Consider the following 46,972-nt stretch of genomic DNA (forward strand, 5'->3'; position numbering starts at 1 on the left):
GGGTGGGGCTGGTGGGGTGGTCGCTCCTCTGCGGTGAGCTGGGTTGACGGTTTACCTCCGATGTTTGGGGAGGTGAAATTTCGGGCGTGTGAACGTAGTCGTCGGATCGGTTAAATCGCTTCACAGGCAGCCATGGCCTCCTCAAGGTGAAGTCGGAATCCCGTCATGGCGTCTTTCGAGGTCACGGATCGGATGTATCCAGGCTCGCACCCTTGACATGCTCCACCTGGCCGCACCAGCATCGGGAGGAAGACATCCGATGTATAGATGAAGGATGCGGTGTGAAGCTGCTGCGAGTAGGACCTGTCGGTCAGGAGCGGCCGGTGGTGTTGGATGCCGCCGGTAACCTGCGCGACATCGGAGAGCCCGAGATCGATGGGGCTTTCCTCGCTTCCGGGGGAGTGGCGCGCGTCCGCGACGCGCTGGAGCGCGGTGATCTGCCCGTCGTCGACGGCGAAGGGCTGCGGATCGGGGCCCCGATCGCGCGTCCGGGGAAGATCGTTTGCATCGGGCTCAACTACAGCGACCACGCCGCCGAGTCCGGTGCGGACGTGCCGGCCGAGCCGGTCGTGTTCATGAAGGCCGCCAACACCATGGTCGGTCCGTACGACGAGGTGCTCGTCCCGAAGGGCAGCGTGAAGACCGACTGGGAGGTGGAGCTGGCCATCGTCATCGGTCAGGAGGCTCGCTACCTGGCCGGCCGGGAGGAGGCGCTGGCGGTGATCGCCGGATACGCGATCTCCAATGACGTCTCCGAGCGGGAGTTCCAGCTCGAACGCGGCGGGCAGTGGGACAAGGGCAAGTCCTGCGAGACGTTCAATCCGCTCGGCCCCTGGCTGGTGACGGCGGACGAGGTGGGCGACCCGCAGAGCCTGCCGCTGCGCCTCTGGGTGAACGGCGAGCTGCGCCAGGACGGCGATACCAAGAACATGATCTTCGACGTGGCCGAGATCGTGCGGTATCTGAGCCAGTTCATGGTGCTGGAGCCCGGTGACGTGATCAACACTGGTACGCCCGCAGGGGTCGCCATGGGCATGCCCGGGCAGCCGTACCTGCGTGGGGGAGACGTGGTGGAGCTGGAGATCGAGGGGCTGGGCCGGCAGCGCCAGACGGTGGGGCAGGCATGACGGCAGTCCCAGATGGTCAGGCGGGGACAGCGGCCGTCCCAGACTCCGAGGCGGCCGTGACGGCGGTCTCGGACGGTGGGGCGGGTGTGCCGGCGGCGCTGACGTACCGGATCGTGGGGTTGGAGACGCATGACGTGCGGTTCCCGACCTCGCGGGAGCTCGACGGCTCCGATGCGATGAATCCCGATCCCGACTACTCCGCCGCCTACGTCGTGCTCAGGACGGACGACGGGTTCGAGGGGCACGGGTTCGCGTTCACGATCGGGCGTGGCAACGACATCCAGACCACGGCCATCAGCGCGCTGGAGCCGTACGTGCTCGGCAAGGACGTCGAGGACCTCGGCGCCCTGTACAAGGACATGGTCAACGACTCGCAGCTGCGGTGGCTGGGGCCGGAGAAGGGCGTCATGCACATGGCGATCTCCGCCGTGGTCAACGCCCTGTGGGACCTCAAGGCCAAGCGGGCGGGCAAGCCGTTGTGGCGGTTGCTGTCCGAGATGTCCCCCGAGGAGATCGTCGGCCTCATCGACTTCCGCTACCTCAGCGACGCGCTGACGCCGGAGCAGGCTCTTCAGATCCTGAAGAACGCCGAGCAAGGGAAGGAGGAGCGGATCGAGCGGCTGATCGAGAGCGGCTACCCCGCCTACACCACCTCCCCGGGATGGCTCGGCTACGACGACGAGAAGCTGCGGCGGCTCTGCAAGGAGGCGCTCGACCAGGGGTTCGGCCAGATCAAGCTCAAGGTCGGCGCCGACCTGGAGGACGACAGGCGCCGCTTCAGGGTGGCCCGCGAGGTGTGCGGGCCCGACTACCCGATCGCGATCGACGCCAACCAGCGCTGGGACGTCGGCTCGGCCATCGAGTGGATCAACGCGCTGCGCGAGTTCAGGCCGCACTGGGTGGAGGAGCCGACCAGCCCCGACGACGTGCTCGGCCACGCCGCCATCGCCAGGGGCATCGACCCCGTCCCGGTGGCCACCGGTGAGCACGTACAGAACCGCATCGTGTTCAAGCAGCTCCTGCAGGCCGAGGCGATCTCCTACCTGCAGATCGACTCGGCTCGCGTCGGCGGGGTCAACGAGAACCTCGCGATCTTGCTGCTCGCGGCCAAGTTCGGCGTCCCGGTGTGCCCCCACGCGGGTGGCGTCGGGCTGTGCGAGCTGGTGCAGCACCTGTCGATGTTCGATTACGTGGCGGTCACGGGCTCCATGGAGAACCGCGTGATCGAGTACGTCGACCACCTCCACGAGCACTTCGTGGACCCGGTCGTCATCACGAACGGCCGCTACGCCGCCCCGTCCGCGCCGGGCTTCAGCGCGGAGATGCATGCAGAGTCGATCGCCGCCCATACGTTCCCCGGCGGCGAGGTCTGGAGGGACGCGTGAGCCTCAAAGCGATCGTGACCGGAGGCGGGGCCGGCATCGGCCTGGCCACGGCCACCCTGCTCGCCGAACGCGGCATGAAGGTCGCCTGTCTCGACCTCAACCCGCCCGGCGAGCCGTTCATCGGGATCAAGGCGGACGTCACCGACGACGCCGGCGTGCGCGCGGCGGTCGCCGAGGCCGCCGAACGCCTGGGCGGCATCGACGTGCTCGTCAACAACGCCGGCATCGGAGCACAGGGCACCATCGAGGACAACCCGGACAGCGAGTGGCACAAGGTGTTCGACGTCAACGTGCTCGGCATGGTCCGGGTCGCGCGGGCTGCGCTGCCGTACCTCAGGAGGTCCGAGCACGCCTCGATCGTCAACACCTGCTCGATCGCGGCCACCGCCGGGCTGCCGCAGCGGGCGCTCTACAGCGCGACCAAGGGCGCGGTGCTGTCGCTGACGCTCGCCATGGCCGCGGACCACATTCGCGAGGGGATCCGGGTCAACTGCGTCAACCCGGGCACCGCCGACACCCCGTGGGTCGGCCGGCTGCTCGACTCGGCCCCGGACCCCGAGGCGGAGCGAGCGGCGCTCAACGCCAGGCAGCCGATGGGCCGCCTGGTCAGCGCGGAGGAGGTCGCCGCGGCGATCGCCTATCTCGCCGGCCCCGAGGCCGGCGCGACCACCGGGACCGCGCTCGCGGTCGACGGCGGTATGCAGGGGCTTCGGCTCCGCCCATCCAACTAAGGCCCATCCAACTAAGGCCCGTACGAGGGCACCCCGCACGGACAACGGACCGTACGAAGGCACCAAGCACTGACCAAGGCCTGCACGAAGGCACTAAGGAAGGTACCCCCCAATGAAGCTCGGACCGGCGGTCGCGGTCGCGGCCCTGTTGGCGGTCGTGACCGCGTGTGGCTCAGGCACCACGGCGGAAGGAGGAGGCGGCGGCGGGAAGGTCGGCATCGACCATCCCCGCGCCGACTCCGACTTCTGGAACTCCTACATCAAGTACGTTCCGCAGATGGCCGGCGAGCTCAAGGTGGACCTCATGCCCGCCACGAACTCGCAGAACGACGTGGCCAAGCTGGTCAACAACGTGCAGGCGCTGATCGGCCAGGGCGCCAAGGTGATCGTCATGGCCCCGCAGGACACCGGCGCCGTCGCCAACACCCTGCAGCAGCTCGAGAACAAGAAGATCCCCGTCGTGACCGTCGACACCCGCCCCGACAAGGGCAAGGTCTACATGGTCGTACGCGCCGACAACCGGGCGTACGGGACCAAGGCCTGCGAGTTCCTCGGCGAGAAGCTCGGCGGCAAGGGCAAGGTCGTCCAGCTCCAGGGCGCGCTCAGCTCGATCAACGGCCGCGACCGGTCCGAGGCGTTCTCGGAGTGCATGAAGACGAAGTTCCCCGGGATCACCGTGTTCAGCGAGCCGACGGAGTGGGAGGGCAGCAAGGCCGCGTCCATGCTGCAGACCCGCCTGGAGCAGAACCCGGACATCAAGGGGATCTACATGCACGCGGGCGGCGTCCACCTGGCGCCGACGCTGCAGGTGCTCAAGCAGAAGGGCCTGCTCGTCCCGCCCACCGACGCCAAGCACGTCTTCGTGATCTCCAACGACGGGATCCCGCAGGAGTTCGAGGCGATCCGCAAGGGCGACATCGACGCCACGGTGTCCCAGCCGGCCGACCTCTATGCCAAGTACGCGCTCTTCTACGCCAAGGCGGCGGCGGACGGCAAGACGTTCAAGCCGGGGCCGACGGACCACGACAGCACGATCATCCAGCTCCCCAACGGCCTGGAGGACCAGCTCCCCGCGCCGCTGGTGACGAAGGACAATGTGGACGACAAGAGCCTCTGGGGTAACCAGGTCAAGTGATGAAAAATCACGTTGAAGCCCGAAATGTCGTAAAGCGCTTCGGCCCGACCACCGCCCTCAACGGCGCGAAGATCGAGATCGTCGAGGGCGAGACCCACGCGCTCGTCGGCAGGAACGGTGCCGGGAAGTCCACCCTGGTGTCGATCCTCACCGGGCTCCAGCGGCCCGACGAGGGCGAGGTGCTGTTCTCGGGAGAGGCGGCGCCCGCCCTCGCCGACCGCGACGCCTGGCGGCAGCGCGTCGCCTGCGTCTACCAGAAGTCCACGATCATCCCGGCGCTGACGGTCGCGGAGAACCTCTTCCTCAACCGCCAGTCCGCCGCGGGCAGCATGATCAACTGGCGCGGGCTGCGGGCCAGGGCACGCGAGCTGCTGAACACGTACGAGGTGGACGTCGACGCGCAGGCCCTCGCCGGGGATCTGAGCGTCGAGCAGCGCCAGCTCGTGGAGATCGCCCGCGCGCTGTCCTTCGGGGCCAGGTTCATCATCCTCGACGAGCCCACCGCCAGGCTCGACGGGCCGGCCATCGAGCGGCTGTTCGCCCGCATGCGCTCGCTGCGCGAGCAGGGCGTCACCATGATGTACATCTCCCACCACCTCGACGAGGTCTACGAGATCTGCCAGAGCGTGACGGTCTTCCGTGACGCCCGGCACATCGTCACGCGGCCGGTCGCCGACCTCCCGCACGACGAGCTGGTCGCCGCCATGACGGGAGAGGCCACCGAGGCGTACGAGTTCCGCGCCCGCACGCCCGCCGAGACGGTGGTGCTGACCGGCGAGGGCCTCTCGCTGAGCGGCCGGTACCACGACGTGGACCTCTCGGTGCGCTCCGGCGAGGTCGTCGGCCTGGCCGGATCCGCGAGCAGCGGCAAGGTCGGCCTGGCCGAGACCCTGGTCGGGCTGCGCAGGGCCGACTCGGGCACGGTCACGGTCAACGGCACCCGCGTACGCCCCGGCGACGTGCCCTCGGCCATGAAGGCGGGCCTCGGGTTCGTGCCCGAAGACCGCCACCACGAGGGGTTCGCGCCGCTGCTGTCCGTGGGGGAGAACTCCACGTTCCCCATCGCTCGCAAGCTGGGCCGGTACGGGGTGGTGTCGCCGGTCAGGCGGCGCGCCAAGGCCGTACAGATGATCAAAGATCTGGACATCAAGACGGAAGGACCTGATCAGCCCGTCGGCGACCTGTCCGGGGGGAACGCGCAGAAGGTGGTCTTCGCGCGGGCGCTCGTGGACGACCCGACGGTGCTGGTGGTGATCAACCCGACCGCAGGCGTCGACGTCAAGGCCAAGCAGGCCCTGCTCGGCGCCGTCGAGGACGCGGTCGAGCGGGGAGCGGGGGCCGTGGTGGTCTCCGACGAGCTGGACGATCTGCGCATCTGCGACAGGGTGCTGGTGATGTTCCACGGCAGGGTCGTGAAGGACGTGCCGCGTGGGTGGACCGACCACGAGCTCGTGGCCGTGATGGAAGGCATAGAAGATTGACCACTTTGACTGCGCCGGCCCCCCGGGTGCGGCTGGCCAGGTTCCGTGACCTGACGCTGGTGCCGGTGATCCTGCTCCTGCTCGTCGTGGGCGCGTTCCTGGATCCGACCTTCCTGACGGCCGGCAACCTGACGAACGTGCTCCAGCAGCAGGCGGCGATCTCGCTCCTCGTGCTGGCGGAGGCGATGATCCTGATCGCCGGCAAGTTCGACCTCTCGCTGGAGTCGACCGTGGGCACGGCCCCGGCCATCGCGGTGATGCTGGTCATCCCGGTCTCGGCGGGCGGGTTCGGGATCGAGCTGCCGGGCCTGCTGGTGATCCCGTTCGCGCTGCTGATCGGCGCGGCCATCGGGGCGTTCAACGGCTTCCTGATCATCCGGTTCCAGCTGTCGGCGTTCATCGTCACGCTGGCCATGCTGATCATCGTGCACGGCTTCCTGCAAGGCCCGACCGAGGGCAAGACGCTGTTCCAGCTCCCCGACTCGATCCTCTACCTGGGCAGCGCCATGTGGCTCGGCCTGCCCGCGGCCATCTGGATCGCCGGCGTGCTGTTCGCCGCGGGCATCTTCGGGCTCGGCTATCTCCGGCTCGGCCGCTCGCTCTACGCGATCGGCGGCAACACCGACGCCGCCCGCGCCGCGGGCATCCGGGTGGATCGGGTCCTGTACGGCGTGTTCATCCTCGGCGGAACGCTGGCCGCGCTGGCCGGCATCCTGGAGACCGGCCGCCTCGGCGCGATCGGCAACAACCAGGGCGTCGGGTGGATCTTCATGGTGTTCGCCGCGGCCGTCATCGGCGGCGTGAGCATGGACGGCGGCAAGGGCACGATCCTCGGCGCGCTGACCGGCGTGCTGGTGATCGGCCTGGTCCAGAACATCCTGACGCTCATCGGCGTCTCCGGCTTCTGGCAGCCGGTGATCTACGGGGCCATCATCCTGATCGCGCTGATGATCAGCCGGATCGCGGGCGGAAAGGCACAAGATTGATGGAAGGCGATGGGGCGCTGCCGCGCCACGGCTTCGGCGGCGCGCCGCTCGGGAACCTCTTCGAGCCGGTCTCGGACGAACAGGCCCTGGCCACGGTGGAGGCCGCGTGGCAGAGCGGGGTGCGCCTGTACGACACCGCACCCCACTACGGGCTCGGCCTCTCGGAGCGGCGGCTCGGCGCGGCGCTGGCCGGCCGCTCGGGTTACATCCTGTCCACGAAGGTCGGCCGCCTGCTGGTGCCCGCGCCGTCCCAGGGCCGGCGCGACGACCAGGGCTTCGACGTGTCCGCCGACCTCGTCCGAAAGTGGGACTTCACCGGTGACGGCGTGCGCAGGTCGCTGGAGGAGTCCCTGGCCAGGCTCGCGCTGCCCGCCATCGACATCGCCCTCATCCACGACCCCGACGACCACGTGGACCAGGCCATCGCCCAGGCGTATCCGGCGCTGGCCGAGCTGCGGGCCGAGGGCGTGGTCAAGGCGATCGGCGTGGGGATGAACCAGTGGCAGGCGCCGCTGCGTTTCGTCCAGGAGACCGGCATCGACGTCGTCATGCTCGCGGGCCGCTACACCCTGCTCGACCAGTCGGGACTGCCCCTGCTGGAGGCGTGCGCGGAGCGCGGGGTCAGGGTGCTGGCGGCGGGCGTCTTCAACAGCGGCCTCCTCGCCACCCACGAGCCCTCGGGCACGTACGACTACCAGCCGGCCCCTACCCCGCTGGTGGAGAAGGCCAGGAGGATCGCCAGGACGTGCGAGCGCCACGGCGTCACGCTGCCCCAGGCGGCCATGGCCTTCCCCCTGCGCCACCCGGCGGTCGCCACGATCGTCCTGGGCGCCCGCGCGCCGCAGGAGGTCACCGCGAACGCCGCCCTCTGGTCGTCCCCGGTCCCGGACGCGCTGTGGGCGGAGCTGGCGGAGGAGGGGCTGCTGCCGGAGACGAGGTAGCGGGTGTGCTTGGGTGGCCATCGTGAGGACGATGGACACGAAGCCAGGTGGCGCGAGCGGGATGACCCTGGGCATCCTGGCGATCATCTGGTTCTTCGGGGTTCCGCTGTGCCTCTGGCAGTCGCTGGTCGCCGGTCTCGGGTCTCCTGCGGGCAACCGTGCGGAGATGGACGCCTGGGTGACCGCGGCCGCGGTGATCTTCACGGTCGTGCCGATCCTCGCTGCCGGCATCTGCGCCTTCACCGGCAGGGTCGTACGCGCCTGGATCTTCGGCCTGGTCGCGACGGTGTGCGTCGGCCTCGTCCTGGCCGGCCTGTACCGGGCTGAGCGCCAGGCCGAGTCGCGCCGTCCGCCGCCGCCGCTGCCCTCGGGCTACTGCGCCGAGTTCAGCGGGGGAGACAGCGACTGCCCCGGCGGGTGACGGCCCCGCCCGCAGCGCCTGGCCGCTTTGAGCGTGCGAAACGCCACTCGGGTGCTTCCTCTGGCCGGAGATGTCGATCAGAATGGCACATTTGATGGCCCCTCTCACTCCTGCGGACCCGCGGCGTTTAGGTCGTTACTGGCTGGCCGGTCGGCTGGGCGCGGGTGGCCAGGGGGTCGTCTACGACGCCTACGGCGAGGCGGGCGAGCGGGTCGCGGTCAAGGTGCCCAGGTTCGACGGCGCCGAGTCGCGGGCCCGGCTGGCCAAGGAGGTGGCGGCGGCCCGGCGGGTGGCCTCGTTCTGCACCGCCAGGGTGATCGAGGCGCAGGTCGAGACGGCGCCGCAGTACATCGTCAGCGAGTTCGTGCCGGGGCCGAGCCTGCGGCAGGTGGTGGCGGAGTCGGGGCCGTACGAGCAGGACGCGCTGCGCCGGCTGGCGATCGGGGTGGCGACCGCGCTGACGGCCATCCACCAGGCCGGAATCGTGCATCGCGATCTGAAGCCGGACAACATCATCATGGGGCCGGACGGGCCGCGGGTGATCGATTTCGGGGTGGCCCGTGAGGTGGGGCCGACGACGAGCGGGCCGCTGGTGGGCACGCCCGGGTACATGCCGCCCGAGGTGTTCGAGGGACGGGGCGCCGGCGCGGCGGCCGATCTGTGGGCGTGGGCGATGGTGGTGCTGTTCGCGGCCCGGGGCGCCGACGTGATCGAGGCGGGCGAGCCGGCCGCGGTGATAGCGCGGGTGCTGGACTTCACGCCGCAGGTGGGCGGGCTGGCTGAGCCGCTGGCGGGGCTGGTGGCCGCGGCGCTGGCCCGTGACCCGGCGAACCGGCCGTCCGCCGCCGAGGTGCTGTGGCGGCTGCTCGGCGGCGAGGGCGCGGCGCCGCCCGGCGGCGAGCGCGCGGATCTGCTGGTACGCGGCGGCACGCAGGCGGGCGCGCTGGCGGGCCGCCCCCAGCCTGACCTGGGGACGGTGGCCGAGGAGCTGTACGGGGAGCTGAGCGAGGCCGAGCGGGCGAGCGTGCCCGAGGTGTTCCTGCGGATGATCGACGGCGAGGACCTGCGGCCGGTGGGCCTGGAGGAGCTGCCGGACACCCCGGCGGCGGACGCGATGCTCACCGTGTTCGGCGGCGCGGGCCTGATCACCCGGACCGATGCCGGCTACGAGCTGGCCGCCCCGGGCCTGCTGCACGCCTGGCCCCGGTTGCGGGAGTGGGTGGCGAGCAACCGGGACGGGCTGCCCGTCCACCGGCGGCTGGCCGACGCGGCCGTGCTGTGGGAGGAGCACGGGAGGAAGCCGGCCGACCTGATGCACGGCTCGGCGCTGGACCGGACCCTGCAGTGGGCGGCCACCGCCCGGAAGGACCTCACGCTGGGGCGGCGCGAACGCGCGTTCCTCGACGCGGCGGCCGGCCAGTCCCGTACCAGGGCGCGGAGACGCCGCCTGGTCGCGGCGGCTCTCGCCGTGCTGCTCGTGGCCGCGCTCGGCGGGCTCGGCACCGCGGAGTACCTGCGCAGGGAGTCGAACCGGCAGCGCGACGACGCGCTGGCGCGCTCGCTCGCGCTGCGCGCCGCGGACCTGCGGCAGAGCGATCCCCAGGTCGCGAAGCTGCTGAGCGTGGCCGGCTGGCGGCTGAGCCCGGGGCTGCCCGAGACAAGGGGCGCGCTCTACGACTCGCTCTCGCAGGCCACGACCTCCGTCTTCAGCGACCCCGGCTACACGGCCGACACCGTGCAGACGCTCAGCGGGGACGGGCGCATCCTGGTGTCCGTGGGCGGCGGGACGGCGAGGATCTGGGACGTTCCCGGCCGCCGGCGGATCGGCACGGTGTCCGGGGTGGGCGAGGACGTCCACGACGTCGCGCTCGCCCCCGACGGGCACACCCTGGCCCTCCTGGACGTGGAAGGGGTACGGCTGTGGGACACGCGCACCGGCCGGCCGCTCGGCGAGCGCATCCCGCGCCCGACCGAGGAGCGGACCGACCGCGGCGTGCTGAGCTTCGACAGCTCCGGGCACTACCTGGCCATCCCCGACGCGAAGACCGTCCTGCCCGGCTGGTGGGACGTCGCCACGCGCAAGCAGCTCACCGCGCCCTCGGGCGCCGCAGTCAACGCGATCAGCCGGGACGGCCGCTACGGCTTCGTCGTGAAGGGGGCGGGCGCGGAGCTGTGGGATCTGCGCAGCGGCAGGAAGACCCCCCTCCCGCCGATCGAGCAGGACAAGGGCGCCGTCAGCGCGGCCGCTTTCAGCGACGACGGCAGGATGCTGGTGACCACCGAGATCCTGACCTCGGCCGCGCAGAGCAGGCTGCGGGTGTTCGAGCTGCCGGCCGGCGACGAGGTGATGGGCCAGGACGGCGACGTGGGCACGGAGGCGGGCTTCGCCTTCGGCGACCGGTTCATCGCGGACTGGGGCGGGCAGGACGCGCTGAGGTTACGGCTGCGCTCCGGCTTCGAGGCGGTGTACGAGCGGGCTCTGCCCGCCTCCGTCGAGCGGCTTCGCTTCGACCTCGACGGCCGGGCCGTCCGCTACCTCACCGAGCACGGCGCGGTCCTCACCGAGGACGTCTCGACGGTGTTCGACCCGTCGATGAACGGCGCGCAGATCGGGGACGTCTGGCTGGACCCTTCCGCGCGGGTGCTGGCCGCGATCTGGGACTACCGGATACACGTCAGGGACGCGGTGACGGGCCGCCCGCTGATGGCACCGATCGAGAGACCGGACGGCATGGCGACGGCAGCCTTCAGCGCCGACGGCCGGCGGCTGGCCCTGGCCGCGGGCAGCACGGTCCGCATCGTGGACGTGGCCGGACGCCGGGTGTCGGCCCGGCTCGAGCTGACCGGCGAGCCCGGGCAGAGCCCGCAGGCGGTGGCGTTCAGCCCCGACGGGCGCACGCTGGCCGTCTCGCGTGAAGGACGGCCCGGCCACGTCGAGCTGTGGGACCTGGCGAGCGGCTCCCGGCGGGCCGTGACCGGGGCCGGCGCGACCGACCTGGCCTTCCGTGCCGATGGACGGCTGCTGGCGGCCGGGGGCCCGCTCCAGCTCATCGATCCGGCGAAGGGCGCAGTCCGCCCTCTCGCGCCGGGGGCCGGGCAGCTCGACGGTGCTTTCGCCTTCAGCCCGGACGGCCGCCGGGTGGCCTTCGCCGGGCCTGACCGGCTCACCTTGTGGGACGGTGACGTCAGGACCCGGATCGCCGAGTTCTCCCTGTCGGCGGGCAGCGAGGTCACCATGCTGGCCTGGTCGCCTGACGGGCGCACGATCGCGACGTACGAGCAGGGCGCGCGCGTGCGGCTCTGGGACGTGCGGAGCCGGCAACCGCTGGGCGTCGTCTTCGACGGCAAGCAGGCGCTGGACGGCGGCGGCAACGGGTGGGTGGCGTTCTCGGCGGACGGCACCGAGCTCCACACCGTCACCCCCGACGGCACGGTGCGCGTGCACGACGTGGCCGAGCCGGCCGTGGCCGCGGCGTTGTGCGCACGCGCCGGCCGTGCGCTCACCGCCGGCGAATGGGCCCGCCACCTGCCCGGCGTGCAGCCGTTCGCGGTCTGCCCCTAGGTTCGCGGCGGCTCAGGACGGGATGAACAGCCACGACTTCGACCGCCCGCCCTCGTAGACCGAGTCCAGCCGCTTGGCGACCACTCCGGGCAGCCCCTGATCGCGCGCCGCGCGCCGCACCGCGTCCGCCTCCCCTGGCCACGAGGGCGCGGTCTGCCAGTGGCCGCCGTCCAGACCGAGCGCCTCCAGCGCGGCCCTCCGGACGCTGTAGGGCTCGCCGGTCAGCGCATGGCCGTCGTCGTACAGCAGGTCGTAGAAGACGAGGATCTCCGCGCCGCCGAGCGTGACCAGCTCCCCGTCCAGCATCGCCGTGCGGCTGCCGAAGGACTCCGCCAGCTCCCGCAGCCACGGGTGCTCGCGGGCGGCGCTCGTGCGGCCCCCCTCGACGGGCACCAGGAGGCGCCGCCCGCCCCACGCGAACTCGAAGGCGTAGGCCGAGGCGTCGCGCGGCGGCTTCGCGCGTTCCGCCGGGAGCATGGGGTCGAGCGGCGGGAACGGGTCGCGGGCCGGGGCGTCCATGCGGTGGATCATCCAGTTCTTGCCCCGGGTCTGGAACAGCACGAACCGGCCGGAGGCCCGCCTGCCGCGCAGGACGAACTTGACCTCGCGATCGGACCATTTCTCCGTCTCGTACGTGCCGGTGTCCCAGACGGTCATGCTGCCTCCGCCGTACTCGCCCTGGGGGATCTCGCCGTGGAAGGTGAGGTACTCCATCGGATGGTCCTCGGTGTGCACGGCGAGGTGGTTGGTGCCGGGGTCGGCGGGCAGGCCCTTGGGGACGGCCCAGGACACCAGGACGCCGTCGCGCTCCAGCCGCAGGTCCCAGTGCAGCGACCGCGCGTGGTGCTCCTGGATGACGAACGCGTTGCCGTCGGAGGAAGGGGGAGGGGAGCCGGGGACGGGCTCAGGGGTACGTTGTGCGTCGCGCTTGCTCCGGTATCGCGCCAGTTTGTCGGACACGACATCGGTTCTACCCAGCGTTCGGTCAAGACTGCGGCGAGTGGCGGAGGTCCTGGGTCCCGATGACCTTCAGCAGCCGCAGCGCCTCGTACGACGGGGAGCCGGGCGCGGCGGTGTAGAGCACCACGGTCTGGTCGCCCTCGGGCACGTGCAGCGTCTCGCAGTCGAGCTCCAGCCATCCCACGGACGGGTGCTTGAGCCGCTTGCGCGCCGACCTCCGCACGGTCACGTCGTGCCCGGCCCACAGCTCGGCGAACTCCGCGCTGGCGGCCAGCAGCCGCTCGACCAGCCGGCGGATGCCCGGGTCGTCCGGGTAGCGGGCCGAGGCGGCCCGCAGGTCGGCCACCGACTCCCTGGCGAAGCTCCACGAGCCCTCGGGGTCGTGGCGGTCCTTGGCCGCCGGGTCGGTGAAGAAGCGCCAGATGAAGTTGCGCTCGTCCGGCGGCAGCGCGGAGAAGTCCGTGAGCAGCGCCGCCGCCAGCGGGTTCCAGGCCAGGACGTCGTACTTGGCGTCCACCACGAAGGCGGGCGTGTCGTCGAGCCGGTCGAGCAGGTGCAGCACCCCGGCGCGCACGTCCTGCGGCGGGCCGGGCGGTGGGCCGGGCGGCTCGCCGGTCAGGTAGTGCAGGTGGGACCGCTCGTCGTCCGACAGCTGCAGCGCCCTGGCGATCGCGCTTAGCACCTGCCGCGACGGCCGCGGCCCCCTGGCCTGCTCCAGGCGGGCGTAGTAGTCGACGGACATGCCGGCCAGCCGGGCGACCTCCTCGCGCCGCAGCCCGGGGGTGCGGCGGCGCTTGCCGCTCTCCAGGCCCACGTCGGCGGGCCGGACCAGCTCGCGGCGGCTGCGCAGGAACCCCGCGAGCTCCACCCTGTTGACCCTGTCCATCTCTCCAGCATGCCTGGCCCCACGCGGCGTAACCAGGGACTGCCGGTCCGAGGCTCGGCGGGTCTCTCCCGCCGCCGGCCGGCCCGGCGGAGGCTGAGGGCATGACAGAACAGCAGATCGTGCTCGTCACCGGTGCCAACAAGGGCATCGGGTACGCCACCGCCCGCGTGCTCGGCCAGGCGGGAAATGTCGTCTTCATCGGGGCCCGCGACGCCGAACGCGGCGCGAAGGCCGCCGCGGCGCTGGCGGCGGAGGGGCTGGACGCCCGCTTCGTCCACCTGGACGTCACCGACCTCGCCACCGTACGGGCCGCCGCCGCCCGCATCGACCAGGAGTGCGGCCGGTTGGACGTCCTCGTCAACAACGCCGCGATCACCCGCGACTGGCAGCGCAAGCCGAGCGAGCTGCCCGTCGAGGACCTGCGCGCGGTCTACGAGACGAACGTGCTCGGCGTCGTCGCCGTGACCAACGCCATGCTGCCGCTGCTGCGCAGATCCGCCGCGGGCCGCATCGCGAACGTGTCGAGCGGCCTGGGCACGGTCGGCTTCCTCACGGAACCGGACCCCGACCTGCTCCCCTACGTGACGCTGCTCGGCTACAACTCCTCCAAGGCCGCGCTGAACGCCGTGACCCTCATGTACGCGACCGAGCTGCGCGACACCTCGATCAAGGTGAACGCGGTGTCACCCGGATTCTGCGCCACCGACCTCAACGGCCACCGCGGGGTGCTGAGCGCCGACGAGGGCGGCGCGCACGTCGCCCGCCTGGCCACCGTGCCGGACGACGGCCCGAGCGGTGTCTTCCTCAGCGAGCTGGGCGGCGTCCATCCCTGGTGAGGCCGGTCAGTCCAGCTCCAGTGCCGTGCGCAGCCACGACTCCACGCCCGCCACGTGCACGGTCGCCCAGGACCGAGCCACGTCGGCCTGGCGGGCGGCGATGGCCTCGTAGATCGCGGTGTGCTGCTCCCGCGTCTTCTCCATCGCGCCCTCCTGCGTGAGCCCCCGCCAGATCCTGGCCCGGGTGGTCGGGCCGGAGAGGCTCTCGATGAACGAGCACAGCACGCTGTTGCCCGACCCCTGCGCGATCCGCTGGTGGAACTTCAGGTCGTTGGCCACCAGCTCCTCGACCGTGGGGCGGTCGGGCAGCGACTCCAGGATCACCCGCAGCTCCTCGATGTCGGCCTCGCTCATCAGCTCGGTCGCCAGCGCGGTGGCCGCGGGCTCCAGGATGCGCCGGACCTCGAAGAACTGGATGACCGTGTCGTCGCGGTGCAGGTCGAGCACGAACGACATGGTGTCGAGCAGCAGGCGCGGCTCAAGGCTGGTGACGTACGTGCCGTCGCCCTGCCGCACGTCCAGGACGTTGATCAGGGACAGCGCGCGCACGGCTTCGCGCAGCGAATTGCGTGACAGGCCGAGCCGCTCGGCGAGGTCGGCCTCCTTCGGCAGCCGGTCTCCGGGAGCCAGCTCGCCGGAGACGATCATCTGCTTGATCTTGTCGATGGCCGCGTCGGTGACCGCCACGCTTCTCTCCCTAGACATCGGATGTCTAGGAGTCTAGGGCCTGAAAGCGAACCGGATCGACACCGGAGACGCGCCGAACCTGGCCCCGGGCCTCCAGGGCGCGCAGGTGAGCCGCGGCCTCCCCGGCGGCCATGCCTTTCAGCATGGGCGCCAGATCGTCCCATGGCCTGTTCCACGTCATCATCGCGGCGACCTCCCAGATGGTCAGCGGTTCCGGCCGCTGGGCCAGGAGTGCGCGCAGCCGGTCGAGTTTCTCCTCGTGATGGTGGCGGATCTCGGCGGCGCGTGCGGCCACATCGGGAAATATCCATTCGTGCGCCGGCAGCGCCTCGATGGCGTCGAGCTCCAGCGGCACGAGCTCGCCGACCCGGTCCAGGGACTCCATGAAGTCGCCCAGCGGGTCTATGTCGTCCCGGTCGTAGGGATAGATGCCGATGTGCGGGGTGATGTCGGGCAGGACGTGGTCGCCGGTGAACAGCCGGTCGGCGTCCTCCAGGTGCAGGCAGATGTGCCCGGGGGTGTGGCCAGGGGTGTGCACGGCCCGGAGTTTGCGCCCCTGCAGGTCCACCAGGTCGCCGTCGCGCAGCTCGCGGTCCGGTGCCGCGGGCGGCGTGGGGCGGGTGCCCATGACGTCCCGGACCTCGGAGGGGTCGGCGCCCGCCCGCCTGAGCATGTCGGACTGGAAACCGTCCTGCTCACTGGCGGCGTACTCGATCATGAGCCTGACCAGCGCCGCGTCGCTCTCGTGCATGGCGATCCAGGCGCCGGAGGCGTCCCTGACCTGGCCGGCCAGCCCGGCGTGGTCGGGGTGGAAATGGGTGACCACCACCCCGGCCACCTCGCTCACGTCGAGCCCGAGCGACGCGAGCCCGCCGCTGAGCGCCTCCCAGGCGTCCGGATGGTTCCACCCGGCGTCGACCAGCACGGGTCCCCTCGGCGACTCGACGGCGTAGACGAGCGTGTAGCCGAGCGGGTTGCCGGGAATCGGCACCGGCACGCTCCACACCCCGCCGCCGAGGTCCTGCGGACGTTGCTCCGCGTACGGCCTGCGCCTGGTCTTCTTCTTCATACGCCCCCCGATCGAGTACCTGCGGCGCGCGTCCGAGCGCCGCGTGTATGAGTGCCGTGCGTGCCCGCCGGATACGTGGTCAACCGATCCGCTCGATGATCGTCGCGGTGGCCAGCGCCCCGCCCGCGCACATCGTGATCAGCGCGGTGGCCGAGTCGGAGCGTTCGAGCTCGTGCAGCGCCGTGGTGAGCAGCCGCGCGCCGGTCGCGCCCACCGGATGCCCGAGCGCGATCGCGCCGCCGTTGACGTTGACGCGGTCGAAGTCCGGCGCGTGCACGCTCGCCCACGACAGGACGACGGACGCGAACGCCTCGTTCACCTCGAACAGGTCGAGGTCGCCGATCGTCATGCCGGCCGCCGCCAGCACCTTGGCGGTGGCGTCCACCGGCCCGTCCAGGTGGTAGTACGGCTCCGCTCCGACCAGGGCCTGCGCCAGGATCCGCGCCCTGGGCCGCAGCCCGTGCCGCCGCGCCGCCTGCTCGCTCATCACCAGCACGGCCGCGGCGCCGTCGGAGATCTGGGAGGAGGTGCCGGCCGTGTGCAGGGCGCCGTCCATCACCGGCCGGAGCCCGGCCAGCCCTTCCACGGTCGTCTCGCGTAATCCCTGGTCCTTGCGGACGTCGCCGACCGGTAGGACCTCCCGCTCGAATCGCCCGTCGGCCCACGCCTTGGCCGCCAGCCGCTGCGAGCGCGCCCCGAACCAGTCGAGCCGCTCGCGCGTCAGCCCGCGCCGCCGCGCGATCCGCTCCGCGGCGGTGAACTGGTCGGGCAGGTCGATGCTCCAGTCGTCCGGTTTGGCCGTCGCGGGCAGCACGTTGCTGCCCAGCGGCGCCCGGCTCATCACCTCGACGCCGCACCCGACGCCCACCTCGATCACGCCCGCGCTGATCATCGCCGCGGCCAGGTGCACCGCCTGCTGCGACGACCCGCACTGCGCGTCCACGGTGGTGACGCCGGTCTGGTACGGCAGCCCGGCGTACAGCCACGAGTGGCGCCCGACGTGCCCGCCCTGCTCGCCCGCCTGGGTCACGCAGCCGGCGAACACCTGCTCGACGAGCGCCGGGTCGATCCCCGACCGCTGGACGAGCCCGTTGAGCGCGCCGGCCAGAACCTGTTGCGGTTTGAGCCCGGACAGCCAGCCGGCCCGCTTGCCGATGGGGGTGCGAACGGCCTCGACGATCACAGGTGTGCCCACAGTCGCCTCCAGAATGATGCTCTGGCGTGACTGTAACGCGTTCTACTTTGGCGCGGAAGCCTCGCTCTCCAAAGTCACGGGCAGCTCGAAGGTCTCGAACAGCCGCTCCTCGAAGAACATGCCGACGTGGCTGATGCGCTCGCCGGAGAACGTCAGCACCATGATGGCGAACTGGTGGTAGACGCCGTCCTCGCGGAAATAGACCGCGAAGGCCGGCTGCCCGTTGGCCGCGATCGGGAAGAGCTTGAGGTCGCCGGCCCGCTCGGCCGGGCACTGCACCCTGGTGAGCTCCGCGATCGTCTCCGGCCCTTGGTACCAGCCCACGAACGGCGGCATCTCCCAGACCGCGTCCTTGGTGAACAGGTCGACCAGGCTGTCGACGTCATAGTTCTCGAACGCCGCGACATAGCGGTCGAGCAGGGCCCGCTGATCCTGCGTCAGCGGCTCCACCGGGTCGTCCAGGCTCGGCGCCACCTCGCCGAGCTGGGCCCGGGCCCGCTGCAGGATGCTGTTGACGGCCGCGGTGGAGGTGCCGACCGCCTCCGCCACCTCGGCGGCCTTCCACCGCAGCACGTCGCGCAGGATCAGGACCGCCCGCTGCCTGGGCGGCAGGTGCTGCAGCGCGGCGATGAGCGCGAGCCTGATGCTCTCGCGCGCGGTCACGATGGCGGCGGGGTCGCCGCCCGCGCCCGCCAGCGCGTCGGGCACCGGCTCCAGCCACGTCATCTCGGTGTCCTGCACCAGGGGCGCGCTCGCCTCGGTGCTCGGGGCGCCCAGCCCGGTCGGGAGCGGGCGCCTGGTGCGGCTGTCGAGCGCGGTCAGGCAGGCGGTGGTCGCGATGCGATAGAGCCACGTCCGCAGCGAGGAGCGCCCCTCGAAGCCGTCGTAGGCCCGCCACGCGCGCAGGTAGGTCTCCTGCACGAGGTCCTCGGCGTCGTGCACCGACCCCATCATGCGGTAGCAGTGCGCCAGCAGCTCGCGCCGCATCGGATCAGCCAGCCGGAGGAAGTCCTCGTTCGTCGGCTTGTCGGTCATACCCCCTGTATAGATGCCGCCACCGACAAACCGATGAGTTTTCCGCCCTTCGCCGGTCGATACACGTGACCGGTTACCGAACGAAGGGGACTGACGATGAGCTCCGACCGCTCCCGCTGGGTGGCGCTGGCCGTGCTGTGCACGGGAACGTTGATGATCGTCCTTGACGTCACCGTGGTGAACGTGGCGCTGCCCGCCATCCAGAACGACCTGGGCTTCACCCAGTCGGGCCTGGCCTGGGTGGTGAACGCCTACCTGATCGCGTTCGGGGGCCTGCTGCTCCTGGCGGGGCGGATGGGCGACCTCCTTTCGCGCAGAGGCGTCTTCCTGGCCGGATTAGGGGTGTTCGTGGTGGCGTCGCTGGCGTGCGGGCTCGCGGGCAGCCAGGAGGTGCTGATCGCCGCCCGGTTCGTCCAGGGGGTCGGCGGCGCGATGACCTCGGCCGTCGTGCTCGGGATGATCGTCACCATGTTCCCCGGGCCGCGCGAGCGGGCCAGGGCCATCGGCGTCTACAGCTTCGTCGCCTCGGCCGGCGGGTCCATCGGGCTGCTGGCCGGCGGCGTGCTGACCCAGGGGCTCAACTGGCACTGGATCTTCTTCATCAACCTGCCCATCGGGCTGGCCACCGTGGTCGCGGCGGTCCGGCTGCTGCCCAGGGAGCGCAGCGCCGGGATCGGCCGGGGCGTGGACGCGCTGGGGGCCGTGCTGATCACGGCCGCGCTGATGCTGGGCGTCTACACGATCGTCAAGCCCGCCGCCGAGCTGGGCTGGGGGGCCGGGCAGACGCTCGGGTTCGGCGGGGTCTCGCTGGCGCTGCTCGTGCTGTTCCTGATCCGCGAGGCCACGGCCCGCAACCCGCTCGTCCCGCTGCGGATCTTCCGCTCGTCCGATGTCTCCGGCGCGAACCTGATCCAGGCGCTGACCGTGGCCGGCATGTTCGGGATGTTCTTCCTGGGGGTGCTGTATCTCCAGCGGGTGCTCGGATATGACTCGCTCGGGACTGGGCTGGCGTTCCTGCCGGTGACGATCGTGATGGGGACGCTGTCGCTGCGTTACTCCGAGCGGCTGGTCACCCGGTTCGGCGCGCGGAGCACGCTGCTGGCCGGGCTGGTGCTGATCGGCGCCGGGCTGGCCCTGTTCGCCAGGGTGCCCGTGGACGGGACCTACCTCGTGGACGTCATGCCCGCGACGCTGCTGCTGGCGGTCGGCTCGGGCGGCTCGTTCCCGGCGCTGGCCACGCTGGCGATGTCCGGCGCGACGGCGGACGACGCCGGGCTGGCCTCCGGGCTGTTCAACACGACCGCCCAGGTGGGGGCGGCGCTGGGGCTGGCCGTCCTGGCCACGCTGTCGGCCACCAGGACCGAGCAGCTCGCGGGCGGCGGGCCGGCCGACGCGGCGGCGCTGACCGGGGGATACCGGCTCGCGTTCCTGATCGGGGCCGCTCTCGTGGCCGTGTCCTTCGCCGTCGCGCTGAGCGTGCTCAAGCGGGGGCGGACGGAGCCGGAGGAGAGCCGGGGGACGGTCCGCGACGAGCTGCCGGTCCACGCGGGCCTCTGAGCCGGCCCGCTGCCCGCCGTGCGCGGTCGTACTCGTACCGGTGACGCGGTGGAAGCGTGGATGTGGAGGAAGCGGTGGAGCGGCGGTCAGATGTCGGTGAGGAGCCGGGCGGAGGCGGTCTCGATGCGGCGCTGGATCTGGTCGTAGGTGCGGCGGCCGCGCAGCATCTCCAGCAGCTCCTGCACCCACACGCTGGCCAGCGACCCCGCCAGGTCGAGCTGCTCCTCGCTGGCCTGCTCCAGCGTCAGGCCGTCGGCCGAGACGCGCAGCAGCAGCCCCGTCATGCGGTCGCCGAACGGCGTCTGCACCTCGGCCATGATCAGCGACCGGATGAGGGCGTCGGCCAGCTCCGGCTCGCGCATCAGCCCCCGGGTCGCGCGCATCAGCACGTCCACCGCGCGGCTCGACGGCGTCGAGGCGCCGGGCGGCCGGCGCTCGATGCTGCTTTCGAGCAGGTCGATCTCCTCGCCGACCACCGCCACGACCAGGTCCATCTTGGAGGGGAAGTAGCGGTAGAGGGTGCCGAGCGCCACACCCGCGCGCTCGGCCACCGTGCGCATCTGCATGGCCTCCACGCCTCCGCGTGAGGCCAGCGCGGCGGCGGCCTGGACGATGCGCTTGCGGCGCTGGTGCTGGCTGCGCGTACGGACGCTGTGCCCGCCCGGCGGCGTGGCATGGGTCTCCATGGTCCCCTCGGTGTCGCTGGAGGGCGCGGCGAATGTCGCGTGCGAGGTACGCATAAGAACACGTTATCTGATTTCTCGATAACGCGGCTTGTTACTCGTGAGTCACAAACAAGCCGTATAGGCCCATGTCTGTGGCGTTACACGCTTATGTCGTGACTTATCGGCATCGATGGCCTCTGGACAGATATTAGAATCTGTTCTAGTTTGCGATTCGGCTTACCTAGCGCTTGCTGGAGGAGCGATGATCGCGGACACGCTCGCGTCCCTGCTTCTCGCACGGGCCGAGGACGATCGACCTGGGCTGATGTTCGAGGACGCGGTGTGGTCGTGGCGTGCCCACGTCGCCGCCTGCCGGGCCGCGGGGGAGTGGCTGTCGGGGCGCGGCACGGGGCTGCACGTCGGAGTGCTCAGCGAGAACGTCCCGGGCCTGGTCTTCCTCGTGGGCGGCGCGGCGCTGAGCGGCCACGTGATCGTCGCGCTGAACCCGACGCGCCCGGTCGACGAGCTGGTCCGCGACGCCCGCGCCACCGACGTGGACCTCCTGCTGGCGGACGCCCCCTACGCCGGCGTCGCCCGCCCGGTGGCCGAGGCGCTGGGCATCCCCGCCCACGACCTGGAGTCGCTCGGCCTGGAGCCGCCGGGCCCGGGGGGTCCAGGGCCGGAGGCGCCCGGCCCGGCGGGGGCGGCGCCCGATCCCGGTGCGCTGGTGATGCTGATCTTCACCTCCGGCACCTCGGGCCGCCCCCGCGCCGTGCGGATCACGCAGCGGAAGATCGCCGTGCCGGGGACCAGCCTGGCGGCCCTGCTCACGCCCGGCGACGTCGTCTACTGCTCGATGCCCCTCTTCCACTCCGGCGCCCTGATGGCCGCCTACGCCCCGGCGGTGGCGTCGGGGGCGGCGCTGGTGCTGCGACGCCGGTTCTCGGCCTCGGGGCTGCTGCCCGACCTCAGGCGATACGGCTGTACGTATCTGCACTACGTGGGCAAGGCGCTCTCGTACGTCCTGGCCACCCCCGAACAACCCGACGACGCCCGCAACCCGCTCAAGATCGCCTTCGGCAACGAGGGCAGCGCGGTGGCGACCAGGAGGTTCGGCGAGCGGTTCGGCTGCCATGTGATCGACGCCTTCGGGTCCACGGAGACCGCCGTCTCGCTGACCCCCGACCCGTCGGGCCCGCCGGGCTGCCTCGGCCGGCTGCCCGAGGGCGTGCGGATCCTCAACCCCTTCACCGGCCAAGCGTGCCCGCCCGGCCGCGTCGAGGATGGCCGGCTGCTCAACCCGGACGAGGCCGTCGGCGAGCTGGTCAACACGGCCGGGCTCGGGCTGTTCGAGGGCTACTACAACGACCCGGGGGCGGACGCCGAGCGGATCAGGAACGGCGCGTTCTGGTCGGGCGACCTCGCCTACGCCGACGCGGACGGCTACGTGTTCTTCGCCGGCCGGGGCACCGAGCGCCTGCGCGTGGACGGCGAGAACCTGGCGGTCGCGCCCATCGAGGCCGCGCTGCGGGAGTTCGGCGGCGTGATCGAGGCGGCCGTCTACCCGGTGCCCGACGCGGCGGCCGGTGACCAGGTCATGGCGGCACTCGTCCTGGATGGGCCCTTCGACCCGGCCGCGTTCACCGCCTTCCTGGCGTCCCGCCGCGATCTGGGCGCCAAGTCGATACCCCGATATATCCGCCTCTGTGATCGCCTGCCGCAGACGCCGTCGCACAAGGTCATCAAGCGGCTCCTCGCCGCGGAGTCGTGGCGCACGGCCGACCCCGTCTGGTGGCGGGCGCCCACCGGGCTCAGGCCGCTGACCGACGCGGACATGAAGGCGATCGAGGAGGAGTTCGACCGGCACGGCAGGCACCACCTCTTGGAGAGTTGATGGATTTCAACCTGGACGAAACCCAGCAGGAGCTGAAGAAACTGGCAGCCGAGGTCCTCTCCAGGGACGGGGGCGAGGACGGCCTGTGGCAGGCCGGGCTCATGAGCGTGTGCGCCTCGGAGGAGGCGGGCGGCGCCGGGCTCGGTCCGGTGGAGATGGCCGTCGTGCTGCGGGAGACGGGCGCGCGGGCCGCGCCGGTCGCGGCACTGCCCACGCTGGTGAGCACGCTGGCCCTGGCCCGCTATGGCACCCCCGACCAGCAGCGCCGCATCAGCCGCGGCACGCTCGCGCTCCGCGAGCCGGGCCGGGCCCTGGCGGACCCGCCGCTGACGGCGGCGCGGGAGGAAGGCGGCGGCTGGGCCCTGACGGGCCGCAAGGTCTCGGTGCCCTATCCGGAGGACGCGGTGCTGGTCACCGCCGCGGAAGGACTGTTCCTGGTGCACTCGCCGCGGACCGCCGCCGAGTACACCGCCACCGGCGAGCCCGCGGTCACGGTGGTGCTCGACGGCACTCCCGCCGAGCGGGTGGCGGGGCCGGAGGCGGTCGCAGGGGCCAGGCGGCTCTTCACCGCGGCCGTCGCCGCCCAGGCGAGCGGCGTGCTCGCCGGGGCACTGGAGCTGACCACCTCGTACATCAAGACGCGCAGGCAGTTCGGCCGGGCGCTGGCCGAGTTCCAGGCCGTGACGATGCAGATCGCCGACGTCTACATCGCGGGCCGGGCCCTGGACGTCGCCTTGTGGTCGGCGGTCTGGCGGCTGGGCGAGGGGCTGCCGGCCGAGGACGACCTGGCGCTGGCCGCGTACCACGTGAGCGAGGCAGTCAAGGCCCTCTACACCTGCCAGCACCTGCACGGCGGGCTCGGGCTCGACGTGACCTACCCGCTGCACCGCTACTTCGCCCAGGCCAAGCACCTGTCCCACCTGCTCGGCGGCGCCGACGCCCAGCTCGACGTGATCGGAGCGCTACTCTGATGCTGATCGACCTGACCGCTGACCAGCGCGGCCTGCGCGACGAGCTGCGCGAATACTTCCGCGGCTGTCTCAGCGACGAGGATCGCAGGAAGATCGCCGAAGACCCGTTCGGCGAGGCGTACATGGAGCACTGCCGCCGCCTCGGCCGCGACGGCAAGCTCGGGCTCGGCTGGCCCAAGGAATACGGCGGGGGCGGCTACGGCCCCCTGGAGCAGCAGATCTTCGCCAACGAGATCGCGCGGGCCGGGGTCCCCTATCCCATCATCACGGTGCAGACGGTCGGCCCCACCCTCATGCAGTACGGCACCCAGGAGCAGAAGGACCTCTTCCTGCCGCGCATCCTCGCGGGGGAGTGCCACTTCGCGATCGGCTACAGCGAGCCCGAGGCGGGCACCGACCTGGCCTCCCTGCGGACCACGGCGGTGCTGGACGGCGACCACTACGTCGTCAACGGCCAGAAGATCTTCACCAGCGGCGCGCACTACGCCCAGTACATCTGGCTGGCCGCGCGCACGAACCCCGAGGCCAAGAAGCACAAGGGCATCACGATGATGATCGCGGCCACGGACGATCCCGGCTACTCCTGGACCCCGATCGTCACCATGGACGGCCGCCACCACACCAACTCCACCTACTACTCCGACGTCCGCGTGCCGGTGAACATGGTGGTCGGCGAGGTGGACAAGGGCTGGGACCTGATCGTCAACCAGCTCAACCACGAACGCGTCACCCTCGGCCCGGCCGGCAACCTCGGGCAGACCTACGACCGCTTCCTGGCCTGGGCCCGCCGTACGGGGCTGGTCGAGAACCCGGACGTGCGGCGGGCACTGGCCAGGGTGTGGGCGGCCTACCGGACGAACGAGCTGCTGAACTGGCAGGTGGCCGCGAACATGGACCTCGGCTGGCTGGGCGCGCCCGACGCGTCGGCCACCAAGATCTACGGCTCCGAGCGGATGCAGGAGATCGGCCGGCTCGTCGGCGACACCCTGGCCAGGTACGGCGACCCGTCGGACCCGGAGACGGCCGAGCTGCTCGAACGCGTGGACCACGGCGTGAAGGGGGCGGTGGTGCTGACGTTCGGCGGCGGGGTGAACGAGGTGCAGCGGGAGCTGATCGCGATGCTCGGCCTGAGCCTCCCGAGGCCGCCCAGATGAGCGAGCCGCAAGAGATGAGCGAGCCGCACGCGACGAGCGAGCCGCACGAGATGACCGATGAGGAGCTGCACGAGCTCGCGGCCAAGCAGGTGGCGATGGGCGAGGTGCGCGGCGCCCCCGCGTCCGACCCCGTGAACGTCCCCATGATCAGGCACTGGCTGACCGCCATGGGCGACGCCAACCCGGCCTACCTGGAGCGGGGCCTGGCACCGCCCGCCATGGCCCAGGTCTGGACCATGCCGGGGCTGCGGTCCACGGCCAAGGACCGCTCGCCGGTCGACGACCTGATGGCCGCGCTGAACGCCAACGGCTACACGGGCGTGGTGGCGACCAACTGCGAGCAGACCTACCACCGCTACGCGCGCGTCGGCGAGCGTCTCGTCCCCGCCACCAGGTTCACCGATCTGGTGGGACCCAAGAGGACGGCACTGGGCGTGGGCTTCTTCGCCACCTGGACCATCACCTGGTACAGCGAGGAGGAGCCGGTCGCCGAGATGCTGTTCAGGGTCCTGAAATTCCGTCCGGTGACCGGGCGGGAGAATGAGGAGCGGGCGGCGTACCCGCTCCGGCCCGCGGTCAACCAGGACACCGCGTTCTTCTGGGACGGCGTACGGGACGGCGAGCTGCGCATCCAGACCTGCGCCGACTGCGGCGAGCTGCGCCACCCGCCGGGCCCGATGTGTCCCCAGTGCAGATCGGCCAACCGCACCCACACGGTCGCGCGCGGCATCGGAACCCTGTACAGCTACGTCGTCCACCACCATCCGCCCGTGCCCGGCCGCGATACCCCGTTCGTGGTGGGCGTGGTGGAGCTGCCGGAGGGCGTACGGATGGTCGGCAACGTCGTGGACTGCCCGATCGAGGAAGTAGGTGCCGGCATGCCGTTGCGGGTGACGTATCGCCAGATGGACGACCGGCTCGTCCTCCCGATGTGGGCGCCACGGGAGCCGTGATGCGGACGCTGACCGAGGACCAGATCCGGATCGGCGCGGCGCTGCCGGAGCTGTCGATCGAGCTCACGCCCACCGTGGTCATCTCGACCGCCGTGGCCACCATGGACTACACCCCGGTGCACCACGACACCGGGATCGCCAGGGCGCAGGGCTCGAAGGACATCTTCCTCAACATCCTGACGACCATGGGCCTGGTCGAGCGCTACGTCACCGACTGGACCGGCCCCGATGCCGTGATCAGGAGCATCAACGTCAAGCTCGGCGTCCCCGCGTACGCGGGGGACCGGCTGAGCTTCGGCGGGACGGTCGTGGCGCACGAGGACGGCCTGTTCACGGCCGAGGTGCGCGGCAAGGTGAGCCTGGGGGACCACGCCACCGCCACCGTCACCTTCACCCTCCCGCCCCAGTGAGCCCCCAGAAGGAGAACAGGCGTTGTTGAGCGCGCTTACGGCCATCGCCGGCATCGGTGCCACCGAGTTCAGCAAGGAGTCAGGGCGGTCCGAGCTGCGGCTGGCCGCCGAGGCGGTGCTGTCGGCGCTGGACGACGCCGGGCTGTCACCCGGCGACGTGGACGGCATGGTCACCTACAGCCAGGACGTCAACCAGGAGATCGCCGTCGCCAGGGAGACGGGCGTCGGCGACCTGACCTTCTTCTCCCGCGTCGAGTACGGCGGCGGCGCGGCCTGCGCGACCGTGGCGCACGCGGCCATGGCCGTGGCCACGGGGATGGCGGAGACGGTCGTCTGCTACCGGGCGTTCAACGAGCGCTCGGGACGCCGCTTCGGCCAGCCGAACTCCCGGCTGACCGGCGAGCCCACCTCCCAGGGGCTGGAGATGAGCTGGCACGTCCCGTTCGGGCTGATGACCCCGGCGGCGTGGGTGGCGATGTTCGCGCGCCGCTACATGCACACCTACGGCGCGACGTCCGAGGACTTCGGCCGGGTGGCGGTCGCGATGCGCAGGCACGCGGCCACCAACCCGGCGGCCTGGTTCCACGGGCGGCCGATCACGCTGGCGGAGCACCAGGCGTCCAGGTGGATCGTGGAGCCGCTGCACCTGCTCGACTGCTGTCAGGAGAGCGACGGCGCGGTGGCCCTGGTCGTGACCTCCGCCGAGCGGGCCCGCGACCTGCGCAGGTCGCCCGCGGTGATCACGGCCGCGGCCCAGGGCTCGGGAGCCGGTCAGATGATGATGACCAGCTACTACCGCGACGACATGAGCGGCCTCCCGGAAATGGGAGTCGTCGGCCGCAAATTGTGGGAAATGTCGGGCTTGTCGCCTAAAGACATCCAAACCGCCATCCTGTACGACCACTTCACCCCGTTCGTCCTGGCCCAGCTGGAGGAGCTGGGCTTCTGCGGTCGCGGCGAGGCCCCGGAGCTCCTCAAGGACGGCGGCATCGAGCTGGACGGCCGCCTCCCCGTCAACCCGCACGGCGGGCAGCTCGGGGAGGCCTACATCCACGGCATGAACGGCATCGCCGAAGCCGTGCGCCAGATCAGGGGCACCGCGGCGAACCAGCTGACGGGCGTCACGAACGTCCTGGTCACCGCGGGGACGGGGGTGCCGACGAGCGGACTGATCCTGTCCGCCGGCTGACCCGGATTGAAGATCGATTACCCAGGGTAATCAACACACATGAGTGGATTCTGGGTGATCCTGGCTCAGCCAGAGCTGAAGATCGACTGGACCAAGATGCCCACGTACAACACCATCATGGCGGTCGCCGCGGGCGCGGGGCTGCTGCTGGTGGTCTCCTTCGGGCGGCGGCTGCTGCGCGGCGACTCCCTGGAGCACGTGGACGGCTGGGCGCTGGCGTTCGGGGCGCTCGGGGCCATCCTGGCGGCCACCGGGCTGCACATGACGCTCACCTGGCCGCTCGCGGGCCAGGGCTTCCCCTTCGACAACATCATCTTTGGCGAGCCGTCACTGGCGTTCGGCGTGCTGCTGCTCGCCGCCGCCCTCTTCCTGTGGAAGCGGTGGGCGGCCGTGGCGGCGGCGCAGGACCGCAGGAAGTCCGTGGCGCGGGCGGCCGGGCCGATCTCCGTCTTCGTGCTCGGCATGGGGCTGGCGTGCTTCGGCATCGCGGCGGCGGGCTGGACGTACACGTTGTTCGCCGCGCCGCCGCAGGAGCCGATCTCGGGGGCGTTCTCGGGCCTGCCCCTGCTGGAGGCCACGTTCATCTCCGGCCTGTACGTGCTGGTCGGAGTCGGGGCCGTGCTCTTCCCGCTCGCGTTGCGGGCCAGGGGAGGCCCGCTCGCGACCGTCATCGGAGTGTGCTGGGGGATCGCCGGGGTGGCGTTCTTGCTGTTCGGGGCACTGAACTACTTCACGCACATCGGGCTGATCGTCAACACCATGTAGACCTGCTCAGCCGAGGAACGTGGGCACGGAGAAGAACACGATCATCGCGATCGCCACGCAGATCAGGAACCCGATCAGCTCCCAGGCCCAGTCGTAGTGGCGGTTCTTGCGCCGTCGCTGCTTCTGCGGCCGCCTCGTGACGGGTGGCCGCCGCTTGGGCATGGGCCTGGCGCGTACCGGACGCGGGTCCAGCATGGACGAGCCCGCCGGCCAGCCGGTCCCGGTGGCCGCCACCCTCCCAGGCGCCCTGCTGGACGCAGCCGGACCGGACGCCGCGAGACCAGGCGCCAGACCGGACGACGGCTCGCCGGGCAACGGCCCGGACCCCAGCCCGCCCAGCGACGGCCGGCCGGAAGACGGCCGGACGAGCGCCGGCCCGCCGGACGCCGCCCAGCCGGGCGGCTCCGCGGCAGGCGGCTCCGGGTAAGGCTCGGGAAGAGACTTCTCGTACGGATCCTCGGCCGGCAGCCGGTAGATCGGCTCCTCGGGCCGGCTCCCCGCCTTGTCGCCCGGCTTGTCACGCGGTTTGAACAGCGGCGCGGCCTCGCGCACCGGCTCCTCGGGCCGCGACGACTGCCGGAGCTGGACCCACGGCGACGGCCGGACCTCCGCCCGCGGCAGCGGCTGGACCCCGCCCGGCTCCGCCGGCCGGGCATCGCCCGGGAACGCCGGACGGACATCACCCGGGAACGGCGGCCGGGCATCGAAGCGCGGCGGCTCCTGGATCGGGCGGGCCGGCCCCTTGTGCACCAGCACGTCACCGGGCACGTACGGATCCAGCGCGTCCTTGGGCAGGATCACGTCACCGGTCGCGAACGGCTCGGGCGAGTCCTTGGGCAGGATCACGTCACCCGTCGCGAACGGCCCGGGCCCGCCCGGATCTTCGGGCGCGGCCAGGAAGAACGGCTGCTCCCGAAGCGGCCTGGCGGACCCCAGCGGGTCTCTGAGCGGCCTGGCCAGGTCGAGCGGGTCCCTGAGCGGCCTGGCGAGGTCGAGCGGGTCGTACCGGTCGCGCAGCTTGGGCATCGGGGCGGTGGTCGCCTCGTGCTCGGCCACCCTCGACGGCGGGGGCGGCGTCAGCAGCTCGGCCGGGAAGATCACCGTGCTGCTGGCCGGGTCGGCCTCCGCCAGCGGCTGCGGCCAGATGGGCGGGCCGGGCCAGCGCGGCTTCACGAACAGCGGTCCCGGCGCGGCGGCACGGGAGCCCGCGAAGTGGATGCGCAGCCCGCCCGGCGGCGCCGGCCACGGCAGGCGCCGCAGCACGTCGTCCAGCGGTGCGATGCCGAGCGCGCCATAGACGTCGGCGGCCCGGCTGGGCACGCGGGCCCCGAGGTTGAGCAGTGCGGTGCCGAGGGCCTGCCGGAACCGGTGCCCGGCTCCGACCGCCAGCTCCTCGGCGGTGTCGGGTGCCACGTCGAGCACCCAGGCCAGCTCGGCCTTGCTCAGCCCGCAGACCGCGCACAGCATCAGCACCTCGCGCTGATGCGGGCGCAGCTCCCGCAGGGTGCGCTCCACGAGCGCGGAGGCAGGGTCGACGAGCTGATCGACCGCGGGTGGTGAGTAGACGACGTCCCGCCGGTGGATCTCGCGGCGGGCCAGGGCATAGAGGGCAGCACGTGGAGGCTCGGCGTCGGGGACCCCGGTGAGCACGGTCACCAGGACGTCGGACGCGGAGCCGAGGTCGCCGAGCTGGTCAGCGCAGTACGCGAACAGCCCGGCGGCGTAACGGTCGTAGAGCCCTGCGATCAGTTCACCGCGAGGGCGCTGACCGGTGAGCGGCTGAGACACGGGGCCGGATCCTCTTGCTGAATGTGCGGAGGCTGAGGGTGATGAGGGGTACGGCATCGGATGTTGTGAGGGTAATCATGCCAACACCCTCGGTCCGGCGCACTACCAGATCCATATTTGGGGTAAATCTCCCAGGTCAGTGAAGCGTTTAAGCCAGGGCCAAGGGGACAGGAAGGTCCGGATCGCCGTAATGTGTGGTCCGAGAGATCATGCGGCGGTCGTGGCAAGGGGGGCCGCGGCCCCTGCCACCGAAGCCCTAAGCGAGAGTCGCGCGTGATCACATTCGACGCTGTCACAAAACGCTATCCAGACGGAACGGTCGCCGTGGACAGCCTCAGTCTGGAGGCGCCCACCGGTGAGATCACCGTCTTCGTCGGCCCGTCCGGCTGCGGGAAGACGACCTCCCTGCGGATGATCAATCGCATGATCGACGCCACGGAGGGCCAGATCCTCCTCGACGGCGTGCCCGTGCAGGGCATCGACCCGCCCACGCTGCGGCGCGGCATCGGCTACGTCATCCAGCAGGCCGGGCTCTTCCCGCACCGGAAGATCATCGACAACATCGCCACGGTCCCCTACCTGCTCGGCTGGGACCGCAAGAAGGCCCGGGCCAGGGCCATGGAGCTGCTCGAACGTGTCGGGCTCGACCCGGCGTTCGCCGGGCGCTACCCGTTCCAGCTCTCGGGCGGGCAGCAGCAGCGCGTGGGCGTGGCCAGGGCGCTGGCGGCCGACCCGCCCGTGCTGCTGATGGACGAGCCGTTCAGCGCGGTGGACCCCGTGGTGCGCACGAGCCTGCAGGAAGAGCTGCTCAGGCTCCAGGCGGAGCTGAACAAGACCATCGTCTTCGTCACCCACGACATCGACGAGGCCATCAAGCTCGGCGACCGCGTGGCCGTCCTGCGGGTCGGGGGCAAGCTGGCGCAGCTCGCCGACCCCAAGACGCTGCTGTCGGAGCCGGCCGACGACTTCGTCAGGGAGTTCCTCGGGCATGACAGGGGGATCAGGCGGCTGCAGTTCGTCTCGACGGAGCGCCTGCGCCTGCGTACCGACCTGACCGTGCCGGAGGGCTCCACTGGCCCGGCGGACGAGCCGTGGCTGCTGGTCGTGAACGGGGCCGGCCGGCCGCTCGGGTGGATCTCCGGAGCGCGCCCCGACGAGCTGGAGCCGTACGGGACGTACGTGCACGGCCGCGACTCCATGCGCTCGGCGCTCGACGCGGCGCTGCTGTCGCCGTCCGGCTGCGCGGTGGCCGTGGACGAGGACGGCAAGGCCGTCGGCGTGGCCACCAGAGAGGCACTGGACGAGGCGCTGGCGGAGGCGGCTGATGGGTGACGGTCCCCCCACGATCTGGGAGTGGATCGCGCGCAACTGGGACACCGGCCGGGTCGACAGCATCAAGAACCTGCTCACCGACCACCTGACGATGTCCCTGGTGCCGATCCTGGTCGCGCTGGTCGTGGCGCTGCCGCTCGGGCTGGCCTGCGTCCGCTTCCGCTGGCTCTACCAGCCCACCTCCGGGCTGATGAACGTCATCTACGCGCTCCCGTCGCTGCCGGTCTTCATGCTGCTGATCTCCGTGACCGGGCTGTCGCAGACCACGGTGATCATCCCGCTCACCTTCTACGGCATGGCGGTGCTGATCCCCGCGGTGGTCGACGGGCTCGGCTCGGTGCCCGACCACGTGCGCCAGTCGGCGGTCGCGATGGGCTTCACTCCGCTGCGCAGGCTGCTGACGGTCGAGCTGCCGATCGCCGTGCCGGTGGTGCTGGCCGGGCTGCGCGTGGTCGCGGTCTCCAGCATCAGCCTGGTCAGCGTGGGCGCGCTGATCGGTCAGGGCGGGCTCGGCGGGCTGTTCACGCGGGCGTACCAGAACCCGTTCATGCCGCCGGTCATCGTCGGGATCGTGCTCATCGTGGTGCTCGCGCTGGTCGCCGACGGCCTGCTGGTCCTGGCGCAGCGGCTGCTGACCCCGTGGGTACGCGCACGGAAGGGAGCGGCGTCGTGAGCTGGCTGACCGACTTCTTCGCCTGGCTGGCCGAGTTCTTCGGCAACGGCGCGAACTGGGCGGGCCCCGACGGGATCCCCGCGCGCCTGCTGGAGCACCTGGAGTTCTCGGCACTGGCGCTGCTGCTGGCCGTGCTGATCGCGGTGCCGCTCGGGCTGCTGATCGGGCACACCGGCCGGGGCGAGGTGCTCGTCGTCGTCTCGGCGAACCTGGCCAGGGCGCTGCCCACGCTGGGGCTGCTGGTGATGTTCGTGCTGCTGCTCGGCTCCTCCTCGATCTGGCCGGTGATCATCCCGCTGGTGCTGCTGTCGGTGCCGCCGATCCTGGTCAACACGTTCGAGGGCATCAAGGGCGTCGATCCCGAGCTGCGCGACGCGGCGTACGGGATGGGCCTGCGCGGCGGGCAGGTGCTCGGGCGGGTGCTGGTGCCGGTCGCGCTGCCGCTGATCCTGCTCGGCTGCCGGCTCTCCGCGATCCAGGTCGTGGCCACCACCACGGTCGCCGCGTACACCGGGCTCGGCGGTCTCGGGCGTTACGTGATCGATGGTTTCGCGACGAAGGATTACTCGAGCGTGGTCGGGGGTTCTGTACTGATTGTGCTGTTCGCACTGGTCGTACAGATTTTGTTCACGCTCGTGCAGAGGATGACGGTCTCCCCGGGGGTGAGCCAGCGGCTGAAGGTCCGATAGTCTCCGGTATTACCTCCCGCTTAGAAGGGAAAAGCAAGATGAGACGCAAGTACGGCATCGCAGGTGTGTTCGTCACGGCGATGCTCGCGCTGGCCGCCTGTGGTGGCGGCGGTGGCGGCAACACTGGGGGCAACCCGCTCGACACCACGAGTGCCGCTCCCAGCGGGTCGGCCTCGGGCGGGGGTGGCAAGGCCATCGTGGGATCCTTCGACTTCGACGAGAGCGTGCTGCTCGGGTCGATCTACGCCCAGGCGCTCGAGGCCAAGGGCGTGCAGGTCGAGGAGAAGCCGCGCATCGGCAGCCGCGAGGCCGTCTATGACCAGGTCAAGAGCGGCGGCCTGACGATCGTGCCCGAGTACAACGGCAACCTGCTCGCCTTCATCGACCTCAAGGCCACGGCCGCCACGACCGACGAGGTCAACACGGCGCTGAAGGAGAAGCTGCCCGCCGAGCTCGAAGTGCTCGACTCCTCGCCCGCCGAGGACAAGGACAGCCTGTCCATCAGCAAGGACACCCAGACCAAGCAGTCGCTGAACACGATCGAGGACCTCGCCAAGGTCTCCAAGACCTTCGTGGTCGGCGGCCCGCCCGAGTTCAAGAAGCGGTGGGAGGCTCGGTTCAAGGAGGTCTACGGCATCGAGTTCAAGCAGTGGAAGCCCACCGGGCCGACCACGGCCGACGCTCTGAAGGACGGCTCGATCCAGGTCGGCAACGTCTTCACCACCGACCCGAAGATGACCTCCAACAACCTGGTTCCCCTCCAGGACACCAAGAACATCTTCCCCGCCCAGAACGTGACGCCGCTGCTCAACAAGGCGGGGGCGAGCGACACGATCCGCACCACGCTGAACGCGGTCTCGGCGAAGCTGTCCACGGAGTCCCTGCTGGAGATGATGCAGAAGATCTCCGTCAACAAGGACGAGCCCGCCACGGTGGCCAAGGAATGGCTGACCACCAACGGCCTCGGCTGACCCCTGCCGCGAGGGCTCCTCAGGGGCCCTCGCGGTGAGCGGGTTCGCGGGCGAGTTCAGGGAGGCGATGGCGCAGCTCGCGTCCGGCGTGGCGGTGGTGACCGTACGCGACGGGCGTGATGACCTGGGCGTCACGATCTCGGCGCTGATGTCCGTCTCGATGGAGCCCCCGCTCGTCCTGATCAGCCTGGCCAGCCGCGGCTACCTCAACGAGGTCCTGCTCCGCCAGGACCGCTGGGCGGTCTCGCTGCTGTCGTCGGGCCAGGCGGCCGTCGCCAGCCGCTTCGCCACCCCGGGCCGCCCCAGCGCCCGGCTCCTGGTGGCGGGCACCCCGCACCACCGAGGGGCGCACACGGACGCGCTGGTGGTGGAGGGCGGCGTGGCCGCGCTGGAGGCCGAGACCACCAAGGTGGTCCCGGCCGGGGACCACACGCTCTACGTCGCCACGGTCCTCGCGGTCCCCTACGTCAACCTCGCCCTCCAGCCCCTGGTACGCCTGCGCGCCCGCTACCGCGCGATGGAGACGTGACGCGCGGCCGCGCAGCGGGCCGGGACCTGCTTCGCCCGGCCCGCCACGCGGTGCATCGTCGTCGTGCTCAGCGGATCGTGTACCACTCCGGGAGCAGGAGGGGACCCGCGGCGGCCGGCAGGCCGAGCTCGGCCGACAGCCGGGCCAGCGGCCCCCAGGCGTCGAGGCGGATCCTGGCCAGCGCGGCCGACTTGTCCTCGCTGGACTCCGGCCCGCGCAGGCGCTCCAGCGGATTGAGCCGCGGATAGGTGCGCACGGGGGCGTCGTCGGCGAGCTCGGCCCGCCTCCTGGCCAGGGCCAGCGCGTCCTCCAGGCCGCCCAGCTCGTCCACCAGCCCGCCGGCCTGCGCGTCGGCGCCGGTCCACACGCGGCCGCGGGCCAGCTCGTGCGCCCGCTCGCGGGTGAGGTTGCGGCTCGTGGCGACCTTGCCCACGAAGTCGTCGTAGATGCGGTCGAGCCAGGCGTTCACCCGCGCCCACTGCTCGGGGGAGAAGCCACGGGAGATGGAGAACATCCCGGCGTTGGCGCCCTCGGACACGATCTCGGAGTTGACGCCGATCCTCTCCAGCATCTCGGACAGGACGGGCTTGCCGCCGTACACGCCGATCGAGCCGGTCAGCGTGCCGGGCTGGGCCACGATCACGTCGGCGGCCATCGCCACGAAGTAGCCGCCGGAGGCCGCCAGGTCTCCCATGGAGACGATCACCGGCTTGACCTTGCGGGTCAGTGTCACCTCGCGCCACACCGTGTCGGAGGCCACGTACGAGCCGCCGGGGCTGTCCACCCGGAAGACGACGGCCTTGACGTGCTCGTCGCGCCTGGCCGCCCGGAACGCGGCGCTGATCGTGTCGGAGCCCATCGCCCCGCCGCCGCCGAGGGGGCTGCGACCGCTGCGCCCGCCCTTGATCATGCCGGTGCCGTGGATGAGGGCCACCCCGTCGGCCATCGGGTTGGGCAGCTTCTTGACGGCCGCTGATCTGGCGTACTTCGAGACGTACAGCAGGTGGGCCTCGCCGCCCGCCGAGCGCTTGATCTCCTCGTACACCTCGTCCCGGTAGGCCAGCTCGTCGACCAGCCCGGCCTCCTGCGCCTCGGCGCCGGTGAAGGGGCCGCGGTCGATCAGCTCGCGCACCTTGCCCGGGTCGAGCCGGCGCCCTTCGGCGATGCCCGCCACGAGGCTGTCGGTGACCGACTCCACGATCCGGCTCATGGACTCGCGATGCGGCTCGGTCATGTGGTCCTGGGTGAAGGTGTTGACCGCGGTCTTGTACTCGTGCCGCTGGCCGGCTTCGTACCCGACGCCGAGTTTGGTCAGGGCGCCCTTGAAGAAGCGCTGCTCCAGGGCCACCCCGGTCAGCCCGACGTCGCCACTCGGCTGCAGATAGATCCGCTCGAAGGCGCTGGCCAGGTAGTAGGGGACCGTGCCGCCGCCGAACTCGCCGAACGTCTCGGCGAACGCGACGGTCAGCTTGCCCGAGGCCCGGAAGCCGACCACGGCCTGGCGCAGCTCCTGCGTCATGGCCAGGCCCAGCGGGTTGCTCCCGATCTTGACGACGAGCGCCTTGACCTTGGAGTCCTGGGCGGCTCGCTTGAGTCCCGACAGAACGTCGGCCAGGCGCGTCTTGCGCATGGACAGCACCGCGGCGAGCGGATCCGCCGGCGGGCCCTCGGTAATGCCTTCAGTGAGATCGAGCTCCAGCACCAGCGGGCCAGTGCGCCGCTGGCGAAGCTTGTCGATGGTTTCGAAGATCGCCCTGCCTGCGTCCATAGAAGCCACCCTAAGCGACACAATTCGAAATAGTCCTGCCGCGGACCAAGCAGTGGAACCCGGCCGCCTCTTCGAGCGAGACCGGAGCGGGCCGGCCCGCGAGGGTCGGTGGCGGTCGCGGTGATAGCAGGGTCGATCTTGGCGGCGGTGGCCGCCGGGCCCGCGGGCCGGACGTGCGGTCCCGGCCCGGATGAGCGCGGTCAGACGCGGGGGTCCGCGCCCGCGGCCGAGGCGGCGGTGGCCCGCTCCGCGTCGATGCGCGCCGTCCGTACCTGGGTGCCGGACGCGTCGTAGGTGATGCCCTTCCCCGTGGCCTGCAGCCGCTGCAGGCTCTGGGCGACCGTCATGTTCGGGTACGCCTGCTTCATCAGCGCGAACATCCCGGCCACGTGCGGAGCGGCCATCGAGGTGCCGCTCTTGACGCCGTACACGTTGTTGGGGACCGAGGAGTTGATGTCCACGCCCGGCGCGAACAGGTCGAGCAGCGTGCCCCGGTTGGAGAACGTGGCGGGCACGTCCCGGTCGTCCGTCGCGCCCACGGTGATCGCCGTCGAGATGCAGGCGGGCGAGGAGACCCCGTTCGGGAAGCCGTTGTTGCCCGCGGCCACCACGGGCGCGACGCCGAGGGCGATCAGGGCGTCGAAGTCCGGCTTGACCGCGGCGGCCGTGGCGTTGGCGTCACAAGCCTCGCTGTACGGGCCGCCGCCGCCCAGGCTCAGGTTCACCGAGGCGACGTTCAGGGTCCTGGCGACCCTGGCCACGTACTCGAGCGCCAGCTTCTGATCCGAGGTGTAGCTGAGGAAGCAGGGCGCGCTGCCGCCGCCCATCGAGCAGACCAGGGCGTTGTCCACCCGGCTGAAGACCTGGATCGCCAGGACGCCCGCCGCCGGGGCGACGCCGTCGGACGGCGCCCCCGTGGTCATCCGGCCCGCGGCGATGCCGGCCACGTGCGTGCCGTGCGAGCAGGCGCTCGCGCCGTTGACCATGCACTGCGTGGTCTCGGCGTTGGCCGCGCCGACGCCGGTCTGGCTGGGCTGGTTGTTCGGGCAGAGGGAGACGGTGCCGTCGCCGGCGTCGGAGGAGGAGAAGCACGCCTCGTCCACGAGCCGGCCGGTGAAGAATGGATGGTCCCGGTCGATCCCGGTGTCCAGCACGGCGACCGTCGTGCCACGGCCGGTCCAGCCCGCGTCGTTCGCCCGGTCCGAGCGGATCAGGGCGGTGCTGACGTCCAGCGACGGCGCGCTCAGCTCGTCCTTGTAGACGCTCTGGACGCGGGCGTCCTTCTTGAGCTTGGCCAGCGTCGGCTTGTCCAGCTCCGCGACGAAGAAGTGCGACGACTGCGCCGTCTCCAGGACCCGGCTGCCCTCGGAGGCCCGTTCGAGGTCGCTGGCGACGGCCTGGACGCTCTCGCCCGGCTTGAGCTGGATGATGGAGCGGACGCTGGACTTGGACTGGATCTCCGCGACCAGCGCGGGACTGATGATGGGATCGCCGGTGTCGGCGGAGTCGGCGCTGAGCGCCGGCGCCACGCAGAGCAGGGCGGACGTCACGGCGAGCGTTGTGGCACAGGCCAGGAGAGACCGTAGCCTCACTATTCCTCCGGGATCAGACCTTAAGGCTGAAAGCCGTGAAGCGGGTACGGGCTCCCGGCTTGCGTACAGCCGCATACATCCCCACCTGCGACAACTGTGATGTCAGTGCCGTATGTAACCAGAGAAACGATGGAGGCGTTTTTGCATTAGTGAGGCCAAAGAAAAAGCCGGTCCCGAACGGACCGGCCTTTCCTGATTCGGGCTACTTCACGGTCTTGAGGATGTTCTTGGCGGCCTTCTTCAGCGCGGACGCGGAGGACTTGCCGCTCAGCCGGACCTTCTCGGAGGCGGTCAGCGTCGTGGTGCCGTTGGTGCCGTGCGCCCAGTTCAGCCACGCCGTCAGCAGCGCGCTGTCGAGCCTGGCCTTGCTGGTCTTGCTGTTCTTCAGCACCCGGTACGCCTTGCCCAGCGACGACGCCTTGGTCACCTCGGGGAAGACCTTGCTCGACTTGCTGATCAGCTTCAGATAGCAGGTGAGCGTGGCGTCGGGGATGGTGCCGCTGCTGCGGTGGATCTCCACGGCCCACTTCTTGGCCGACAGCTTCTTGGCCGTCGTGCCGCGCGTGCAGACCGTGGCCGTGGTCGCCGGGGTCGGCGTGACGGTCACCGTGACCGTGACGGTCGGCAGCGGGACCGGCGACGTGGAGGAGGTGGGCGTGGGCTCCGGCTCGGTGTCCGTCGTCGGGTCCGGCTCGGGGCTCGGGCCGCTGCTGTCGGAGGGGTCGGGCTCGGGGGCCGGCTCCGCGGTCGGGGTCTGCGAGATGGGCGGCTGCGGAGCCGCTCCGGCCAGGGCCGCCGCCAGGTCGAGTCGCGGCGTGGTGACCTGCGTGCCGTTGGCCTGGTACACGTACGGCCGGCCGGCCGTCTTCAGCGTGTTGATCAGGTCGGCGATCGGCGTGCCCGGCGAGGCCTGCTTCATCAGCGCCAGCGCGCCGGCCACGTGCGGGGTCGCCATCGAGGTGCCGCTGTAGACCGTCGTCGCGTTGTCGGGCACCGACGACTCGATGTCCACGCCCGGGGCGAACAGGTCCACGATCGCCCCGCGGTTGGAGAAGTCGGCGATGGCGTCACTGCCGTCGTTCGCTCCGACGGCCACCGCCGTGGAGATGCAGGCGGGGTACGACGCCCCTTCGAAGAACTCGTTGCCCGCGGCCACCACGGTCGCGATGCCCTTGGCCAGCAGGGCGTCGATCTTCGGCTTGAAGATCGTCCCTTCCTCGGTGGCGTCGCAGTCGGTCTCGGACAGCGAGCCGCCCAGGCTGAGGTTCACCGCGGCGACCGGCTCGGTCAGGCCGGCCACCCAGTCCATGGCCTGCCGCAGCGACGACTCGAAGGCCAGCAGGCAGGAGGGCTCGCCGCAGATGTCCTCGTCGTCCACCCGGCTGAACACCTGCACCGCCACGATGTTCGCGCCCGGCGCGACGCCGCCGGTCCCGGCCGCGATGCCCGCGACATGGGTGCCGTGGTCGCACAGGTTCACGGCGCCGGAGAGGCAGTTGGCCGTGGTCGCGTCCGCCGCGCCCGATCCGGTCTGGGAGGTCGCCCCGTTGGGGCAGAGCGACGAGACGCCGCTCTCCACGGCGGAGAAGCACGCCTCGGCCACCAGCCTGCTCCCGAACCACGGGTGGTCGCGGTCGATGCCGGTGTCGAGCACGGCCACCGCCTGGCCGGTGCCGGTGAAGCCCTTCGCGTGCGCCTGGTCGGCGCCGATCAGCGAGAGATTGGGGGCGATGTCGGCCGGCGTGTACGTCCTGTCGCTGTGGATGGAGGTGACCCGCGGGTCCTCGGCCAGCTTGGCCAGCTCCTCGGCGGTGCCCTCGACGACCATGAACGACTGGCTCTGCGGTTGCAGCACCACGTCCACGCTCTCGGCCGCCGCCTGGCTCGCCACCGGCGCGTTCTGCGCGGGGTCGGTCAGCTCGACGATGGCACGCGCGGTGCCACCGTCCACGCCTAAGCCGTCCTCGACCTTGTCCTCGGGCTCCGCCGGAGGCGTGGAGGGGTCACCCGAAGGCTGGGCGGGCTCCGACACGCTCGGCGTAGGGGTGGGCGCCGGGTCGTCTGCGTAGGCAGGGCCCGACAGCGGCAGCAGGGCCAGCGCGATCGAGGTCACGATCAGGGGGCGAAGTCGCACGCGTCCTCCGAGGGGGATGATCTCGGAGTTTAGGGTGATTTGCCGGACGGGCACAGACCCCCGCCCGGTTTCTCACCGAACTTTCAGCGGCTTCACCTCAAACGTTCAGGCCGGTCCCTCGTGCGTCAGCCAGACGGCGCCGAGCGGCGGCACCCGCAGCGTGGTGGAGCAGGGCAGCCCGTGCCAGGGCTCCTCGGCCGCATCGACCGTCCCCATGTTGCCCACGCCGCTGCCCCAGTAGTCGTAGGCGTCGGTGTTGACGATCTCCGTCCACTGCCCGGCGTACGGCAGCCCGAGCCGGTAGTTCTCGTGCGGCCCGCCGCTGAAGTTGACCACGCACGCCACGGCGGACCCGTCGGCCGCGTAGCGGACGAACGAGAAGGTGTTGCCCGAGGCGTCGTCGGCGTCGATCCACCGGAACCCCTCGGGCGAGCAGTCCTGCTCCCACAGCGCCGGGGTCTCCTTGTAGATCCGGTTCATGTCGCGTACCAGCCGCTGCACGCCCTGGTGCCCGTCGAACTCCAGCACCCACCAGTCCAGCCCGCGCTCCTCCGACCACTCGGAGCCCTGTCCGAACTCGCCGCCCATGAACAGCAGTTGCTTGCCCGGATGCGCCCACATGAACGCCAGCAACGCCCGCAACTGCGCGAACCGCTGCCATTCGTCGCCCGGCATCTTGCCCAGCAGCGAGCCCTTGCCGTGCACGACCTCGTCGTGCGACAGCGGCAGCACGTAGTTCTCGGAGTAGGCGTACAGCAGCGAGAACGTCATCTGGTGATGGTGGTACTGGCGGAAGACCGGCTCGTGGCGCAGGTATTCGAGCGTGTCGTGCATCCAGCCCATGTTCCACTTGAAGCCGAACCCGAGCCCGCCCAGGTGCACGGGCCGCGACACGCCCGGCCACGCCGTCGACTCCTCGGCGATGGTCGAGATGCCCGGCGCCTCGCGGTAGCAGACGGAGTTCATCTCCTTGAGGAACTCGACCGCGTCGAGGTTCTCCCTGCCGCCGTAGACGTTCGGCGTCCACTCGCCCTCGCGCCGCGAGTAGTCGAGGTAGAGCATCGAGGCGACCGCGTCCACCCGCAGCCCGTCGACGTGGAACTCCTTGAGCCAGAACAGCGCGTTGGCGACCAGGAAGTTGCGCACTTCCCTGCGCCCGAAGTCGAAGACGTACGTCCCCCAGTCGGGGTGCTCGCCCCTGGCCGGGTCGGCGTGCTCGTAGAGCGGGGTGCCGTCGAAGCGCGCCAGCGCCCAGTCGTCCATCGGGAAGTGCGCGGGCACCCAGTCCAGCAGCACCCCGATGCCGCGCTGGTGCAGCCGGTCCACGAAGTGGCGGAACTCGTCGGGCGTGCCGAACCTGGCCGTCGGCGCGTAGTAGGACGTCACCTGGTAGCCCCACGAGCCGCCGAACGGGTGCTCGGCCACCGGCAGCAGCTCCACGTGCGTGAACCCCAGGTCGGCCACGTACTCGGAGAGCTGGTCGGCCAGCTCCGTGTAGGACAGGCCGGGCCGCCACGAGCCCAGGTGGACCTCGTAGACGCTCATCGGCCCGCTCTGCGCCTGCTGCTCGCGCCGCCGGGCCAGCCACGTCTCGTCCTGCCAGGTGTAGTCGGACCTGTCGACCACGGAGGCGGTCATCGGCGGCACCTCGGTGCGCCTGGCCATCGGGTCGGCCTTGTCACGCCACACCCCGTCGGCGCCCAGGACCTGGTACTTGTACCGCTCGCCCGCCCCGATGCCCGGCACGAACAGCTCCCACACGCCGGACCGGCCCAGCGACCGCATCGGGTAGGCGGTGCCGTCCCAGTGGTTGAAGTCGCCGACGACCCTGATGCCGCGCGCGTTCGGCGCCCAGACGGCGAACGCGGTGCCGTCGACGTCCTGGTGCTCCATCACGCGGGCGCCGAGGACCTCCCACAGCCGCTCGTGCCGCCCCTCACCGATGAGGTGGAGATCCACCTCGCCGAGCGTGGGCCAGTGCCGGTAGGGATCACGTGTCTCGTAGGGGTCCGCGCCGGCGTACTGGACGCTCAGCGTGTATTCGGGCACCTTGTCCAGCCCCGGCACCGTCGCCTCGAACACCCCGTGGGCCAGGTGCTTCATGTCATGGGCCGTACCGTCCTCCAGCACCACGCGCACCCGCTCGGCAAGTGGGCGCAGCGTGCGGAAGACCACCCCACCGGACGCGGGGTGTGCTCCGAGCACGGAGTGTGGATCATGGTGCGCCCCGCCCGCCAGGCGGTCGAGCTCTGTCCTCATCGGCATGCTCCCAACCCTGCCCTAAGATGCCCGTCCATCCCAGGCACTGCCCGCTTTCACGGAGACAATCACCGAATGTGCAAAATCCCGGGCTTATCACAAGAGGATGCCCGATCGGATAACTGATCCTTTTCCGCTTCTTGGCTCGACATACTGGTGGGCTTGCCCGTCAACCCGGCAGAAAGGCCGAGCCCTCATGTACCCCCCACCTTCCGGCTATCCGGCACCGCCACCTCCCCCTTTACAGCCGGTACGCGGCGTCGCGCTCTTCGCCGTGGCGGCGCTCATCTGTGACTCCGCCGTCGGCGTCGTCGCGGCGGTGATCGACCTCTGGTACGCGGGCATGGTCGACCGCATGATCGTCGATCCCTACTCCGTACCGGACTCGGAGATCACCACGGGCGACCTCGTCTACGGCCTCTCCGGCATCGTGGAGACCGTCGTCTACGTCGTCGCCGTCGTGGCCTTCCTCGTCTGGCTGTACCGGGTCAGGGCGAACGCCGAGATCCTCTCACCGGGCGGCCACCGGCGCGGCAGGCCCTGGCTGATCATCGGCTGGGTGGTGCCGATCATCAACTTCTGGTTCCCGAAGCAGATCGTGGACGACATCTGGTACGCCTCCACGCGCGCCGGCCAGGAATCCGCGCCATCGCGGGGCCTGATCAACGTCTGGTGGGCGGCCTGGCTGATCGCCAGCCTGGTGTCGAACCTGGCCGGGCGCCTGCTGTTCGGGGCGGAGGAGCTGGACTCCCTGGCCGCCGCCGCGCGGTTCGACGTGGTGAGCATCACGCTCATGCTGGTCGCGGCCCTGCTGGCCATCGGCGTCATCCGCAAGATCAGCGACGCCCAGGAGCAGCACCTGCCGGCACCGGCCGCCTTCGCGCCCGGCTACCCGGCGTACTGAGGGGGATCAGGCCAGGCCCGCCCCCGCCACGCCCATCCCGCCCGGATGATCACAATGGAGCCTATTGAGGGTGATCCTCCCCGACCACCTGCTCCATCGAGATCTCCGCGCCGCGTGCCTGAGCCGCCGCCAGCCCGGCACGGCCGAGCGCCGCCTCCACCGCGGCCGTGATCCGGGCGACGTCGCCCTGCTCGCCGGGCGGCAGCGGCGCGCCCACGGACTCCCTGAGCGCCGCCGCCCGGCCCAGCAGCGCCCCCGCCTCCTCGAACCGCCCGCTCAGCGCCCGCGCGCCCGCCAGCCCTTCCAGCGCCAGCGCGGTCGCCCGCGGATCGCCGACCCGGCGCGCCGTCGCGAGCCCGTCCAGCTGGAGCTCCAGCGCGGCGGCCGCGTCACCTCGCTGCTCGGCGACGAAGCCCAGCTCGGCCAGGATCAGCGCCGCGCCGGGCTCGCCCGCCACGTCCCTGACCCAGCCCAGCCAGGTACGCAGCCGCCGTTCGGCGTCATCGAGCCGTCCCTGCCGCCGCGCTCCGAGCGCCAGCCCGATCTCGGCGAACTCCTCGGCCGGCCGGTTCGACTGGGCCACCGCCAGCCGCCTGGCCCGCTCGTGGAAATCCTCGGCCCGCGCGTGGTCGCCGGTCAGCATCGCGATCCTGCCCAGCCGGGACAGCGCGTCTGACACCGAGCTCCACAGCCCGAGCTCCTCGGCCATCCGCAGGCCTTCCACCCGTAGCGCGGTGGCCTCCGCGTAGTCGCCGGTGATCTCTGCCAGGGTGCTGAGGTTCTCAGCGGCCCGCATCTCGCCCCACCGGTCGCCGACCTCCCTGAACAGCGCCCGCCCCTGCTCCCCGTCCCGCCGCAGCGCCGCCAGGTCGCCGCGCATGGCCGCGAGCCTGGCCAGGACGTTCAGGGCGGCGGCCGTGCCCCAGCGGTCGTCCAGCTCGCGGAAGGTCGTCAATGCCCGCTCGATCAGCTCCTGGCTCAGAGACAGGTCGTCGTACCCGTACGAGGCGAACCCGACGAACCACTGCGCCCTGGCCCTGGCCAGGGGCTCCTCGATCGCCTCGTACACCTCGCCGGCGGGCAGGGCGGGCCGCCCCGCCAGCATCCGCAGCCCGGCCAGCCACAGCGTGGCCTGCGCCGCGCCGGAAGGGGGCAGGCCGGGAAGCGACAGCGCGGCCTCCAGCGCCCGCCGGCCCTCGCCGAGCCGGCCACGCAGCACCCAGTACCAGGCCATCGCATTCACCAGCCGCAACGCCTCCTCCGCCACCCCAGCGGAGTCCGGCCGCGCCACGCCTACGGAGCTCGGCTGCGTCGCGTCTACGGAGTCCGGCTGTGTCGCGTCTAGGGAGCTCGGCTGTGTCGCGAGCTGGACTGCGGTGTCCAGTGCGGCGCGGAGGTTGGCGGCCTCCGCGTCGAGCCGGGCGAAGGCGCCGCGCTGCCCGTGCCCTCGAAGGTGCGGCTCCAGCTGCTCCGCCAGGCCGGCGTAGTGGCGCAGGTGCCTGAGCTGTACGGCGGCCAGCTCTCCCGCCTCGGCCAGCCGCTCCTGGCAGTAGGCCGCCACGGACTCCAGCAGCCGATAGCGCGGCCCGGGGACCCGCACCACCAGCGACCGGTCCACCAGCCTGGCCAGCAGGTCGAGGACGTCCACGCCCGGCCCGGCGCAGACCTCCTCCGCCGCCTCCAGCGTGCACCCGTCGGCGTGCACGGCCAGCCGCCGCAGCACCAGCCGCTCGCCCTCGGTCAGCAGCTCCCAGCTCCAGTCGATCATCGCCCGCAACGTCTGCTGCCGGGCGGGAGCCCCGCGCCGCCCCGAGGCGAGCAGCCTGAACCGGTCGTCGAGCCGGTCGGCGAGCTGGCGCGGGGTCAGGGCCCGCATCCTGGTCGCGGCCAGCTCCAGTGCCAGCGGCAGGCCGTCGAGCCGGGCGCAGATCTCCGCCACGTCCGCGTCCGGCTCGATGCCCGCCCGCGCCGCGAACAGCTCCACGGCCGCCTCCCGCTCCAGCGGCGGCACGCTCCACAGCGCCTCGCCCTCGATCCGGAGCGACTCCTGGCTGGTGGCCAGGATCCGCAGCCCTGGTGCCGCCCGCAGCAGCCGCCCGGCCAGCGCGGCGACCTGCTCGACGACGTGCTCGCAGTTGTCCAGCACGAGCAGCGTCCGCTTGCCCTCCAGCGCGGCGGCCAGCCGATCGGACATCGACCCGGGCACGTCGTCCCGCAGCCCGAGCACCGCCGCGATCGCCTCGGCCACCTCCACCACGGCCGCCTGGGCGGTCAGCGAAGCCAGCTCGACCAGCCACACCTCACCCTCGAACACCCCGACCCCCACAGCCTCCCCACGAGGGCTGCTCGCGTCACCGGCCCGGAGACTGAGTGCGGCGTCCGGGTGGCCGGCGCTCGGGGTGGCGGCGGCGAGGGCGAGGCGGGTCTTGCCGACTCCGCCGGGACCCGTCAGCGTCACCAGGCGGTTGGCCCGGAGCAGCGACCGGACCTCGGCCACCGCCGCCTCCCGGCCCACCAGGCGGGTCAGCGGCGCGGGCAGGTTCGTGCGGGGCCGGGCAGGCGGCTCCAAGGCCGGGTCCTGCTCCAGGATCGCTTGATGTAGCGCCACCAGCTCGGGCCCGGGATCGACCCCGAGCTCGTCGGCCAGCCGCCGCCGCAGGTCCCCGTACCCGGCCAGCGCCTCGCTCTGCCGCCCGGCCCGGTACAGGGCCCGCAGGTGTACGGCGCGCAGCCGCTCGCGCAAGGGATGCCCGGCCACCAGATCGGTCAGCTCGGCCGCGAGCAGCCCGTGCTCGCCCAGCCCGAGCCGCGCCTCGGCCAGCTCCTCCATCGCCACCAGCCGCTGCTCGTCCAGCCGGGCGACGGCGGCCCGGACGAACGGCTCGTCCGCGAACTCGGCGTAGGCGTCCCCCCGCCAGAGCCCGAGCGCCTGCCGCAGCAGCTCAGCGCGTACGCCCAGCTCGTCGGTGCGCTGCGCGCGCCCGATCAGCGACTCGAACAGGCCGGCGTCCACGGACTCCGGCCCCACCCGCAGCACGTATCCGGGCGCCTGGTACGCCACCAGCTCCCGCCCGCCCAGCACCCTGCGCAGCTGCGACACCTTCACCCGCAGCGCCGCCAGCGGGTTCACCGGAGGCCGGCCGCGCCAGAGGTGCTCGATCAGCCGGTCGGCGGAGACCGGCCGCCCCGGGTTCGTCAGCAGGGCCGCGAGCAGCGCCCGGACCTTGACCTCCAGCACCTGGACCGGTTCCCCGCCGGGCGACCACACCGTGAGCGGGCCCAGCACCCCGAACCGCATTCGCCCCCCATAACCGACTCCGAATCAGACCATAAGCGCCCGCCTGCAAGGTGAAGACAGCTCCACTGAAGGAACGCCTCACAGAGGGAACACTGAAATGTCGGAAAATATCTCCGTTCTCGGCCTCGGCCTCATGGGATCCGCCCTCGCGGAGAGCCTGCTGGCCGCCGGCCACCGCGTCACCGTCTGGAACCGTTCGCCGGACAAGGCCGAGCCCCTGGTCGCGAAGGGCGCGACCCGCGCGGCCACCCCGGCGCAGGCGGTCGGGGCGAGCGAGCTGGTGATCGTCTGCGTGCTCGACTATCCCGCCGTGCGGGAAGTCCTGGAGGACGCCCCGCTCCGGGGCCGCGTCGTCGTCAACCTCACCACCGGCCGGCCCGTGGAGGCTCGCGAGACCGCGACCTGGGCGGCCGGGCGCGGCGCGGACTATTTGGACGGCGGCATCATGGCCGTGCCCTACATGATCGCCAAGCCCGGCGCGCTCATCCTCTACAGCGGCTCCAGGACCGCGTACGACCGCCACGAGGAGGTGCTCGCCGTCATGGCCGAGCCCCGCTACGTGGACCCGGACCCCGGGATGGCCCCGCTGCTGGATCTGGCCATGCTGACCGGCATGTACGGCCAGATCGCCGGCTTCCTGGCCGCCGCCGCACTGGTGACGTCCGCGAAATACCCGTTGACGGAGTTCACCGGCACGCTGCTGGTCCCGTGGCTCAACGCGATGGCCGCGAGTGAGCCCGCCACAGCGGCGGCGATCGAGTCGGGCGACCACCGCACCGAGGTGTCCAACCTGGAGATCAACAGGGTGGGCATGGACAACCTGATCCGCACGTTCAGGGAGCAGGGCGTCCGGCCGGATCTGCTCATCCCCATGAAGACGATCCTCGACCAGCGCGTCGCCCGCGGCCTCGGTCACGAAGGGCTGTCGGGCCTGGTGGAAGAGCTCCGGATCGGCTGACAAGCCGGAAAGGTCAGAGATCCGGGGGAAGGTCCGGGTCAGATGCCGGGGGAGCGGAAGGCCGGGGTCGGATCCTGCGGGG

38 protein-coding genes are annotated in these 46,972 nt (G+C 71.4%); 25 read left to right on the forward strand and 13 right to left on the reverse strand.

From position 1 onward, the window contains the following. Positions 1 to 323 precede the first annotated feature (323 nt). From ETD85_RS22395 to ETD85_RS22435, 9 genes are all read left to right on the forward strand, one after another. Positions 324 to 1,127: a fumarylacetoacetate hydrolase family protein gene (locus ETD85_RS22395; RefSeq protein WP_276617252.1), complete on the forward strand. Its 804-nt coding sequence runs from the start codon at positions 324 to 326 to the stop codon at positions 1,125 to 1,127. Then, on the forward strand, positions 1,124 to 2,512 hold the full coding sequence (locus ETD85_RS22400) for an L-fuconate dehydratase (RefSeq protein ID WP_240779303.1): 1,389 nt from the start codon (positions 1,124 to 1,126) through the stop codon (positions 2,510 to 2,512). The genes ETD85_RS22395 and ETD85_RS22400 overlap by 4 nt, the downstream gene beginning before the upstream one ends. After that, positions 2,509 to 3,243, forward strand: a complete 735-nt coding sequence (locus tag ETD85_RS22405; RefSeq protein ID WP_240779304.1) for an SDR family NAD(P)-dependent oxidoreductase — start codon at positions 2,509 to 2,511, stop codon at positions 3,241 to 3,243. The genes ETD85_RS22400 and ETD85_RS22405 overlap by 4 nt, the downstream gene beginning before the upstream one ends. 112 nt (positions 3,244 to 3,355) lie before the next feature. Then, entirely contained in the window at positions 3,356 to 4,378 is a 1,023-nt protein-coding gene (locus tag ETD85_RS22410; protein WP_138691723.1) for a sugar ABC transporter substrate-binding protein, read from the forward strand. Continuing rightward, complete coding sequence (locus ETD85_RS22415; protein ID WP_138691724.1) at positions 4,378 to 5,859, forward strand: sugar ABC transporter ATP-binding protein; 1,482 nt, start codon at positions 4,378 to 4,380, stop codon at positions 5,857 to 5,859. The genes ETD85_RS22410 and ETD85_RS22415 overlap by 1 nt, the downstream gene beginning before the upstream one ends. Next, complete coding sequence (locus ETD85_RS22420; RefSeq protein ID WP_240779305.1) at positions 5,856 to 6,845, forward strand: ABC transporter permease; 990 nt, start codon at positions 5,856 to 5,858, stop codon at positions 6,843 to 6,845. Before ETD85_RS22415 ends, ETD85_RS22420 begins: the two co-directional genes overlap by 4 nt. Next, entirely contained in the window at positions 6,845 to 7,786 is a 942-nt protein-coding gene (locus tag ETD85_RS22425; RefSeq protein WP_138691725.1) for an aldo/keto reductase, read from the forward strand. The genes ETD85_RS22420 and ETD85_RS22425 overlap by 1 nt, the downstream gene beginning before the upstream one ends. Before the next feature lie 31 nt (positions 7,787 to 7,817). Beyond that, positions 7,818 to 8,207: a DUF6234 family protein gene (locus ETD85_RS22430; protein ID WP_138691726.1), complete on the forward strand. Its 390-nt coding sequence runs from the start codon at positions 7,818 to 7,820 to the stop codon at positions 8,205 to 8,207. A 94-nt stretch (positions 8,208 to 8,301) separates the two neighbouring features. Further along, the gene (locus ETD85_RS22435; protein ID WP_240779307.1) at positions 8,302 to 11,769 is read left to right on the forward strand and encodes a WD40 repeat domain-containing serine/threonine protein kinase; all 3,468 of its coding nucleotides are present in this window, start codon (positions 8,302 to 8,304) and stop codon (positions 11,767 to 11,769) included. A gap of 12 nt (positions 11,770 to 11,781) precedes the next feature. On the opposite strand, the gene ETD85_RS22440 is transcribed toward ETD85_RS22435, so the two are convergent. After that, positions 11,782 to 12,729 carry a DNA polymerase ligase N-terminal domain-containing protein gene (locus ETD85_RS22440; protein ID WP_138691728.1) on the reverse strand — a complete coding sequence of 316 codons (948 nt, stop codon included), beginning with the start codon at positions 12,727 to 12,729 and terminating at the stop codon, positions 11,782 to 11,784. Between the two features lie 25 nt (positions 12,730 to 12,754). After that, a complete protein-coding gene (locus ETD85_RS22445) occupies positions 12,755 to 13,615 on the reverse strand; it encodes a helix-turn-helix transcriptional regulator (RefSeq protein ID WP_138691729.1) in 861 nt (286 codons plus the stop codon). Between the two features lie 101 nt (positions 13,616 to 13,716). Between ETD85_RS22445 and ETD85_RS22450 the strand changes: the two genes are divergently transcribed. Continuing rightward, complete coding sequence (locus tag ETD85_RS22450) at positions 13,717 to 14,451, forward strand: SDR family oxidoreductase (protein ID WP_138691730.1); 735 nt, start codon at positions 13,717 to 13,719, stop codon at positions 14,449 to 14,451. Positions 14,452 to 14,457: 6 nt separating this feature from the next. Here ETD85_RS22450 and ETD85_RS22455 read toward each other — a convergent pair whose 3' ends face one another. The 4 genes from ETD85_RS22455 to ETD85_RS22470 form a co-directional block, all read right to left on the reverse strand. Then, the gene (locus ETD85_RS22455) at positions 14,458 to 15,138 is read right to left on the reverse strand and encodes a FadR/GntR family transcriptional regulator (RefSeq protein ID WP_138691731.1); all 681 of its coding nucleotides are present in this window, start codon (positions 15,136 to 15,138) and stop codon (positions 14,458 to 14,460) included. A gap of 25 nt (positions 15,139 to 15,163) precedes the next feature. Continuing rightward, on the reverse strand, positions 15,164 to 16,207 hold the full coding sequence (locus ETD85_RS22460) for an MBL fold metallo-hydrolase (protein WP_138691732.1): 1,044 nt from the start codon (positions 16,205 to 16,207) through the stop codon (positions 15,164 to 15,166). A gap of 79 nt (positions 16,208 to 16,286) precedes the next feature. After that, the gene (locus tag ETD85_RS22465) at positions 16,287 to 17,402 is read right to left on the reverse strand and encodes a steroid 3-ketoacyl-CoA thiolase (RefSeq protein WP_138691733.1); all 1,116 of its coding nucleotides are present in this window, start codon (positions 17,400 to 17,402) and stop codon (positions 16,287 to 16,289) included. A 42-nt stretch (positions 17,403 to 17,444) separates the two neighbouring features. Further along, positions 17,445 to 18,437, reverse strand: a complete 993-nt coding sequence (locus tag ETD85_RS22470; protein ID WP_138691734.1) for a sigma-70 family RNA polymerase sigma factor — start codon at positions 18,435 to 18,437, stop codon at positions 17,445 to 17,447. A 96-nt stretch (positions 18,438 to 18,533) separates the two neighbouring features. On the opposite strand from ETD85_RS22470, the gene ETD85_RS22475 reads away from it, so the two are divergent. Further along, positions 18,534 to 19,994 (forward strand): DHA2 family efflux MFS transporter permease subunit, encoded by a 1,461-nt coding sequence (locus tag ETD85_RS22475; RefSeq protein ID WP_138691735.1) that lies wholly within the window; start codon positions 18,534 to 18,536, stop codon positions 19,992 to 19,994. 86 nt (positions 19,995 to 20,080) lie between these two features. Here ETD85_RS22475 and ETD85_RS22480 read toward each other — a convergent pair whose 3' ends face one another. Further along, positions 20,081 to 20,734 (reverse strand): TetR family transcriptional regulator, encoded by a 654-nt coding sequence (locus tag ETD85_RS22480; protein ID WP_138691736.1) that lies wholly within the window; start codon positions 20,732 to 20,734, stop codon positions 20,081 to 20,083. A 187-nt stretch (positions 20,735 to 20,921) separates the two neighbouring features. Here ETD85_RS22480 and ETD85_RS22485 point away from each other — a divergent pair, with 187 nt between their 5' ends. Genes ETD85_RS22485 through ETD85_RS22515 form a run of 7 tightly spaced genes read left to right on the forward strand, consistent with a single transcriptional unit; the run spans position 20,922 to position 27,995 of the window. Next, complete coding sequence (locus ETD85_RS22485; protein ID WP_138691737.1) at positions 20,922 to 22,553, forward strand: AMP-binding protein; 1,632 nt, start codon at positions 20,922 to 20,924, stop codon at positions 22,551 to 22,553. Continuing rightward, complete coding sequence (locus tag ETD85_RS22490; protein WP_138691738.1) at positions 22,553 to 23,524, forward strand: acyl-CoA dehydrogenase family protein; 972 nt, start codon at positions 22,553 to 22,555, stop codon at positions 23,522 to 23,524. Before ETD85_RS22485 ends, ETD85_RS22490 begins: the two co-directional genes overlap by 1 nt. Next, positions 23,524 to 24,678, forward strand: coding sequence for an acyl-CoA dehydrogenase family protein (locus ETD85_RS22495; protein ID WP_138691739.1), 1,155 nt, complete (start codon positions 23,524 to 23,526; stop codon positions 24,676 to 24,678). Before ETD85_RS22490 ends, ETD85_RS22495 begins: the two co-directional genes overlap by 1 nt. Then, positions 24,675 to 25,631: a bifunctional MaoC family dehydratase N-terminal/OB-fold nucleic acid binding domain-containing protein gene (locus ETD85_RS22500; RefSeq protein WP_240779306.1), complete on the forward strand. Its 957-nt coding sequence runs from the start codon at positions 24,675 to 24,677 to the stop codon at positions 25,629 to 25,631. Before ETD85_RS22495 ends, ETD85_RS22500 begins: the two co-directional genes overlap by 4 nt. Beyond that, the gene (locus tag ETD85_RS22505; RefSeq protein ID WP_138691740.1) at positions 25,631 to 26,041 is read left to right on the forward strand and encodes a MaoC/PaaZ C-terminal domain-containing protein; all 411 of its coding nucleotides are present in this window, start codon (positions 25,631 to 25,633) and stop codon (positions 26,039 to 26,041) included. The genes ETD85_RS22500 and ETD85_RS22505 overlap by 1 nt, the downstream gene beginning before the upstream one ends. A gap of 22 nt (positions 26,042 to 26,063) precedes the next feature. After that, positions 26,064 to 27,230, forward strand: a complete 1,167-nt coding sequence (locus ETD85_RS22510; RefSeq protein ID WP_170246793.1) for a lipid-transfer protein — start codon at positions 26,064 to 26,066, stop codon at positions 27,228 to 27,230. 39 nt (positions 27,231 to 27,269) lie between these two features. Further along, positions 27,270 to 27,995, forward strand: coding sequence for a DUF981 family protein (locus ETD85_RS22515; protein WP_138691741.1), 726 nt, complete (start codon positions 27,270 to 27,272; stop codon positions 27,993 to 27,995). Positions 27,996 to 28,001: 6 nt separating this feature from the next. On the opposite strand, the gene ETD85_RS22520 is transcribed toward ETD85_RS22515, so the two are convergent. Next, positions 28,002 to 29,783 (reverse strand): RNA polymerase sigma factor, encoded by a 1,782-nt coding sequence (locus ETD85_RS22520; protein WP_138691742.1) that lies wholly within the window; start codon positions 29,781 to 29,783, stop codon positions 28,002 to 28,004. Positions 29,784 to 30,056: 273 nt separating this feature from the next. On the opposite strand from ETD85_RS22520, the gene ETD85_RS22525 reads away from it, so the two are divergent. The 5 genes from ETD85_RS22525 to ETD85_RS22545 all read left to right on the forward strand — a co-directional run bounded on the left by ETD85_RS22525 (position 30,057) and on the right by ETD85_RS22545 (position 33,977). Then, on the forward strand, positions 30,057 to 31,115 hold the full coding sequence (locus ETD85_RS22525; RefSeq protein ID WP_138691743.1) for an ABC transporter ATP-binding protein: 1,059 nt from the start codon (positions 30,057 to 30,059) through the stop codon (positions 31,113 to 31,115). After that, on the forward strand, positions 31,108 to 31,788 hold the full coding sequence (locus ETD85_RS22530; RefSeq protein WP_138691744.1) for an ABC transporter permease: 681 nt from the start codon (positions 31,108 to 31,110) through the stop codon (positions 31,786 to 31,788). Before ETD85_RS22525 ends, ETD85_RS22530 begins: the two co-directional genes overlap by 8 nt. After that, positions 31,785 to 32,477: an ABC transporter permease gene (locus tag ETD85_RS22535; RefSeq protein ID WP_138691745.1), complete on the forward strand. Its 693-nt coding sequence runs from the start codon at positions 31,785 to 31,787 to the stop codon at positions 32,475 to 32,477. Before ETD85_RS22530 ends, ETD85_RS22535 begins: the two co-directional genes overlap by 4 nt. A gap of 38 nt (positions 32,478 to 32,515) precedes the next feature. Next, on the forward strand, positions 32,516 to 33,448 hold the full coding sequence (locus tag ETD85_RS22540; RefSeq protein ID WP_138691746.1) for an ABC transporter substrate-binding protein: 933 nt from the start codon (positions 32,516 to 32,518) through the stop codon (positions 33,446 to 33,448). A gap of 67 nt (positions 33,449 to 33,515) precedes the next feature. Next, positions 33,516 to 33,977, forward strand: coding sequence for a flavin reductase family protein (locus ETD85_RS22545; protein WP_138691758.1), 462 nt, complete (start codon positions 33,516 to 33,518; stop codon positions 33,975 to 33,977). A 67-nt stretch (positions 33,978 to 34,044) separates the two neighbouring features. Here ETD85_RS22545 and sppA read toward each other — a convergent pair whose 3' ends face one another. From sppA to glgB, 4 genes are all read right to left on the reverse strand, one after another. Beyond that, complete coding sequence (sppA, locus tag ETD85_RS22550) at positions 34,045 to 35,745, reverse strand: signal peptide peptidase SppA (RefSeq protein WP_138691747.1); 1,701 nt, start codon at positions 35,743 to 35,745, stop codon at positions 34,045 to 34,047. Positions 35,746 to 35,945: 200 nt separating this feature from the next. Beyond that, on the reverse strand, positions 35,946 to 37,295 hold the full coding sequence (locus ETD85_RS22555; RefSeq protein ID WP_170246794.1) for a S8 family peptidase: 1,350 nt from the start codon (positions 37,293 to 37,295) through the stop codon (positions 35,946 to 35,948). Between the two features lie 244 nt (positions 37,296 to 37,539). Further along, the gene (locus ETD85_RS22560; RefSeq protein WP_138691749.1) at positions 37,540 to 39,471 is read right to left on the reverse strand and encodes a S8 family peptidase; all 1,932 of its coding nucleotides are present in this window, start codon (positions 39,469 to 39,471) and stop codon (positions 37,540 to 37,542) included. Between the two features lie 105 nt (positions 39,472 to 39,576). Continuing rightward, the gene (glgB, locus tag ETD85_RS22565; RefSeq protein ID WP_138691759.1) at positions 39,577 to 41,730 is read right to left on the reverse strand and encodes a 1,4-alpha-glucan branching protein GlgB; all 2,154 of its coding nucleotides are present in this window, start codon (positions 41,728 to 41,730) and stop codon (positions 39,577 to 39,579) included. 196 nt (positions 41,731 to 41,926) lie between these two features. Between glgB and ETD85_RS22570 the strand changes: the two genes are divergently transcribed. Next, on the forward strand, positions 41,927 to 42,634 hold the full coding sequence (locus ETD85_RS22570; RefSeq protein WP_170246795.1) for a DUF4328 domain-containing protein: 708 nt from the start codon (positions 41,927 to 41,929) through the stop codon (positions 42,632 to 42,634). 61 nt (positions 42,635 to 42,695) lie between these two features. Here ETD85_RS22570 and ETD85_RS22575 read toward each other — a convergent pair whose 3' ends face one another. After that, a complete protein-coding gene (locus tag ETD85_RS22575) occupies positions 42,696 to 45,932 on the reverse strand; it encodes an ATP-binding protein (protein WP_138691751.1) in 3,237 nt (1,078 codons plus the stop codon). 97 nt (positions 45,933 to 46,029) lie between these two features. On the opposite strand from ETD85_RS22575, the gene ETD85_RS22580 reads away from it, so the two are divergent. Beyond that, a complete protein-coding gene (locus ETD85_RS22580) occupies positions 46,030 to 46,890 on the forward strand; it encodes an NAD(P)-dependent oxidoreductase (protein WP_138691752.1) in 861 nt (286 codons plus the stop codon). Positions 46,891 to 46,972 lie beyond the last annotated feature (82 nt).

This window comes from Nonomuraea zeae, assembly GCF_005889725.1.
GTDB lineage: Bacteria > Actinomycetota > Actinomycetes > Streptosporangiales > Streptosporangiaceae > Nonomuraea > Nonomuraea zeae.

What these genes read in the sequence shown, in the direction of transcription:
- ETD85_RS22545 (WP_138691758.1), top strand. Translation starts at nt 33,516, where the DNA reads ATGGCGCAGCTCGCGTCCGGCGTGGCGGTGGTGACCGTACGCGACGGG.
- ETD85_RS22480 (WP_138691736.1), bottom strand. Translation starts at nt 20,734, where the DNA reads ATGCGTACCTCGCACGCGACATTCGCCGCGCCCTCCAGCGACACCGAG.
- ETD85_RS22505 (WP_138691740.1), top strand. Translation starts at nt 25,631, where the DNA reads ATGCGGACGCTGACCGAGGACCAGATCCGGATCGGCGCGGCGCTGCCG.
- ETD85_RS22475 (WP_138691735.1), top strand. Translation starts at nt 18,534, where the DNA reads ATGAGCTCCGACCGCTCCCGCTGGGTGGCGCTGGCCGTGCTGTGCACG.
- ETD85_RS22540 (WP_138691746.1), top strand. Translation starts at nt 32,516, where the DNA reads ATGAGACGCAAGTACGGCATCGCAGGTGTGTTCGTCACGGCGATGCTC.
- ETD85_RS22515 (WP_138691741.1), top strand. Translation starts at nt 27,270, where the DNA reads ATGAGTGGATTCTGGGTGATCCTGGCTCAGCCAGAGCTGAAGATCGAC.
- ETD85_RS22490 (WP_138691738.1), top strand. Translation starts at nt 22,553, where the DNA reads ATGGATTTCAACCTGGACGAAACCCAGCAGGAGCTGAAGAAACTGGCA.
- ETD85_RS22430 (WP_138691726.1), top strand. Translation starts at nt 7,818, where the DNA reads ATGGACACGAAGCCAGGTGGCGCGAGCGGGATGACCCTGGGCATCCTG.
- ETD85_RS22435 (WP_240779307.1), top strand. Translation starts at nt 8,302, where the DNA reads ATGGCCCCTCTCACTCCTGCGGACCCGCGGCGTTTAGGTCGTTACTGG.
- ETD85_RS22485 (WP_138691737.1), top strand. Translation starts at nt 20,922, where the DNA reads ATGATCGCGGACACGCTCGCGTCCCTGCTTCTCGCACGGGCCGAGGAC.
- ETD85_RS22450 (WP_138691730.1), top strand. Translation starts at nt 13,717, where the DNA reads ATGACAGAACAGCAGATCGTGCTCGTCACCGGTGCCAACAAGGGCATC.
- ETD85_RS22570 (WP_170246795.1), top strand. Translation starts at nt 41,927, where the DNA reads ATGTACCCCCCACCTTCCGGCTATCCGGCACCGCCACCTCCCCCTTTA.
- ETD85_RS22470 (WP_138691734.1), bottom strand. Translation starts at nt 18,437, where the DNA reads ATGACCGACAAGCCGACGAACGAGGACTTCCTCCGGCTGGCTGATCCG.
- ETD85_RS22415 (WP_138691724.1), top strand. Translation starts at nt 4,378, where the DNA reads ATGAAAAATCACGTTGAAGCCCGAAATGTCGTAAAGCGCTTCGGCCCG.
- ETD85_RS22495 (WP_138691739.1), top strand. Translation starts at nt 23,524, where the DNA reads ATGCTGATCGACCTGACCGCTGACCAGCGCGGCCTGCGCGACGAGCTG.
- ETD85_RS22410 (WP_138691723.1), top strand. Translation starts at nt 3,356, where the DNA reads ATGAAGCTCGGACCGGCGGTCGCGGTCGCGGCCCTGTTGGCGGTCGTG.
- ETD85_RS22400 (WP_240779303.1), top strand. Translation starts at nt 1,124, where the DNA reads ATGACGGCAGTCCCAGATGGTCAGGCGGGGACAGCGGCCGTCCCAGAC.
- sppA (WP_138691747.1), bottom strand. Translation starts at nt 35,745, where the DNA reads ATGGACGCAGGCAGGGCGATCTTCGAAACCATCGACAAGCTTCGCCAG.
- ETD85_RS22530 (WP_138691744.1), top strand. Translation starts at nt 31,108, where the DNA reads ATGGGTGACGGTCCCCCCACGATCTGGGAGTGGATCGCGCGCAACTGG.
- glgB (WP_138691759.1), bottom strand. Translation starts at nt 41,730, where the DNA reads ATGAGGACAGAGCTCGACCGCCTGGCGGGCGGGGCGCACCATGATCCA.
- ETD85_RS22460 (WP_138691732.1), bottom strand. Translation starts at nt 16,207, where the DNA reads ATGAAGAAGAAGACCAGGCGCAGGCCGTACGCGGAGCAACGTCCGCAG.
- ETD85_RS22425 (WP_138691725.1), top strand. Translation starts at nt 6,845, where the DNA reads ATGGAAGGCGATGGGGCGCTGCCGCGCCACGGCTTCGGCGGCGCGCCG.
- ETD85_RS22500 (WP_240779306.1), top strand. Translation starts at nt 24,675, where the DNA reads ATGAGCGAGCCGCAAGAGATGAGCGAGCCGCACGCGACGAGCGAGCCG.
- ETD85_RS22580 (WP_138691752.1), top strand. Translation starts at nt 46,030, where the DNA reads ATGTCGGAAAATATCTCCGTTCTCGGCCTCGGCCTCATGGGATCCGCC.
- ETD85_RS22575 (WP_138691751.1), bottom strand. Translation starts at nt 45,932, where the DNA reads ATGCGGTTCGGGGTGCTGGGCCCGCTCACGGTGTGGTCGCCCGGCGGG.
- ETD85_RS22445 (WP_138691729.1), bottom strand. Translation starts at nt 13,615, where the DNA reads ATGGACAGGGTCAACAGGGTGGAGCTCGCGGGGTTCCTGCGCAGCCGC.